This window comes from Anaerotardibacter muris (genome assembly GCF_943192915.1).
Taxonomy (GTDB): Bacteria; Actinomycetota; Coriobacteriia; order Coriobacteriales; family Eggerthellaceae; genus Anaerotardibacter; species Anaerotardibacter muris.
Window position 1 is genome coordinate 402,385 of sequence record NZ_CALPCD010000001.1, and the last position, 57,671, is coordinate 460,055.

The 57,671-nt window shown below is 51.9% G+C and carries 47 protein-coding genes and 1 tRNA gene (2 of these 48 only partly in view); 9 read left to right on the forward strand and 39 right to left on the reverse strand.

Annotation, left to right across the window (positions count from 1 at the left end):
* Nucleotides 1-1,271: the 5' portion of an efflux RND transporter permease subunit gene (locus NFR25_RS01565; RefSeq protein ID WP_251197497.1), read on the reverse strand. It extends 877 nt beyond the left edge of the window; 1,271 of the gene's 2,148 nt are visible here — the first part of the coding sequence; the start codon lies at nucleotides 1,269-1,271; its stop codon lies beyond the left edge, outside the window.
* Nucleotides 1,272-1,375: 104 nt separating this feature from the next.
* On the opposite strand from NFR25_RS01565, the gene NFR25_RS01570 reads away from it, so the two are divergent.
* Nucleotides 1,376-1,819 carry a 23S rRNA (pseudouridine(1915)-N(3))-methyltransferase RlmH gene (locus NFR25_RS01570; RefSeq protein ID WP_251197498.1) on the forward strand — a complete coding sequence of 148 codons (444 nt, stop codon included), beginning with the start codon at nucleotides 1,376-1,378 and terminating at the stop codon, nucleotides 1,817-1,819.
* A gap of 315 nt (nucleotides 1,820-2,134) precedes the next feature.
* On the opposite strand, the gene NFR25_RS01575 is transcribed toward NFR25_RS01570, so the two are convergent.
* Both NFR25_RS01575 and NFR25_RS01580 read right to left on the reverse strand, forming a co-directional pair.
* Entirely contained in the window at nucleotides 2,135-3,622 is a 1,488-nt protein-coding gene (locus NFR25_RS01575; RefSeq protein ID WP_251197499.1) for an LCP family protein, read from the reverse strand.
* A 307-nt stretch (nucleotides 3,623-3,929) separates the two neighbouring features.
* Nucleotides 3,930-4,466, reverse strand: coding sequence for a DUF6125 family protein (locus tag NFR25_RS01580; protein WP_251197500.1), 537 nt, complete (start codon nucleotides 4,464-4,466; stop codon nucleotides 3,930-3,932).
* A 122-nt stretch (nucleotides 4,467-4,588) separates the two neighbouring features.
* Here NFR25_RS01580 and NFR25_RS01585 point away from each other — a divergent pair, with 122 nt between their 5' ends.
* Nucleotides 4,589-6,739 (forward strand): MurT ligase domain-containing protein, encoded by a 2,151-nt coding sequence (locus NFR25_RS01585; RefSeq protein ID WP_251197501.1) that lies wholly within the window; start codon nucleotides 4,589-4,591, stop codon nucleotides 6,737-6,739.
* A 161-nt stretch (nucleotides 6,740-6,900) separates the two neighbouring features.
* Here the strand turns inward: NFR25_RS01585 and fadK are convergent, their stop codons facing one another.
* Nucleotides 6,901-8,538: a medium-chain fatty-acid--CoA ligase gene (gene fadK, locus NFR25_RS01590; RefSeq protein ID WP_251197502.1), complete on the reverse strand. Its 1,638-nt coding sequence runs from the start codon at nucleotides 8,536-8,538 to the stop codon at nucleotides 6,901-6,903.
* A 201-nt stretch (nucleotides 8,539-8,739) separates the two neighbouring features.
* On the opposite strand from fadK, the gene NFR25_RS01595 reads away from it, so the two are divergent.
* Nucleotides 8,740-10,047, forward strand: a complete 1,308-nt coding sequence (locus tag NFR25_RS01595) for an acetyl-CoA hydrolase/transferase family protein (protein ID WP_251197503.1) — start codon at nucleotides 8,740-8,742, stop codon at nucleotides 10,045-10,047.
* 429 nt (nucleotides 10,048-10,476) lie between these two features.
* On the opposite strand, the gene NFR25_RS01600 is transcribed toward NFR25_RS01595, so the two are convergent.
* The 8 genes from NFR25_RS01600 to NFR25_RS01635 all read right to left on the reverse strand — a co-directional run bounded on the left by NFR25_RS01600 (nucleotide 10,477) and on the right by NFR25_RS01635 (nucleotide 19,564).
* Nucleotides 10,477-11,274: an MBL fold metallo-hydrolase gene (locus NFR25_RS01600; protein WP_251197504.1), complete on the reverse strand. Its 798-nt coding sequence runs from the start codon at nucleotides 11,272-11,274 to the stop codon at nucleotides 10,477-10,479.
* Nucleotides 11,275-11,360: 86 nt separating this feature from the next.
* The gene (locus tag NFR25_RS01605; RefSeq protein ID WP_251197505.1) at nucleotides 11,361-12,269 is read right to left on the reverse strand and encodes an NUDIX hydrolase; all 909 of its coding nucleotides are present in this window, start codon (nucleotides 12,267-12,269) and stop codon (nucleotides 11,361-11,363) included.
* Between the two features lie 330 nt (nucleotides 12,270-12,599).
* Nucleotides 12,600-14,546 carry a serine/threonine-protein kinase gene (locus tag NFR25_RS01610; protein ID WP_251197506.1) on the reverse strand — a complete coding sequence of 649 codons (1,947 nt, stop codon included), beginning with the start codon at nucleotides 14,544-14,546 and terminating at the stop codon, nucleotides 12,600-12,602.
* Nucleotides 14,547-14,549: 3 nt separating this feature from the next.
* Nucleotides 14,550-15,098: a nickel pincer cofactor biosynthesis protein LarC gene (gene larC / locus NFR25_RS01615; protein ID WP_251197507.1), complete on the reverse strand. Its 549-nt coding sequence runs from the start codon at nucleotides 15,096-15,098 to the stop codon at nucleotides 14,550-14,552.
* Between the two features lies 1 nt (nucleotide 15,099).
* A complete protein-coding gene (larB, locus tag NFR25_RS01620; protein ID WP_251197508.1) occupies nucleotides 15,100-15,996 on the reverse strand; it encodes a nickel pincer cofactor biosynthesis protein LarB in 897 nt (298 codons plus the stop codon).
* A gap of 105 nt (nucleotides 15,997-16,101) precedes the next feature.
* Entirely contained in the window at nucleotides 16,102-16,764 is a 663-nt protein-coding gene (gene larE / locus NFR25_RS01625) for an ATP-dependent sacrificial sulfur transferase LarE (protein WP_251197509.1), read from the reverse strand.
* Nucleotides 16,765-16,793: 29 nt separating this feature from the next.
* Nucleotides 16,794-17,951, reverse strand: coding sequence for an aldo/keto reductase (locus tag NFR25_RS01630; protein ID WP_251197510.1), 1,158 nt, complete (start codon nucleotides 17,949-17,951; stop codon nucleotides 16,794-16,796).
* Between the two features lie 287 nt (nucleotides 17,952-18,238).
* Entirely contained in the window at nucleotides 18,239-19,564 is a 1,326-nt protein-coding gene (locus NFR25_RS01635) for an amidophosphoribosyltransferase (RefSeq protein WP_476726947.1), read from the reverse strand.
* Nucleotides 19,565-20,246: 682 nt separating this feature from the next.
* Between NFR25_RS01635 and ychF the strand changes: the two genes are divergently transcribed.
* On the forward strand, nucleotides 20,247-21,320 hold the full coding sequence (gene ychF, locus NFR25_RS01640; RefSeq protein ID WP_251197512.1) for a redox-regulated ATPase YchF: 1,074 nt from the start codon (nucleotides 20,247-20,249) through the stop codon (nucleotides 21,318-21,320).
* Between the two features lie 119 nt (nucleotides 21,321-21,439).
* Here ychF and NFR25_RS01645 read toward each other — a convergent pair whose 3' ends face one another.
* Nucleotides 21,440-22,846 (reverse strand): sodium-dependent transporter, encoded by a 1,407-nt coding sequence (locus NFR25_RS01645; RefSeq protein ID WP_251197513.1) that lies wholly within the window; start codon nucleotides 22,844-22,846, stop codon nucleotides 21,440-21,442.
* Between the two features lie 247 nt (nucleotides 22,847-23,093).
* Here NFR25_RS01645 and NFR25_RS01650 point away from each other — a divergent pair.
* The 3 genes from NFR25_RS01650 (at nucleotide 23,094) to NFR25_RS01660 (ending at nucleotide 25,659) form a co-directional block, all read left to right on the forward strand.
* Nucleotides 23,094-23,169 (forward strand) — tRNA-Thr (locus tag NFR25_RS01650).
* Between the two features lie 214 nt (nucleotides 23,170-23,383).
* On the forward strand, nucleotides 23,384-25,132 hold the full coding sequence (locus tag NFR25_RS01655; protein ID WP_251197514.1) for a VanZ family protein: 1,749 nt from the start codon (nucleotides 23,384-23,386) through the stop codon (nucleotides 25,130-25,132).
* A gap of 89 nt (nucleotides 25,133-25,221) precedes the next feature.
* A complete protein-coding gene (locus NFR25_RS01660) occupies nucleotides 25,222-25,659 on the forward strand; it encodes a MaoC family dehydratase (RefSeq protein WP_251197515.1) in 438 nt (145 codons plus the stop codon).
* Here the strand turns inward: NFR25_RS01660 and aroD are convergent.
* Nucleotides 25,652-26,416 carry a type I 3-dehydroquinate dehydratase gene (gene aroD / locus NFR25_RS01665; protein ID WP_251197516.1) on the reverse strand — a complete coding sequence of 255 codons (765 nt, stop codon included), beginning with the start codon at nucleotides 26,414-26,416 and terminating at the stop codon, nucleotides 25,652-25,654. The genes NFR25_RS01660 and aroD overlap by 8 nt on opposite strands.
* Nucleotides 26,417-26,452: 36 nt before the next feature.
* Nucleotides 26,453-27,715, reverse strand: a complete 1,263-nt coding sequence (locus tag NFR25_RS01670) for an STAS-like domain-containing protein (protein WP_251197517.1) — start codon at nucleotides 27,713-27,715, stop codon at nucleotides 26,453-26,455.
* A 165-nt stretch (nucleotides 27,716-27,880) separates the two neighbouring features.
* Between NFR25_RS01670 and NFR25_RS01675 the strand changes: the two genes are divergently transcribed.
* Nucleotides 27,881-29,023 (forward strand): hypothetical protein, encoded by a 1,143-nt coding sequence (locus tag NFR25_RS01675; protein WP_251197518.1) that lies wholly within the window; start codon nucleotides 27,881-27,883, stop codon nucleotides 29,021-29,023.
* A 21-nt stretch (nucleotides 29,024-29,044) separates the two neighbouring features.
* On the opposite strand, the gene NFR25_RS01680 is transcribed toward NFR25_RS01675, so the two are convergent.
* The 20 genes from NFR25_RS01680 to dnaE all read right to left on the reverse strand — a co-directional run bounded on the left by NFR25_RS01680 (nucleotide 29,045) and on the right by dnaE (nucleotide 52,795).
* The gene (locus NFR25_RS01680) at nucleotides 29,045-29,269 is read right to left on the reverse strand and encodes a hypothetical protein (RefSeq protein ID WP_251197519.1); all 225 of its coding nucleotides are present in this window, start codon (nucleotides 29,267-29,269) and stop codon (nucleotides 29,045-29,047) included.
* 121 nt (nucleotides 29,270-29,390) lie between these two features.
* A complete protein-coding gene (locus NFR25_RS01685; RefSeq protein WP_251197520.1) occupies nucleotides 29,391-30,356 on the reverse strand; it encodes a hypothetical protein in 966 nt (321 codons plus the stop codon).
* Nucleotides 30,357-30,373: 17 nt separating this feature from the next.
* A complete protein-coding gene (locus NFR25_RS01690; protein ID WP_251197521.1) occupies nucleotides 30,374-30,673 on the reverse strand; it encodes a hypothetical protein in 300 nt (99 codons plus the stop codon).
* Nucleotides 30,674-30,818: 145 nt separating this feature from the next.
* Complete coding sequence (locus tag NFR25_RS01695) at nucleotides 30,819-32,147, reverse strand: Gfo/Idh/MocA family oxidoreductase (protein WP_251197522.1); 1,329 nt, start codon at nucleotides 32,145-32,147, stop codon at nucleotides 30,819-30,821.
* 96 nt (nucleotides 32,148-32,243) lie between these two features.
* Nucleotides 32,244-33,302 (reverse strand): dTDP-glucose 4,6-dehydratase, encoded by a 1,059-nt coding sequence (rfbB, locus tag NFR25_RS01700; protein WP_251197523.1) that lies wholly within the window; start codon nucleotides 33,300-33,302, stop codon nucleotides 32,244-32,246.
* On the reverse strand, nucleotides 33,299-34,183 hold the full coding sequence (gene rfbA, locus NFR25_RS01705; RefSeq protein ID WP_251197524.1) for a glucose-1-phosphate thymidylyltransferase RfbA: 885 nt from the start codon (nucleotides 34,181-34,183) through the stop codon (nucleotides 33,299-33,301). Before rfbA ends, rfbB begins: the two co-directional genes overlap by 4 nt.
* Before the next feature lie 56 nt (nucleotides 34,184-34,239).
* The gene (locus NFR25_RS01710; protein WP_251197525.1) at nucleotides 34,240-35,496 is read right to left on the reverse strand and encodes an oligosaccharide flippase family protein; all 1,257 of its coding nucleotides are present in this window, start codon (nucleotides 35,494-35,496) and stop codon (nucleotides 34,240-34,242) included.
* Nucleotides 35,489-36,664 carry a CDP-glycerol glycerophosphotransferase family protein gene (locus tag NFR25_RS01715; RefSeq protein ID WP_251197526.1) on the reverse strand — a complete coding sequence of 392 codons (1,176 nt, stop codon included), beginning with the start codon at nucleotides 36,662-36,664 and terminating at the stop codon, nucleotides 35,489-35,491. The genes NFR25_RS01710 and NFR25_RS01715 overlap by 8 nt, the downstream gene beginning before the upstream one ends.
* Nucleotides 36,665-36,667: 3 nt before the next feature.
* Complete coding sequence (locus tag NFR25_RS01720; protein WP_251197563.1) at nucleotides 36,668-37,459, reverse strand: polysaccharide deacetylase family protein; 792 nt, start codon at nucleotides 37,457-37,459, stop codon at nucleotides 36,668-36,670.
* 2 nt (nucleotides 37,460-37,461) lie between these two features.
* Entirely contained in the window at nucleotides 37,462-38,652 is a 1,191-nt protein-coding gene (locus NFR25_RS01725; RefSeq protein ID WP_251197527.1) for a hypothetical protein, read from the reverse strand.
* Nucleotides 38,649-39,632: a glycosyltransferase family 2 protein gene (locus tag NFR25_RS01730; protein WP_251197564.1), complete on the reverse strand. Its 984-nt coding sequence runs from the start codon at nucleotides 39,630-39,632 to the stop codon at nucleotides 38,649-38,651. The genes NFR25_RS01725 and NFR25_RS01730 overlap by 4 nt, the downstream gene beginning before the upstream one ends.
* Before the next feature lie 37 nt (nucleotides 39,633-39,669).
* Nucleotides 39,670-40,899 carry a Coenzyme F420 hydrogenase/dehydrogenase, beta subunit C-terminal domain gene (locus tag NFR25_RS01735; RefSeq protein ID WP_251197528.1) on the reverse strand — a complete coding sequence of 410 codons (1,230 nt, stop codon included), beginning with the start codon at nucleotides 40,897-40,899 and terminating at the stop codon, nucleotides 39,670-39,672.
* Between the two features lie 9 nt (nucleotides 40,900-40,908).
* Complete coding sequence (locus tag NFR25_RS01740) at nucleotides 40,909-42,078, reverse strand: polysaccharide pyruvyl transferase family protein (RefSeq protein WP_251197529.1); 1,170 nt, start codon at nucleotides 42,076-42,078, stop codon at nucleotides 40,909-40,911.
* Between the two features lie 15 nt (nucleotides 42,079-42,093).
* Nucleotides 42,094-43,173, reverse strand: coding sequence for a glycosyltransferase (locus NFR25_RS01745; RefSeq protein WP_251197530.1), 1,080 nt, complete (start codon nucleotides 43,171-43,173; stop codon nucleotides 42,094-42,096).
* Complete coding sequence (locus NFR25_RS01750) at nucleotides 43,166-44,119, reverse strand: NAD-dependent epimerase/dehydratase family protein (protein ID WP_251197531.1); 954 nt, start codon at nucleotides 44,117-44,119, stop codon at nucleotides 43,166-43,168. The genes NFR25_RS01745 and NFR25_RS01750 overlap by 8 nt, the downstream gene beginning before the upstream one ends.
* 11 nt (nucleotides 44,120-44,130) lie before the next feature.
* The gene (locus NFR25_RS01755; protein ID WP_251197532.1) at nucleotides 44,131-44,928 is read right to left on the reverse strand and encodes a sugar transferase; all 798 of its coding nucleotides are present in this window, start codon (nucleotides 44,926-44,928) and stop codon (nucleotides 44,131-44,133) included.
* Nucleotides 44,929-44,959: 31 nt separating this feature from the next.
* A complete protein-coding gene (locus NFR25_RS01760; RefSeq protein ID WP_251197533.1) occupies nucleotides 44,960-45,928 on the reverse strand; it encodes a YveK family protein in 969 nt (322 codons plus the stop codon).
* Between the two features lie 245 nt (nucleotides 45,929-46,173).
* The gene (locus tag NFR25_RS01765) at nucleotides 46,174-47,556 is read right to left on the reverse strand and encodes a sodium-dependent transporter (RefSeq protein ID WP_251197534.1); all 1,383 of its coding nucleotides are present in this window, start codon (nucleotides 47,554-47,556) and stop codon (nucleotides 46,174-46,176) included.
* Between the two features lie 309 nt (nucleotides 47,557-47,865).
* A complete protein-coding gene (truA, locus tag NFR25_RS01770; RefSeq protein ID WP_251197535.1) occupies nucleotides 47,866-49,323 on the reverse strand; it encodes a tRNA pseudouridine(38-40) synthase TruA in 1,458 nt (485 codons plus the stop codon).
* A gap of 4 nt (nucleotides 49,324-49,327) precedes the next feature.
* Nucleotides 49,328-52,795: a DNA polymerase III subunit alpha gene (dnaE, locus tag NFR25_RS01775; RefSeq protein WP_251197536.1), complete on the reverse strand. Its 3,468-nt coding sequence runs from the start codon at nucleotides 52,793-52,795 to the stop codon at nucleotides 49,328-49,330.
* A 397-nt stretch (nucleotides 52,796-53,192) separates the two neighbouring features.
* Here dnaE and nrdD point away from each other — a divergent pair, with 397 nt between their 5' ends.
* On the forward strand, nucleotides 53,193-53,627 hold the full coding sequence (gene nrdD / locus NFR25_RS07495; protein WP_251197537.1) for an anaerobic ribonucleoside-triphosphate reductase: 435 nt from the start codon (nucleotides 53,193-53,195) through the stop codon (nucleotides 53,625-53,627).
* Nucleotides 53,628-53,876: 249 nt separating this feature from the next.
* On the opposite strand, the gene cysS is transcribed toward nrdD, so the two are convergent.
* The 4 genes from cysS to ispD all read right to left on the reverse strand — a co-directional run.
* Nucleotides 53,877-55,412: a cysteine--tRNA ligase gene (cysS, locus tag NFR25_RS01785; RefSeq protein WP_251197538.1), complete on the reverse strand. Its 1,536-nt coding sequence runs from the start codon at nucleotides 55,410-55,412 to the stop codon at nucleotides 53,877-53,879.
* Nucleotides 55,413-55,455: 43 nt separating this feature from the next.
* Nucleotides 55,456-56,427, reverse strand: a complete 972-nt coding sequence (cysE, locus tag NFR25_RS01790; protein WP_251197539.1) for a serine O-acetyltransferase — start codon at nucleotides 56,425-56,427, stop codon at nucleotides 55,456-55,458.
* 132 nt (nucleotides 56,428-56,559) lie between these two features.
* Nucleotides 56,560-57,069: a 2-C-methyl-D-erythritol 2,4-cyclodiphosphate synthase gene (ispF, locus tag NFR25_RS01795; RefSeq protein ID WP_251197540.1), complete on the reverse strand. Its 510-nt coding sequence runs from the start codon at nucleotides 57,067-57,069 to the stop codon at nucleotides 56,560-56,562.
* On the reverse strand, nucleotides 57,069-57,671 hold the 3' portion of the coding sequence (gene ispD / locus NFR25_RS01800; protein ID WP_251197541.1) for a 2-C-methyl-D-erythritol 4-phosphate cytidylyltransferase. Its footprint extends 240 nt past the window's final position; only the last 603 of its 843 coding nucleotides appear in the window; its start codon lies off the right edge, out of view — the gene reads right to left on this strand; its stop codon occupies nucleotides 57,069-57,071. The genes ispF and ispD overlap by 1 nt, the downstream gene beginning before the upstream one ends.

Here is a 57,671-nt window from a genome sequence, read left to right on the forward strand (position 1 = left end):
TCGGCTCCCCAATTACCTTCAGGAACGAGCAAGACCCACTGACCTGAAGCGTTGAAGGTATCTTCGATCAAGTTCGTATCATCGTAGATCTGGCTCCCTGGTTCCACGAAGCCGCTCGCACCGTAGACGAATTCGGTCTGGCGCGACCCAAGGAATGCAGGCGCTACCACCAGCGCCGCCACTATGGTGAATGGGACGCTCAGGCGCAGGCACCACTGCGCGAACTTATTGAACGAAGGCAACAGCTTGCGATGGCTCGTGCGATCCAGAAGCTTTTCTGAGAGCAACACCATCACAGGCAAGATGAAGAGCACCGACAGGAAGCTGAACACGATGCCTTTAGCCAGCACCAAGCCCATGTCCGCGCCGATGAGGAACGCCATCACGCACAACGACAAGAAGCCGAAGAACGTGGTGGCGGCCGATGAAGCGATCACGCCCGAAGCCTTATGCATGCCAGCCAATGCCGCGTCGTAGGATGAAAGTCCTTCGCTCTTGAAGTGGCGATATTCGTGCAGCATGACGATGCCATAGTCCATGGAAACGGCCAGCTGCAGGATGGCCGCGCACATCTGCGTGATGAACGATATCTCGCCGAAGATGATGTTCGTACCCAAGTTATAGACGATCGAGATGCCAATGACAGAAAGGAACAGCACAGGCTCGAACCAAGCTTCGCTCGTGAGCAACAGCAGCCCCAAGATGACTGCGATGGCCATGATCATGATCAGCTGGATCTCGAAGTCGGACGAACCTTGCGCAACCGCTGTGTTCACCGCATCACCAGAAAGCGCCACGTTACTGGCGCCTGCTGCGGCGGCGGTCTCTTCTATCTCTTCGAGCGCAGCAACGGCCTTGGTGGAATCGAGCGTTACCTGGTAGAGGAACCCGTCATCGCTTCGCCAAGCCTTGACAGTATCGGGGTCGTATGTTTCGAGCGGACGCGCGATGTCGACCACATCGCCCAACCACAAGATATCGGAAAGGCCATCGAGCGCCTCGAACTGGCCCGCGAGCTCTTCAGCTTGCACGAGCGAAATTCCCTGCACGTAGATATAGCCATTGGGCAGATCACCACCGAACGCGTCTTCGAGCACTTCGAGCGACTGAGTGGAGGGAGATGTTTCAGGAAGATAATCGGCGAACTGGTAGTTCACCTTCACCAGCGGGATGCACAGCGCACAGATCACACAGAGCACTAACGCCCAAGCCAACACACCCTTGCGGTGATCGAGGGTCGCGCGGAAAAGCTTGTCGACTGCCTGATGCATGGCGGCCCTTCATATCGAAGTCTTTCGTGGATTTGCGCAGGTGCGCTTTATATAGGTAGTATAAACAAACGAAATAACCAGAACGTGCGCAGCGGAGATTTTTCATGGTAAAACTTACGGTCATCGCAGTTGGCAAGCTGAAGGAGCGCTTTTGGCGCGATGCGTGCGCGGAGTACGCAAAACGCTTAGGAGGCTATTGCGCGCTCGAAGTGCGCGAACTGCCTGATTCGAACATGCAACAAGAAGCATCGCTGGTGCTGGAGGCGCTGCCTGAAAAAGCTGCGGTGGTGGTGCTCGATATCCAAGGGAAGCCTACGTCAAGTGAGCAATTGGCGCAGCTGATCGAAGATTACACCGTTGACGGGGTCTCGCATATCGCCTTCGTCATAGGAGGATCGGATGGACTTACCGATGAAGTGAAGAGGCGGGCCGATAAGCGCATGAGCTTTGGGCCTATCACGCTGCCCCATAACCTTGCGCGCGTAGTGTTGCTCGAGCAGATCTATCGCGCGTTCAAGATTATCAAGCGCGAGCCGTATCATAAGTAACGAAGAGGCTGTTCCACTCAGTGAGACCTATAGGGTGAGGGTGCATAATTTACCCGCTACCCTGCTCATGGTTTGGAAATGGCTTCATTTCTATTTAGGATGAATGAAAGAAAAGTTAAATCTCTGGTTTGGGCACCTGATCCTGCCCCAAACCATTCGTGCGGTCGCTCTCCAGTATTTTTACGCGAACCTAGCTTAAGCTAGGTTCTGTCCTTAAAGATGGCTATGCGAAGTAAATTCTGCACCCTCACCCTACAGGTCTCACTGAGCGCATAACAAAAAGGGCCGACAAGCTGTCGGCCCTTTCGCATTTCACTATTGCCAGTCGGCGCCTATCACTACGAGATAGTCAGTGGTGAAGGAATAGGTGCCACCCGAGTTCTTCTTGATCTGGCCGATACCGAGAGCATCTGCGATGGCTTGCGCCTGAGCTTTGTCGGCGTCTTTGTTATAGACGATGATGGTGTTCTTGTACTTCGAGTTATCAGCGTTGCCTGTGTCGGTGATCGCACCAAGTTCCGAGAGCGTTGCGGCTGCCTCTGCGGCCACACCGTTGATGCCTGCGCCGTTGCGCACTGCGATCTTCACGCCGTTGAGCGTAGCACTGTTAGCGGAACTGCTATTCTTCTTGGAGCTTGACGAAGTGCCGCCATCACCGACCACTGCCAACGTAACGCCCGTGTTCGGGTCGATCAAGCCTTCTTCGGTCGGAGGCAAGCCCGCATCAACGCGCTTCATCATCTCGCGCCATGGCTCTTCATCAAGGATAGCCCACCAGATGTCGTTCTCGTAGAGCGGAGTGGTAGGCTCCATGGCGGAATAGATGTCTTCTTCAACGTTGATATCCTTGAAGGTATTCGCGAAACCGAGGATGCTCGACACGGAGAAATCGGTGGTGATGTAGTTCGCCAAGGTATTCACGGTGTTGGTCATGGTAGCCACGTCAGAGGACATGATCTTCTTCAAGATGGCCGAGATGACCATGCGCTGATTCGCGGCACGCATCAGGTCGCCGTCGCCATACTGGTCATACGCATGGCGCGAACGACACAACACGAGCGCTTGGGATCCGTTCAGTGTCTGAGGGCCAGCCTCGAGCGGTTCGCCAGCCAAAGGATCGTTGATGGCCATGGGCACGTCCACTTCAACGCCGCCAAGGGCATTCACCACGTCCTCGAAACCATTGAAGTCGATCTCGGCATAATGGTGGATGGGCACGCCAGCCAGTTCAGAGACGGTCTTCACCGCAAGTGCGGGACCGCCGAATGCGTAAGCTGCATTGATCTTCTGCTTGCCATAAGAGCCCAGTTCGACCATGGTATCACGATAGATCGAGACCATGGTTATCTTGCAATTCTTCGGATCGACGCGCGTTAGGATCATGGAGTCGGTACGATAAGCGCCGCCATAGATGTCGCTTTCTTCGCGCTCGTCCGATTTGTCCACGCCAATGAGCAGCATGTAGAACGGCTCACTGGGCGAATCGGATGCCGTAAGGGTGTTCATAAGATCGTCATCGATGCCGTCTTGGAGGTTGCGATCGATGCCAGAGATGAAGGCGAATGCCACGCCAGCGCCTGCAAGGATGACCACCAAGAAGATAGCGGCCGCGGTCAGACCGATCTTGCGCTTGCGGCGCTTCTTCTGCTTGTGAGCAGCAGCTTGATACTGTTCGGCGTTGCCGTGGCGCGAATAAGCACTAGCGTCATATTGCGAGGAATACGCAGTTGGCGTGCTCTGCGCGTTGGACGATTCATCAATGAATGGAGCGCTGTGGCGCCCACTGTTTTTCTTCGATTTCATCATCGTTCTATAATGCGCAATTTTGAATCGTTACGCAATTGTTATCAGGTGAGCTGACAATAACTCCCCTTATTTAACGTGAATTCTTCAAATTTGCACCCAGCGCATCTGAGAAAGCTGGTTCCTGCGAGGTTCATATTCTCTCGCTACCCTGTTCGCCCCTTCGGGGCTCATGCGGTCGCTCGATGTCTTAATTAAATATATCTGTGCATCGAGAGAATCTGATACCTCTCTGGCACCCAGCTCTCTCAACAGCGGAGATTCAGCCTTGGAATTCACGTTGGATTCGTCTAGTCCTTGTTCAGGGTTAGGGGGTTGGGATGGTGAACTTCCAAGCACAGGCACAGGTAGGATCTTCGATCTCGGGATAGCAGCTTAAACACTCAGTTTGGATGCGATCATCGATGGCGCGGGCGAAGGTGGCATATTCGTTGACCCCCACTGGTTTACAGGGATGGAACTCCATTCCCTTGCGGCTGCGTGCTGCTTGCACACGGCACACTTCGATACGGAAGATGAGCGCATCGTCTTCCCAATGCAGGCTCGACTCATTCGCAATCGAATTGTAATTGAGACGAAACGCCTGCTCAAGACCCTCAAGACCGGGATGTTCGGGCAGGCCGAGGAATTTCTTCAAGCGCTTGCCCTCTGAGAGCGGATAACGATTCCACACCTCGGCATCAACATCCATCGCGCGATCCATGCCGTCTTGCTCTTCGAGCACCTGAAACCACACGCCATCCATCGCCACCAAATTCTTCGCCGACATCTCTAAGAGCTCTATCAGCTGCTCCTTGGTCAGGTCTTCAAGATCATTCATGTCGCATTTCTTCACGTCAGACATCGCAGCGCCTCCTGTTCTTGCTTGCTGCTATTTTGACATAATTTGTGCGGATAGCAGTGCTCGAGCGTGCGTGGGCACAGGCGTGCGTGTAGAATTATCGAAACGACTAACAAGGAGCGAACATGAGCTTACGCAAAAGTGGCGCCAGACTGGCCTCATCGCTTTCTACGTGGGGGCTGAAGAAGCTCGCGCATCGTCCTGCGGCGATGCTGCCTGGCAAGATCGCGCTGAAGATCGACCCGAACATCATCGCTGAAGAGATGGCCAAGGTGGTCGAAGGCTCGATCGTGGTAGTAGGCACGAATGGCAAGACCACCGTGACCAATATGCTCGCTGACATCTTGGAAGCTGCCGGCAAGACCGTAGCGTGCAACCGCACTGGTGCCAACATGGCAGGTGGTGTGGCAGCAACGCTCTTGCAATCACGACCAGTCCAGTGGGGCGTGTTCGAATCTGACGAACTGTGGCTCGCGCGCATCCTGCCGCAAGTGAAAGCTACCTATGTTGTGCTTTTGAATCTATTCCGCGACCAGCTCGACCGCTGCGGCGAGATCGATCGTGTACAAGATGCCATCATCGCAGGACTGGAGCAATCGCCCGATTCTGTATTGATCTATAACGCTGATGATCCGCTATGCGCCATCATCGCTGAAAAGGCACCGAATCGCTCTATCGCATTCGGCGTGGGCGAAGACATGCACCTAGCACAGAACACCGTGGCTGACGCGCAGATGTGCCAGCGCTGCTCGGGCATGTTCACCTATGACTATCGTCAGTATGGCCAGTTGGGAACCTATCATTGTGACAACTGCGGGTTCGCACGTCCCGCGCTCGATGTGGCCGCGAAGAATGTGATGTTCGGTGGCCCGACCACGTACTCCATCGATGATACGCTCGATGGGAGCACGATGACCATGCGCCTTGATGAGTCGGGGCCCTACCTTATCTACAACACGCTTGCTGTATGGACCGCTGCTCACTTGGTGGGCGTACCCAATGAGGTCATCCAAAGCGGCATCTCGCATTTCAACCCGCAGAACGGCAGGCTTCAGCACCTGACCATTGAAGGCAGGCCGCTGTTGTTGAATCTGGCGAAGAACCCCACGGGCTTCAACCAGAACTTGAAGATCATCACCGCAGATCCAGGCAAGAAAGTGGTCGCGTTCTTCATCAATGATAACGAAGCGGATGGACACGATATCTCGTGGATCTGGGATTGCGACTTCGAAGAGCTTGCGGCACAACCCGATCTGGTGGTGTACGCAGGTGGAAATCGCAAGAACGACTTGCAGGTACGACTGAAGTACGCCGGCATCCAAGCAAGGCTGCTGAACAGCGTGAACGACATGGTGGATACGGCGCTCGACCTGCCGGCCGATTGGAATATGTACGCGATCGCGAACTACACTGCTCTACCGGCAGTACGCTCGGCACTGATGGCGCGCGCAGACAAGGTGCCGGTCGAGGTGCCGCGTGCGGGTACCATGCGCATCAATTCTTCCGTGATGGCAGACGATGCGCAGCCCCTCGATCAGGCGCCGCTTCGCATCGTGCATCTCTATCCTGACCTGCTGAATCTCTATGGCGATGGCGGCAACTTGAAGATCTTGATGAAGCGCTGCGCTTGGCGTGGTATTCCTGCAGAGCTGGTGCAAGTGAATTACGGTGATCCGTTCGATCTAGAGGGTGCCGATATCGTGTTCATGGGCGGTGGCCCCGACCGTGAACAACACCTGGCATCCGAGGAGCTCGTGAAGAACAAGGACCAGATCGCAGCTTATGTCGAAGACGATGGCGTGCTGCTGGCTATCTGCGGCGGCTTTCAGATCCTGGGCAAGAATTGGCTGATGGGCGATGAGAGTGTCGAGGGGCTTTCAATCATCGATGCGGAAACGAAGCGTCCCGATAAGGGTTACGACCGCCTGATCGAAAACGTTGCCCTTGAATCACCGCTAGCAACAGCACCCGTGATCGGGTACGAGAATCACGCAGGTCGAACGCACCTTGGCGAGGGCGTGATGCCTCTAGGCATGGTGGTCTCGTCGGTGGGACATGGAAACAACGACAAGTCGGGCAAGGACGGCGTGCGCTACCGCAACATCATCGGCACCTACTTGCATGGGCCGCTGCTGAGCAAGAATCCTGAAGTTGCTGATTGGCTCATTCGCACCGCCCTCGAGCGCAAGCTTGGTGAGTCGGTCACGCTCAGGCCACTCGATGACAGCGCAGAGCTGATGGCCAACGAGTTCATGGCCACCCGCCTCATCAAATAATTCATATATAAATCTCGAACAACAAAAAGAATCGCCAACGCTAAGCGCTAGGCGATTCTCTCTTCAACAAAAGCGCTGCCCGCAACACGAAACACAGGCATTCGCTGGCTTTATTTTAGCACATCTCGTTTACGAAATAGCTTTCTGCATACCTTCAACAACTACTTCGCGGCTTCCATGCGGCGGGCTAGTTCGTCAGCCAGTTCGTGACGCTTGATCTTGCCAGTGTCGGTGTGCGGGATAGCATCGATGAACTCGATGTGTTCAGGCCACAGACGCTTCGCCACACCCTTCGAATCCAGATATTCTGCGATGGAATCCATAGTGGGCAGATTGTCAGGGTCAGTGGGTACGATGAAGGTACAGATACGCTCGCCCAAACGGTCGTCAGGCATGCCGATGGTGGCGTGTGCGCCCACACCAGGACAGCCCGTCAGATCTTCGTCGACCTCGTTCGCAGAGATATTGATACCACCACGGATAAGAATCTCCTTCTTACGGCCATTGATGCGGATGCGGCCCTCTTCGTCCATGTAGCCCAGGTCGCCAGAGTAGAACCAGCCATCATCCTTCAGTTCCTTAGCCGTAGCTTCAGGGTTCTTCAGGTAGCCTGCGAACATGTGCGGGCCACGCGAGATCTCTTCGCCCTGTTCGCCCGTGGGCATTTCGTTGCCGTTGTCGTCAACCACCATGACCTCGATGCCTTCAGGAGCAACGCCTGACCAAGCGCCGTTCCACTCGAGCGCCTTTGCAGGCGGTACGAAGAGATGCGGGCAGCTTTCGGTGGAACCATAGCATTCTGAAAGGACGATGTCATGCTTCGCAGCACGCTGCACCATGGAACCCGGAACAGGGGCGCCGCCGCAGATGAACAACTTCATGGTATCGATGTTCAAGTCAGTGTCTTCGATGGTGTTGAGATAGTCGAAGATGAACGGGGTCGCGCCCATCGAAACGGTAACGCCTTCGCGGTTCATCTGGGGAATTGCTTCCTTCGGATCGAAATGATGAGCCACTACGATCTTGCCACCCTTCAGCATGGGCGTGATAAGGCCATGATGGAAACCAGTCGCATGATTGAGCGGCGCAGGCATGAACATGATGTCGTCTTCGGTGAAGCCGATGCCATCGGAATAGACGCGCTCGGAATACTGGATGCCATTATGCGTGTGCAGCACAGCCTTGGGGCGACCCGTGGTGCCCGAAGTGGACAAGATGAGCGCAACTTCGTCGGACTTGCTGCCAGCATCGCCTGTGTATGGCTCGTAATTCTCGAAGACCTCGTTCAGAGTGTAGGCCTTCTTTGCGGGCTCGGTCTTATCGTGGACCAAGATCGCGCTTTCCTTCAGTGAAGGGATCTGATCGACAACAGAGAAGATCTGGTCTTCGAAGTTGGTCTTGTGATGATGCGTAGGCGAGATGAACGCCTTCGATTCAACAAGGTTCATGGCATAGATAAGGTCTTCACCATTGAACGTGACCGCGAGCGGATGGATGACCGCGCCTACCTTCAGGCATGCCACATAGAGGACAGCGAATTCCGACCAGGGCGGCATCTGGAAGGTGACCACATCGCCTGGCTGGATGCCCTGTTCGCGTAGCCAGCTTGCCAGGCGAGAAGCCAGTTCATCAACTTGCTTGTAGGTATAGCGAACACCCATGTCGTCCGCGATATATTCACGATCAGGAGTAGCCGCAACGCGCTCGTTCCAGAGATCGTTCAGGGTCTTCTCGGTCCAATAGCCCTTTTCGTAGTAGGCCTTTTTGTTGTCTTCGTTGATCTTGAGTTCGGTGATCATAGTCCCTCTTTCTTTTTACGAGGTGCGAACGTGTTCACGCTCTTTTAAGGCAAAATTTTACCTTTTAACGAAACGCCCTTCAACCTCCAAGAAGCCCAAATCAGGGGCAATCCATACCAATTTACAATGAATCGTTTTCGCGCGATGGAAGTTTAGGCGGTATGCTTGTATGAACATGTTTTTCGACTCAAGGGGGCTTGCATGACTTGGGAGCAGATCTATAAGGATCGCAGCATGGACGTTGAGACGATGCTCGATCGTTTTGTAGGAGATGGAACTTCTGTTTTCGTGGGAACGTTCGAGGTCGCAGGTGGGCTGATCCACCCGATGCTGCAGCGTATCAAAGAAGGCAAGCTGCATGGCATCTCGATGTATGGCGGCATCACGAGCGAAGATCTGCATCTTGATGAGCTGACCGTGGGATTCGACGATTTCCACTATCACAATTACTTCACCGGTGGCAATGAACGCAATGGCATCACCGCTGGTCACACGGCATATGTGCCGCTACATCTGCATCGCACGAAGAATCTGGTGGAAAACGATGGCATCGATGTGGCCTTCATCGCTATGACGCCGCCGGACAAGCATGGCTATTGCAACATCGGTCACGTGGGCTGCCGCCCTGAGGGCATCCGCGCGGCGAAGCATATCATCGCGCAGATCAACCCCAGCGTACCGTGGGTGAATGGCCTTGAACGCAACCTGCATGTTTCGCAGATCGATGCGTTCGTGGAGATCGACCAGCCCATGACCCAAATGCCCATTGCAGCGCCGAAGCCAGAAGAGAAGATCGTTGGCGACATCTGCTGTGAGCTGATCGAAGACGGTGCGTGCATCCAGCTGGGCTTCGGTTCCATCGCGAATGCGATCGCGGAGGGCCTGAAGGCGCGCAAGCACCTGGGCGTTCATTCCGAGATGTTCAACGATGCCATGGCTGAACTGCAGGAACTGGGCGTTGTGGACAACAGCCGCAAGTCGTATATGCCAGGCGTTTCGGTGGCAGGCTTCGCTTCGGGTCAGCAGTATCTGTACGATTTCATCGATCACAACCCTGGCATGCTCTTCACGCCCTACTCTCACGTGAACAACCCTGATTACATCCGCTTGAACGACAACATGGTCTCCGTGAATTCGGCGGTGTCCGTGGATCTGACCGGCCAGGTGTGCGCCGAGAGCATCGGTACACGCCAGTATTCCGGCACGGGCGGACAGGTCGACTTCATCCGTGGTGCCACCTTGGCAAAGAACGGTAAGGCCATCATCGCGATGACCTCCACCACCAATACGAAGAACGGTGTGGTGTCGAAGATCGCGCCGATGCTGGCGCCAGGCAGCGTTGTAACGTCGCTACGCACCGACGTGCAGTATTTCGTGACCGAATATGGATGCGTGAACTTGATGTATTGCGATATCCCTGAACGTGCACGTCGCTTGATCAGCATCGCCCATCCAGACTTCCGTGATGAGCTCACCTTCGAGGCGAAGAAGTTGGGGTATCTGTATTAGGCCTTGTTGGCTGCTATGCCCGCAGGGGGGTAGACAAATTGGGGGCAGCCCCCTTTTTGTCCACAGCGTTGTCCCGCAAACAGCGAGGCTACAGGGGCAGGGTCTCGGATTCATCCGTTTCGCTGTTCGCCCTTCGGGCTCATGCGCTGCACTGCCTCATGCATTATACGGAACCCAGTCATTCGACTGGGTTCTTTTATTGGGTAGCGTTCAGAATGAATCTACGACCCTACCCCTGTAGCCTCACTGCTTGAGGACAAAACGGGGATGGAGGCGAAACTGTCCTGAAGTTTGCTATTCGAAGTAAATTCTGCGCCCCTACCCTACGAACAGAGTTGGATTTCTGGGGTAGATACAGACGCTCCAACAATTGGATGGATCTTGATGCTGGGGCGCTTTGAGGGCTGGCTCCATTCAGTCCTGTTCGGCCTACTCGCCCTTCCCGTCAAGGTAGAGAAGCTGGGCTTTTACGCTGCGGAAGGCAGCATCGCGCAGATTGGGGTCAAGACCCACATAGACAGCGTCGACCAGGGCATCGGCATCATGCGCGACGCCTGATACGAGAGCGTCCTTGATCTGCTGAAGGCGGTCAAGACGATGCGCGCGCGTTGCTTCGATGATATCAAGCGGATCGGTGATGGGATAACCGTGACCAGGATAGAGCACCTTGATATTCTGGGTCTTCACCAGCTGCTCGATCTTGTCGAGAGAGTCCATGTATTCGGTCAGGTTTCCATCGGGGTAATAGACCACCGTGGGGCCGTGATTGAAGATCACATCACCCACGAACATGGATCCGTCGGCTGGATAGATAAGCCCCACCGAATCGCTCGAATGGCCAGGGAGCGCCACCACTTCAAGAACAGGACCGTTCTCGACCGGCTGGAACGTACCTGGCTGCAACGTGCCGTCGAAGGGAGCATAGACACGCGTGCCTGTCATGTCGGCAAGCTCCATGGCTCCTTCGGTGTGGTCGGGATGAACATGAGTGCACACCACTGCTCCCACGCGCAAACCTTGATCGATGCAGGCATCGAGCACATTTTGCACATGCTGACCTGCAGGCGCAGGATCGATGACGATGCATTCGGGAGATTCAGCCTCCGCGATGATCCAGGTGTTCGTGCCGGTATAGGTCATGGCCGAAGGATTTTCAGCACGCACGCAGAATACGCGCGCGCTTTCCTTCCCGCCAGGATACGGTGTTTCATCAACGATGAAGCCCATGGGTCCTCCTTCATTCGTGCAGGCTGCGCCCCAAATCACAAAAGCACTTTTCGCGAAACGGCGGAGCCAAACCTTCCTTATTCAGGTTAGTTCAGCTCGGCACGCAGCATGATAGTGCCGTCTTCTTTGCGGACCGCCTTGAACATGACCTTCTTCAGCTTCTTACGATTCGAAACGAATTGTTCAGCTGACTGCGCTTCAGCGATGCGCGTGAGGTTGTACATGGTCGGCGGGACTACGAGCCAGTTGCCTTCGTCAGATTCGCGCACGGCATAGGACGGCGTGACCCAATCGGCGATCTGGGCTTCAGAAGTGTTGTCGTCGGCCACCTGACCTTCGGGCATGAGCGCCGAGAAGAAGAACGTGTCGTAGCGCTTGGGCTCGAATGTGGGAGTGCACCAGTTGGACACAAGACCCAGCAGATCGGTACGGAGCACCAAGTTACGAGCAACCAGCAAGTCAGCGAAGGCTACTTCGTGAGCCACGAGCGCTTCACGGTCGGCCGCCCAGCTGGGGTCGGAAAGATCGGTGACCACGGAATGGTCGTCGGGGCCTGCCAGCAGCACGCCGCATTCCTCGAACACTTCACGAGCTGCAGCCACCACGATACGACGCGCATCAGCTTCAGATACGCCCATCAGCTCTGCCCAATCGGCAGGGCTGGGGCCGCACCACGGTAGGTCGGGATTAGAGTCGCGTTCATCAACACGACCGCCAGGGAACACCACTGCATCAGGCACGAATGCCATGGTCTTCACGCGACGCAGCATGAACACCTCAACGTTCTGGTTGTTCGGGAAATCGGGTGGAAAGTTGCCGTCTTCGATGCGGTATTTAGTCTGACCAGACTTAGAATCACGGACGAGCATGACCGTAGCGGCCAGTTTGGGCTGCACGGGATTGGGATCGGGATGATCGATGTGGTCGCCAAGGGCTTCGAGCACCTTTTCGTTCGGGGTGGTCTCGATCACGTTTCCAGTTACATCAATGCGCATGAGGACTCCTCTCGGCGAGTTTTCGTTCTTTTCATTATATCGCCCCTACCCCGCTCGACCGAATAACGGGCTAGCAACAAATTGCTTAGGAAAGTCGTGGGGGGTGCTGCGGCTGCAAGGTAATCGTGCATAACTTACCCGTTTCGCCGTTCGCCTTCGACTCATGCGCTGCACTGCCTCATGCATTTTTACGTGAATTCAGCTTTGCTGGATTCTGGGTTGGAATCTAGTGTTCAGAGTAAGTTCAGCGCGCTCGCCTTACATCCACAGCACCGTGCAAGATTGAGCCTGTCCCCTTTTTGTCCGGGACAGAATTGAACCCGTCCCCGGTTAGCGGCGGGGTGGGAAGAAGATGGACACGACCAGCATGATGATGCCAGAGGCGATGGTGAGGAGGAGGTAGATTGGATCGGGGTCGTGACCGAGAAGGAAGGCGGAGGCCAGCGCAGGAAGTACGCAGATGATAGCAGTGGCACAGACGATGCCGAAGATGCTTGCTGCCGTAGAACCACGCTGAAAGAGGGCGGAAGCGAGTGGTGCGCTTACCAACCAGGAACCGATGATCACCCAGGTCATAGGGTTCTGCAATGTGGAGATGATGTTGCCATTCACCTCGGTCCACATATGGATATTGCCGAACTGAAAGATGTCCCAAGACGTGATAGAGACCGAGCCAAGGCCCGCAAGCACTACCGAGATACCCGCTGCGAAGAGCGTGGTGCACAGAGCCTGGATCGGTCTGAGGAAATAAGCGCTGACCAGCGGCGCGAGCGAACCAAGTCCCACCGATGATCCGCAGATGGAGAGCAAGGCGGAATCGGCCTGTTCGGAGCCGCCGCGACCGATGAAATACCACCAAGCAAAGGTGGCCACCACCACTAGCACGCCCACTAGCAACGCGTTGTTGTTCACCAACGCCAAGCCTAGAAGCGAGAACGACACGAGCGCCCCCACGTGCGGGACCGCGAACGCCGCCACGGCAACGATAAGGATCGCGCCCCAGAGTGCGGGTGATTCCCATCCAGGCAGGAGGCTGAAATTCGAGAGCGCTACCGAAGACACCAACACACTGCCGAGCACTGCCAAGATGCGCAGCACGAGCGAATAGCGGCTCGAAGCAGGCGCGTCATAAGGGTTGGCAAAGTCGTCGAAGTCGGTCTCTTCATCAAGAGGCTGACTGTAGGCCTGGCTCGCACGAGCGCTCTTCCTCCCCCGCCTGCGGCGGTTGAGCGGATAGGGGCCCTCCTCGAATTCATCTTCACCGTCTTCGAAGGTGTCGGTGAAGTCAGTGGTATCGTCGTTGGCTTCCGTTTCTTCGCCCACGGCAATGCTCACGAGCTTCGCAAGCTTCTTCACGCCCTGTTTGGCGTTTCCCAGCGCAGGCTTCACGTCGCGCGCGAATGCATGCACCGAGGCGTAACGTCCCTCCTTGTCGGGGTCGAGCGCCTTGAAGATGGCGTCGTCAAGGGATTCATCCACGCCCTCCATGCACAGCGATGGAATGATGATCTCAGCATCGTAGATGGTATCGAGAGCTTCATCGACCGTGGCCGCGCGGAAGGGGTTGTTTCCACGCGTGAGCATCTCGTACGTAAGACTTGCCAGCGCCCATTGGTCGCAACGTTCGTCGAGCTCTTCACGCTCCATCTGCTCGGGCGGCATGTAGCCGATAGTGCCACCTGTGGCCGCGCCATAGCCAAAGCCGTCTGCCAGTCGTGCCAGGCCGAAGTCGACCACTTTGATCTGACCCTGCGTGTTGATGAGCACGTTATCGGGCTTGATATCCAGATGCAACACGTGATTCTTATGTGCCACTTCGATAGCGTGAGAGACCGCCTTGAACACGGCTGCCACGATGTCGGCATCGATTTGATCGGGGAAATATTCAAGCAGATCAGAAAGCGAAATGCCATCGACCAATTCCATGATGATATAGGCCGCATTACCCTGGATCTCGAAGTCATAGATGGAAGCGATGTTCGGGTCGTTCAGCAGTGCTGCAGTGCGCGCTTCCTCAAGACCAGGAATGGCGCTTTGGCTGGCGAAATTCACATCCATCATGATGCTGACCGATTCATCGCCTGCGGCAGCGTAAGGGTTCTGGAAATTGTCCAGACCTGCGTTGATCTGCTCGGCCGTGCGCGCGGTGGCGTCCTCGAGCGGCAAACATTTGATGGCCACTTCACGTTGGATGCGCGTATCCCATGCCACGATGACCGTGGCAAAGCCGCCAGATCCAGCCTCATAGGTAGGTTGATATCGATCGAGGATCAGCACGGTCTAGTCCACGAACTCCTGAACGTAGTACTTGATGATAGCTGCCGAAGTAGGCGTGCATAATTCACCTTCGAGCAGGGGCGATGCAATAGGAAGACCCTGCAGGATAGCTGCCGTTGCGGGAGCAGGGATGTCCATGATGCCGTGAGCGCAGTTCACCTTGCCGCTACCTGTTTGGATAGGTGTTGACGAAACATGATCGGGGTCCAACACGAAGAACGCCGTGCAGATAGCCAGCGCATTACGGATGCCCGAAGCGTTACCAACTTCATGGAAGTGCGTTTCCTCCACTGCACAACCGTGCACGGTGGCTTCGGCCTGAGCAAGGATGGCATACACCCCACGGAGCTGAGCTTTGAGCTTGTCGTCCACTGCAAGGTTGTCGATGGTCTCGTTCACATCCGCGATGGAATGATGGTGCTGATCGGGGATGGCCGCCGCCTTCAGTATGGCATCGTAGCGTTCGTGCTGTTCAGGGGTCATAAGCACGAGCAGTTCCTCGAGCAGCTTCGCGCGGGTCGCGCTTTGAGTAAGGTCTAGTTCGATGTTCATATTAGTGCTCCGTTGAATTATTGGCCGTATCGGCAGCGCTGGTGGCGGATTCGTCTTCAGCCGTGGCCGCGCCTTCTGCTTCGGTCGCTGCGTTCTTGTTCTCACCTGCAGCCGCGCCTGCGCCCCTGCCTGCGCCCTTACCTGAAAGATGATTGATGAGGTGTGCTTGGAAGCCCGCGCCGAAACCGTTATCGATATTCACTACGCTCACGCCGCTCGCGCAGGAGTTCAACATGGCCAGCAGCGCAGCCACTCCCCCGAACGATGCGCCGTAACCAACGCTCGTAGGTACCGCGATCACCGGGCATGAGACCATGCCACCCACCACGCTGGCAAGCGCGCCTTCCATGCCTGCGACCGCAATGACCACCTGAGCTTCCATCAGTTCATCAAGATGCGCGAGCAAACGGTGGATACCTGCCACGCCCACGTCATAAACGCGCTCGACCTTGTTGCCCAGCGCCTCTGCCGTAAGGGCCGCCTCTTCGCTCACCGCCATATCGCTGGTGCCCGCCGCAGCCACCACGATGGTGCCATTGCCAGTCGGTTCAGGCAGCACGCCCACGATAGCCAGCTTCGGGATGGGGTAATAGGTAAATCCCGCGTCGGCAAAATCGATCGCCAACTTGGTGGCAGCTTCTTCAGCCAGCCGCGTGATGAGAATGCAGGTTTGACCATGGTCGAGCAGCGAGGCGCAAATGCCTTTGATCTGCTCGTAGGTCTTCGTAGCGCCGTAGACCACCTCGGCCGCGCCTTGGCGGATCTCGCGATGGTGGTCGACCTTAGCATATCCCAGGTCAGAGAAGGGTTCTTTGCGCAGCGCGAGCATCGCCTGATCGACGGTGGTCTTGCCCGCTGCAAGCTGTTCAAGAATGGTACGCGTGGCTTCTGCGCTCATCGCCTCTCCTTTAGGTCTTCGATACGTTGGTAGTTCAGGTCTTCTATGCTCCTGAAACTTCGTTCACGTTAGCAAGCTTGCGCAGGCGCGCCCGCGTTGGCTCGCTTACAGCGTATCATGCTCGCTGGTAGTTTCGCGGTCAAGCCAGTCTTCTTGCACGAAAGATGCAAGCAATTCGGGCGTGATGGTCTGGCCTTCAGGAATGCGCGTGGCCAAGCACGAATAATTCGGCTTGTCAGCGGTGAGCAAGCCCATCTCGCGAGAAAGAGCACGAATCTGGTCCTTGGTCAGGCCCGCTTCGCGCAGAGGTGAACGCACACCGAATTCCGCAAGCGCGCGAAAGCCAGGGCGCCGCGCTGGGTCATCCGTGGCATTGGTACCATCGATGAGCATATCAATGCCTTGGCGTGTGGCTGCATCCTTGATCGCGCCGAAGATAACCTTCTTGCAGTGATAGCACCTATCAGCTGGGTTCGCGACAACTTCAGGGTGCGCGAAGATGTCCAGATCGAGCACTTCTTCAGCAGTGCCCAACTGGGCAGCCGCGCGATCGGCATCATCGGCTTCGAAAGCGTATTGGAATGCCGTGTTCACCGTGAAGGGATGAACCTCCGCTCCGCATGCCAGCGCGCACGCGAGCAAAAAGACGGAGTCGCACCCGCCCGAATAGGCAAGCGCGACTCGCGGGTTCTCCGTGAAGAATTCCTGCAACTTACGCGGAACGATGGCGCGAATCTGCTGCAGATCAAGACGTTCGGAGTTCGTCATAGGGTTCGCAACTCTCGTTTCAGCGGGCTTTATTCGCCCAGCAGCATGTCGATCTTCGGCATCCAAGAGCTGATGGCAATGTGCTGCGGGCAGATAGGCTCGCAGGAACCGCAGCTCGTGCAATTTTCTGCCGTGCGGCCGAATTTCGGCACCTCAACTTCGTAATATTCGCGCGCCATCTCCATGTTGTCATAGAGGAAGCGCATGTTGTACGCGGAGATATTGTACGGAATGACGATCTTCTCGGGGCAATATTCCACGCAATAGTTGCAGCCCGTGCACGGGATGACCGAGAATTCGTTGAAGGTCTCGCGCAGCTGCTCGACCACTGCATCATCTTCGGCAGAGAGCATACCGGGCTTGGCCTTCTCAGCGAAGGCGATGTCTTCTTTCAGCATCTCCATGCTGCTCATGCCAGAGAGCACGGTGGAAACTTCGGGCATGTTCCAGAGCCAGTCGAAAGCCAGCTCAACAGCCGATTTATCGGTGTTCTTCTGGAGCACTTCCTGCACCTTGGGAGGCAGATCGACCAAGAAGCCACCGCGCAGCGGCTCCATCACGATAACGCCCATGCCGCGCTCGGCTGCCATCTTCAGGCCCTTCAAGCCCGCCTGGAATTCCTGGTCGTAGTAGTTCAGCTGGATCTGGCAGAAGTCCCAATCAGCTGCGTTCAGCACCTCTTCGAACAGTTCGAAGTCGTCATGGAAGGAGAAGCCGATGTGATTCACGCGGCCGTCTTCTTTAGCTTTGATGATGCTCTCGACCGCGCCAACCTTCTTGCAGCGCTTCCAGCTGCCGCCGTTCAAGGAATGCAGCATGTAGAAGTCGATATGGTCGGTCTTCAGACGATCGAGCTGCTTGGCCAGCAGGCTGTCGAAGTCGTCTTCGGTCTTGTACATCCAGGTGGGAGACTTGGTTGCCAGGTAGACCTTGTCGCGGTAGCCGCCCTCGAGCGCCTGGCCAACAATCTTCTCGGAGTTGCCGCCAACATAGTTGAACGCGGTGTCGATGTAGTTGATGCCGTGGTCGATAGCGTAATGGACCATCTCGATAGTGGCTTCAACGTCCACGTCTTCGATCTTGGTTGCATTGCCAGCCTGGCCGCCTTCCTTCAGCGGGAGGCGCATCATGCCGAATCCGAGCGGGCTTACTTTGCAGCCGGTCTTGCCGATCTCTCTATATTCCATGAGTGCGAATTCCTTTCGAATGCTTACCCTTATCCTCTTGCATCTAGTTTACTACGACAGGCACGAGGTCAAAACCAAAAGTGCACGACGCCTGGGCCGTGCACTTCGATTTCATATGGTGAATGCGGGTCGCGGGCGTGAGTGTAGCAGCGCCGCGCGTGGGCTGCGATTCGCGCCACGCCTGGCTGGGATTCGTGCCACGCCTGACTGGGATTCGCGGCGAGCAAGATGGTTGCGATTCGCGCCGCGCGTAGTTGCGATCCCCAGCGAACGCGGCGAGCGCTTCCCTACTCCTTGCCGTTCCAGCAGTAGGTGCACACCTTTGAGGGGTCGATGCCGATCGCTTCGATCATGCCCTCGAGCGACTGGTAGCGCAGCGTGTCGAAGCCCATATCTTCGCAGATGGTCTTCAGCATGCACTTACCACGCTCAGTAGATGCATCGGCGTATTCTTCAAGATGCTGATGGCCTTCATCGCCTTCGAGTTGCTGGATAACACGGCGAGAGATAAGGTCCATCTCCGACTTGCTGCTGGAGAAGTTCAGGTACTTGCAGTTGAACATGATGGGCGGGCAGGCCGAACGCATATGCACGGCTTTCGCGCCCGAATTGTAGAGGAATTCGACCGTTTCGCGCATCTGGGTGCCGCGCACGATGGAGTCGTCAACGAAGAGCAGTTCCTTATCCTTGATCAGCTCGGGGACCGAGATCTGCTTGAGCTTCGCCACTTTGTTGCGAATGTCCTGGTTAGCGGGCATGAACGAACGCTGCCACGTGGGCGTGTACTTGATGAAGGGGCGGCCGAACTTGATCTTGCTCTCCGTGGAATAGCCGATAGCGTGCGGCGTACCTGAATCAGGGATGCCTGCCACGTAATCCAGTTCAGGCAAGCCAACCTGCTCGGCTTCATCGCGCGCCATGATCTCGCCGTTGCGATAGCGCATGACCTCGACGTTCACGCCTTCATAGGTAGACGTGGGGTATCCATAGTAGGTCCAGAGGAACGAACAGATCTTCATCTCATCGCCAGCGGGGGCTAGGGTTTTATAGCCGTCGGCCGTTATGTTCACGATCTCGCCAGGACCCAGTTCATAGACCGTTTCGTATTCGATCTTCTGATAGGCGAAGGATTCGAACGAAGCGCAGTAACCTTCGTGATTCTTGCCAATGAGGATGGGCAGGCGGCCCAGCTTGTCGCGACCTGCGATGATGTTGCCCTGGTCGGTCATGACCAGCAGCGTCATGGAACCTTCGATCTTGTCTTGGACGTTACGGATGCCCGAGACGAAATCGTCTTTTTGGTTGATGAGCGCGGCCACCAGTTCGGTGGAATTCACCTTGCCCGAGCTCATGGCCATGAACTGATTACCGTGATCAGCGAAGTATTCGTCGATGAGCTGGTCGGCGTTGTTGATGGCGCCGATGGTGGTAAGGGCGAACACGCCTAGATGAGAACGCACGAGCAGCGGTTGCGGGTCGCTGTCAGAGATGCAGCCGATGCCGCTGGTGCCGTGGAAGTTGTCGATGTCCTTTTCGAATTTCGTACGGAACGGAGTGTTCTCGATGCTGTGGATCTGGCGCTGGAAGCCATCTTCTTTGCTGAAGATGATCATGCCTGCTCGTTTAGTTCCAAGATGAGAGTGGTAATCTACGCCGAAAAATACATCAAGAGTGACGTCTCTATGAGACACTGCACCGAAAAAACCGCCCACGTTGGACCTCCGCAAAACGAGAGTTGTATTTACTTTTAAAAGTATACGCTGCTTGGCTGGCACCACGGTTAACTAATTGTTAAAAGCGGGCCGAGGGCCGTCCGCTGCGCCTAGCGGGTGGGCTGTCTAACTTACCCGTTCCGCTGTTCGCCTTCAGCTCATGCGCTGCACTGCCTCATGCATTATCACGCGAATGCGGGACTTACGCCTTTCAGCCCCCTAACACTGAAGGCTCTACTATCAGGGAGGTTCATATTCTCCCGCTACCCTGCTTGCCCTCCGGGCTCGTGCGGTCGCTCGATGTCCTATTTATATAAATTTGTGCATCGAGAGAATCTGATACCTCCCTGACACCAGAGCCCTCTCGCTGTTGGTTTTATCTAGCGTTCAGAGAAAGTTATACGCCCCTATCCGCTAGGCACAGCTGCTGGTTTGGAGGTAGGTGCACGAAACGGGACACTCAAGGGACAGTTTCGGACCTGTCCCGAAGATGTGTCACGTTTCTCGGGAAAAGACGCGGCGTGGTATCATTACTGCACGTAAATCCTCGGCGCGTTCGCGCCTCACATTTAAGGAGCAACTCGTGGCGCTTTCTATTGGCATCGTTGGACTTCCGAATGTGGGCAAATCTACTTTGTTCACGGCGCTTACCAATAAGGGTGGGCTGGCAGCTAACTATCCGTTCGCTACTATCGAGCCGAACGTGGGCATCGTGCCAGTGCCCGATGCGCGCATGGATCGCCTGGCCGAGATCGACAACCCCGACCGCATCGTTCCAGCCACCGTCGAATTCGTTGACATCGCAGGCCTGGTCGAGGGCGCTTCCCAAGGTGAAGGCCTGGGCAACCAGTTCTTGCACAACATTCGCGAAACTGATGCGATCTGTGAAGTGGTGCGTTTCTTCAGCGACCCTGACGTGACGCATGTTTCAGGCAAGGTCGATCCCACGAGCGATGTTGAGACCATCAAGACCGAGCTGGTGCTTGCCGACCTGGCTACCATCGAAAAGGCTAAGCCCCGCCTGGAGAAAGAAGCGAAGCGCGGCAAGGATGCACAGAAGAAGCTTGATGCGGTGCTGAAGGTGGAAGAGGGCTTGAACGAAGGCAAGCGCGCGCTGCAGCTTGACTTGAGCGACGAGGAGCGCGACCTGATCTATGACCTACATCTGCTAACCATGAAGCCGATGCTCTACATCGCCAACGTTGACGAAGATGCGCTCAATGCAGACTTAGCAGAGATCGACGGCGTTACGCCCGTGCCCATCAGCGCGAAGATCGAAGCTGAAGTTGCTGAACTGGCCGAGGTCGACCCCGAAGAAGCCGCTAGCTACTTGAACGACCTGGGGCTTGAAGAGTCTGGCCTGGCGCGCTTGGTACGTGAAGCATACAAGCTGTTAGGGCTGCAAAGCTTCTTCACCAGCGGCCCCATGGAAGTGCGCGCATGGACCATTCCCATTGGTGCGAAGGCTCCGCAGGCTGCGGGCACGATCCATACCGATTTCGAGCGCGGCTTCATCAAGGCTGAAACTGCCAGCTTCGAGGATTATTCCCAGTACAACGGTGAAAAAGGTTGCCGCGACGCAGGCCGCCTGCGCCAAGAAGGCAAAGACTACGTGGTCCAAGACGGCGACGTAATGCACTTCAAGTTCAACGTCTAATAAGCTCGTACACGAAACGGGACACTCGCGGGACGGGTATGAAACCTGTCACGCGAATGCGGGACTGTTTCGGACCTGTCCAGAAGATGTGTCACGTTTCCTGAGATAGATCGAGTTCCCTACCCACCAATCCACGTGGTGACTAAGGGCATCCAGCCAGAAACGAGGATGACGATGATCAGGACGGGGACGCCGATCTTCATCCAGTAGTAAAGGGCGCGCGGGAACTTCAGGCCCTTGCCCATGTTCGCTTCCTTCAGGAAATTCTCCCAACCCCAGCCGCGCTTACTCACGCAGAACAGCACGAAGATGAGCGAGCCGATGACCAGGATGTTATTCGATACCAGGAAGTCCTCGATGGCTTGGATGTTGCCGATGCCGGGCAGCTCGAAGCCCGACCACACGTTGAAGCCGAGCGCGCACGGCACGGACAGCAGCGGGATGAGCACGATGTTGATGGCAACCGCCTTCTTACGGCTGAAATTCCACTGGTCCATCCAAAACGACAGGATGCCTTCGAATACTGCGATGACCGTGGAGATGGCTGCGAAGCCCATGAAGATGAAGAAGAGCGTAGCCCAAAGCTGCCCCATCCACATCTGCTCGAACACGGCCGGCAGCGTAATGAACACCAGGCCAGGGCCCGAATCGGGCGAGACACCGAACGCGAAGCACGCTGGGAAGATGATCATGCCCGTAGCGAGCGCCACGAACGTATCGAGGCCAGCAATGCGCACCGCTTCGCCCGTTAGCGCGTAATCTTTATTGATGTAGCTGCCGAAGATCTCCATGGAGCCGATGCCGATGGACAGCGTGAAGAATGCCTGACCAAGGGCCGCGAACACCGCATCGCCGAAGGTTCCCCAACTGCTGAATATCTTGCTGAAATCGGGCAGCAGATAGAACGCGATGCCGTCGACCGCACCTTCGAGGGTGCATGCGCGGATGGCCAGCACCAAGATGAGCGCGAGCAGGCAGACCATCATCACCTTCGTGATGCGCTCCACGCCTTTCTGCAGGCCAAGCGAGCACACCAAGAGCGCGATGGCGCAAGCGACTACCATCCAGGCGATCAGCTCGGAGGGGTTCGAAAGGAGCGACTCGAACAGCCCCGAGAGCGCACCCGCGGCGGCTGTTTCGCCTTCAGAGCCGATGCTGGCCAGGTTCGTGGTGGCCATCTTTGGAATGTAAGCCAACATCCAGCCCGCGACCGTGGTATAGAACATCATCAGCAAGTAGAGGCCCGTGATGCCAAGCCACTTGAACACGTGCCAATGCGAGCGTGGCGGCTCAAGTTCGTCGAAGGCACGCGCGATAGATCGCTTGCTGGCACGACCGATGGAGAATTCCATGACCAAGATGGGTAGACCCAGGATAGCCAGGAAGATGAGGTAGAGGATGATGAACGCAGCGCCGCCGTATTCGCCAACGATGTATGGGAAACGCCACACGTTGCCCAGACCCACCGCGCAACCAGCGCTGATAAGGATGAAACCAAGGCGGGATTTGAATTGTTCGCGAGCCATCGTGCTCCTTTTGTTGAGGTCGAGGTGCTGGGGGTGCGTTGGGCGAACCAGCGACCTACGCACTCGTGACCCACGCACTCGTAATGCGTTATGCACTGCATTTTCCAGCGAGATATATCGTAAAGGAACGCACGCAGATTCTACGAACGATGCGGCACTCGGCGGCGCGCGGTTGTATTTTTGGGCGTTTCTCGATATACTTCAAACCTGCTGTGCGGTCTGCGCTTTCGGCGCGGACGGTGAGCATGCCAACGTGGCTCAGATGGTAGAGCAACGCACTCGTAATGCGTAGGTCGCGGGTTCGAGTCCCGCCGTTGGCTCCATTAAAAGACCAGGCCAGGGATTGTTCATTTCTCTGGCCTTCTTTTCTTTGACACGCGGTTTTACGATAAAGACCACCAAGAGACCACAGTTAGTTCGCTCTCGAATGCCGTTAAGCGTTTCCTTAAGCACATCGTCGCGTCTATCTTGCTTACAAACGTGAAGATTTCGCGCGATGCAGGCGGCGGCTCGCAGCTTCAAGTAGCATAGAAACCCGTGAAGAACTTCGCTTACGACATACAACTTGGCTTTCTAGCGTTTCCGCTGGTAGCGCTGATCCTCGCGATCCCTTACGCGCTCTACCAGTACCGCCGCTTCGGCGCAATATCGATCTGGAAGACCTTCGTGGTGTTCACATTCATCCTGTATTGCCTGTGCGCGGTTTCACTTATCGTGTTCCCGCTACCCACCGACCGAAGCGCGGTAGTGGAGATCGCGCAAACGCCGCAGCTGCATCCCTTCAACGTGATCGAGCAGATTCGCGAACAGACCGACTTCAGCCTGAGCGATCGCAACACATGGGGCCCATTCCTGAAATCACAGGTGGTCTACGAAGCGATCTTCAACGTGATGCTTACCATCCCGCTTGGCGCATACCTGTGCTATCTGTTCCGCTGCCGCTGGTGGATGGCGCTGCTCATCGGGTTCGCTACCACGCTCATGTTCGAAACTTCGCAGCTCACGGGCTTATTCGGCGTGTATGACCACCCTTATCGTCTGTTCGATGTGGACGACCTTATCCTGAATACAACGGGCACCATGATCGGCTTTTGGCTGATGATCCCCATTTCATGGGCGCTGCCGAGCATGACCGAGGTGAACGAGCGATCAGTCGAAAAGGGTGTGAGCCGCGCGACCGTAACGCGCCGCGCGCTGGCGCTGCTGGTCGACCTTGCTGTGCTTGCAGTTTGCTTCGCTGTGGCGTGGATCTTGCTGAGCCCGACCGATGCCCAGATTGCGAAGTCACTGGCGATCGATCCGTCTCGTGCAGGCGCGAAGACGCTCGCCTTCCGCTTCATCGGCGGCTTGGTTGCCGACCCCATGACAGCCGTTTTGATCGGGCTTGTTATTGCCGCGGTGCTGTTCGCGGTGATACCCATGTTCTCGAGAGGGCGCACTATCGGCAAGGCGCTGGTGGGTCTGCGCATCGTGAAAGCCGATGGGCAGGATGCGCCGTTGGCTAGCTATTGGGTGCGCTTCGGCGCGACTGCGCTGGTGTGCCTGCTGCCCCTTGTTGTGGTGGTGCTCGCTCCTGAAGAGATCGAAGGCGTGAGCAGCAATACGCTGTTCCAGATGGTCGGGTTGATCGCGGTAGTTTGGGCTGGTACGGTGATCGGTCGCGCCATCGGTTCTGCGAGCGGCCGCCCCTACGTGTCTTTGAGCGAGGTTGTTTCGGACACGCGCACGGTGCCCGCGAAGCAGGTTGCTGCGGGCGGGGCTGATTCACGACTGAACCGCGAGGCGACCACGAATGCGCAGCCGCAGCAAACTACGGCGCAGGCACCACAGGCCGCCCGCCAAAGCGCTCATGCTAACGCTCGAACGCAACAAGCTCCAAAGCAGGCACCCATGCCTCAGGCCGATCATGCACAAGCTGAACGAACCGCAAACGACGACTACGGCAAGCAGGCCGCGCTCGACAGCCTCATGGGCGTGAATTACGACGAGCAGCATCCCTCTCCAAGCGAGCATCCTGCTGATGCTCCCACCAGCGTTATTGCTTCTGCCGGGACCGCGGACACCCCACACTCTTCTATCGATAGCAGTCGAGCAGCAACTCAGATTATCGCCGACAGCGGCGCTGAGACCCGCGTCCTATCTGGCAACAATTCCCCTACTCAAATGATCGGCGATGCCACCCTAGGCGAAGAAACCGAGCTTATCACCAATCCCGAAGTTCACCGTCAAATTCGTCGCGACCAACGTCCCGACGCCGGCAGCACCCAGGTTTTCAAGAAGCAATAAACTCGGGGCGGTTCAGCCCTACAGCACCAGCAATACACCACATTCAGCACTGTTGTATCATGGAGAAAAGCATTCACAAAGGGGGCACCATGGCAGTGAAAGTACCTTTGAAGGTTGGCGACAAGCAGTCGTTCACCAAGACGATCAGCGAGTCCGACGTGTATCAATTCGCAGGGATCACTGGCGATTTCAGTCCGTTTCACATCAACGAGGAATACATGAAGGGCACGCAGTATGGCAACCGCATCGCGCATGGCGTACTAACCTTCGCACTTTCAAGCACCGCGTCGACGCTCATTCACCAGCCCTACGACGACGAATGTCCCGTCGCCTCCTACGGCTACGACCACGTGCGTTTCACCGGCCCCGTCTATTTCGGCGACACCATCACTTGCAACTACGAGGTGGTCAGCGTTGACGAAGAAACCGGCAAGACCGTCGCCAAAGTCGAGATCATAAATCAAAACGGCGACACCGTCTGTGTCGCCGAACATATCCTGAAGTTTTTGGAATTTAGCGCTAGCTAAGAATATCGTGCACCTTGTTCATGATGTCGCGTGCGACCGCAACATCAACCTGGCCAGGAGCCGAAGAATCCTCCAGCGCGCAGAACGTTAGGTCGCTGCCATAGTATTCGCCCATGATGCGCGTGATGGAGCCATACTTGCCCATGGCCATGGTAAGCGTGGGGCCGTCCGTATGAAGACGGCGAACTTCCTCGGTCGCTTCCATCAGCTTGAACGCATCGGTCACATCGTGCGCCATGACCGCACATTTGGGGATGTCCGCCCCCATGTCGAGCATGTGCGTCATAAGGTTGACCATCCACTCCTTGGACGGCGTGCCCTTGAAATTGTGATAGGAAACCAGCGCCAGAACGTCGTGCGCATGCGCGCAATCGACTAGCTCCATAACAGCCTCGTCGCCGATCCATGTCTCGATATCCACCAGGTCCAAGCAGCCGCTCTCGATAAGAGCCTTATTTAGAGCAACATACTCCTCAACCGCAAGCGTGTCCTGTCCGCCCTGACTCTCGCTACGGAACGTGAACAACAGTGGATGCTCGGTCAGTGCAGCAGCGATCTTCTTCCCCTGCTCCACCATCGCAGCAGGATCGCGGCGGCTCGCATTGAAGTCCCCACGCCACTCAAAGCACTCCACCCCAGCAGCTTTGCCTTTTTCAATAACGCTCAAGCACTCATCAACATCAGCGCCCATGACTGAAATGATAGTCTTCGGCGCACCTTCACCAAGAACAGTACCTTTGATTTCTATTCCTGCCATATCTAACCCCTCTTAACAGCTAGCTTCCTTGGTCAATTACTTTGCATCTCTATAGTACCTTGTTCGGAAGCTTTCATTCATCACCACTTCACAGGCAGGCGAAAGACCCACAAGCACTATACGTCGCAAAAAGCCGAGGAAGGAAAGCGAATCGACCAAATCGGAAACGAGCTGATCCGCAAACGACGCGCTTATGATGCTAATGCCACTGAAATCTAACACGCACGTACCTGGAATAGATCGACAAAGATTAAGAACCACATTTGCAAAAAACGCACCTTCGGCCCTTGATCCACAACCACGGGTTTCACTAGCTACAAGGATCTTTGATCCGGTCTCGTCATCGAGCAAATGGTTTTCGGTCCATAAATCTGTATGAGCATATCCCAAAGCATCAGCTAGAGAAATATCCTCTTTACAATCGATCTGAAAATCTACGAGCGTTGTTCCGCTCTTGAATTTACCAACCTTTGCAAACGAGGGTTTTATGATTCCTTGATCCGCTTTGCGGACTGAATGAAGCGCCCCATCCGACATAAGCGTGAACGAACCTGATGACGTAAGAACATAATTCTCCATCATCCACAAACCATTTCCTGCACCGCCGCCGCTTGTAACGCCGCGCATGAGAGCTTTCTCTAGTCCTTCGCTTGCGCTACTAATCGAAATACCGCCCTCTCTTAAGGAGGCAGTAATTCCTTGCCCTGCGTCATAAACTGCAACAGCAATTTGCCCTTCATGCTTATGATGCTGGGCCATAACAAAGCCGGCGGCCTCTTTAGAATCGCCTCTCGGTATCGAATGAACGAGAGTGTTGTCCATTACCTCGTTCAAAGCTAGCTCAAGCCCCAGAAGAACATCCTTCCCCATCTTGTCGGAACGGCGAAGTGAGCTCATTATTCCATCAACAATTTGAGATTGAGTCTCTTGAGTAAACTTCCAAACCTTGTTCAAAAACGAATGCGGCGGAGAAAGTTTATCTAATTCATATGGTGTAATAACCCCTGCGTGTGCAAGCATTCCTGAATTGCTCCAGCTTTTTGCAGGGGTAAAGTCGAAACCATAAACCGCTCTATAATAATCGATCACACCCGCTAGTGGTACGCAAACATTCGGATAGCAACCGCTTGAGCCCTTCTTTACCCTCAGTTTTACTTTGGTTAGTCCCGATCTTCGCGCAGATTCGAGCTTTTTCGACAGATGCCTTGAAGCCGCTTTTTTATTCGTGTCGACATCGACATTTACATGAAAGCTACGCGCTGATGGCGAATTTGTATCCTTAGCGGTTTCTTCAGGCATAATTCCTCGCAAGATGTTATTATAGACACGTGAAATCCCCCGGGCCTAGGCTTTTGCATGCAAACTTCGGGGGATATATTTTTGTCTTCTTTCAGTACTATATACTAAGTATTTACTGTTTTATCAATTTTACAGTTAATTTTGGTATAGCAAGGTTTAGAGCAAATGAAGTTTACTTTTATCAATGAAAGCAAGGGGTTTATCGATAAAAAAGATATTGTTCAGGACGAAAAGTACAACATTCGTTCAATGATCATTTCTATGTTAGAAGTTCGAACTGCCAAAGATTTTATAAAATTAACGACTACTCTACCTTACTCTTTTTTCGCTAAATATTTCTTTGAAATAGACCTAGAAGAAAATATAGAAGACATACTTTCCGTTAATGAGAATTACTGCTTCAAAGGAAGCATAGAAGCCGCCACTCAGAAATATTTCATCGATATAGATTATCTTGATGAGCTTGTAGTGCGAGAAGGCGTATTAGGAAATGCCATACGAAAACCATCCGAATACCGCGATGGTGATATCGATGAGATAATTAAGTCTAACGGTCGCTATGAATATATATTTTTGTCTTCAATAGATGAATTCATACAAAATGCTCAACGCCTACTTTTTCTCGCCGCTCTAGCTTCACGAAGCGAAGTTGATGGATTTCTCGAAAGAAAATCTATAGGCAACAACACTAACGCACAGATCGTACGATCCGGTCTTTGTATTAGCTCCGACTATCACTCTGAACGCGGAGCAGAATCGGCGCTGCACGCCCTCTTTGACTCAAACGAGATTACGACAATAACTGAAACCATTAAAGCCCTCGACGATGAAGCCTACAACATGCTCGCCAAAGGCAGATACTCATACCTGAACAAGCCTTTTATCGTAAAAGAGAGTATGACAGACTCAGAAATTGCCGCATTCATCTTTACTTGGTTTATGAACGCGCTTTTTGAAGACAACTATGAAGCATACTATTCTTGCAACACATTTAAAGTTGATTTCGAAAATGGTAGGTTCACAGTCCGCAATGCCCGTAATCCTGTCCAAGAGTTCTATTACGAGATTGCAAAATTCGCGGAGTCGGGTGTTCCTAAGCTCTGCGCCAACTGCGGGCGGGTCTTTGTCGACGATAAATCGCGTGGGACTGAAGCATTATATTGCTCAAGAAGCTGCAACACGCAAGCCTCTAACAAACGTAAGGACTTAGCAAAACAATACAAAAAGGCGAGTGTGCCGGTCGAAAAGGCTATAGCAAAGATTGGCGCAAAATACGAAAAAAGTATTCGAAGCTGGTATCAAGATTAAGTCGAGTGCACTTTTTATTTATTAAACTTCTGCAACCCGACCCATCTCGCGCAGGATCGCGCGCGGCGTATCGAGGTTGCTCCTCTCGCTGTCCGACTCGACCATATGTGTCTCACCCAGGCGTCCACGCGTCAGGACGATCCACGTCGCCGCAAGCTTGCGCACATGAACCCAGTCGGGTACGTTACGTCTATCGCCATAGAGCTTCAGCTTCTCGCCCTGCAAGATGTTGGCAATCTGACGCAAGGCATATCCTTGCAACCTTAAGTAGTCAAGAATTATCATAGCGAACAAATCACTTACCTGGTCATATTGCTGAGCTTGTTGCGTTGCTTCGTCATGGAACCAACAAGGCATCGCTGCAGGCTTAAGTCACTTTAATCTCCGGAAAAGATTGCTTCTGCTGCTCGGAGCCCAATGGATAAAAAAGCACCTCTCCAGTTTCTTCTAAGCCTAAGGCAATGCAATATACGTTGATACTATCTCCTTTTCCCTTTTTGCAGATCATTGCACCATCTAGCTTCAAAAGTTTATGTGCAATTTCCGGCCGAAAACACACATTGTACTTGGATGTATCATGAACTGAACTATACGCCCACGCATCTTGAATGTCCTCGGACGGTAAATCAAAATACCATTTTGCGATTATTTCTGACGCTTTGTATAAATACTCGGTGCCTTTTCCCACAGGCTTACTAAATTCGTCTTTCAAAAAGTCATTAATTATTTCATTGTTCAATAGTGCAGTCTCGTCCGTAATACCCATAGCCTCATAATCGTATTGGCCACCAATAACATTGACCTTGATTTCGTCTAAAGCTGAATACCGAATTAGCGCGTACCAATCTCCGTCAGATACCCCAACTTCTTGAAAGAGTCCTGTTGGATCCATCGGGGCTACATATAAAAGAGACTCGCCGGCTTTATTCAATCTTCCAGCAACTTTGACAGATGCTTCAGGTGGTTCCCATAAATCCCCGTAAGCACTTATTGTCTCATTTGGAATTAGCCCATCATTCAATTTTCTAATTCTAAAAAACTGCGTACCTTGCGGATATGCGGAAGTTTGAACCAGGTAAATAAATAGACCATTCCACGTCAAAACATCCGAAACCGCTTGTGCAACTTCACTCTCAGACATCGATTTGAGATTGAGAGATCTGAACTTTCGTATCCGTTTGACGAGCTCTAATGAATCAATTTTATTAAGATAATCTTCTTGTTGCGCAAACATAGACTTATTGCGCAATTCTGCGGAAATTTCTTGTATAGCATCCAAAATCTTTTTAATTTCGGCATCCATATTGTCTTTCAAAAAGTCGATTGTATCCAATCTGCTTCTTTCCTCTATTACCCTGCAGCCTCTGACTTTAAACTACGAATACTTTTAGACTTCTTTACCGATATTTGCAACCCCCACACCTTATACCGCGCCTCGACCTCCGCCTTCACGCTCTTCCACCAGGCGCGGTTGGCTGCGTACCACGCGATCGTCTCGCGCAGGCCAGCTTCAAAATCAACGTGCTCCAGGCGCCAACCCAGCTCACGCATGAGCTTGCTCGCATCGACTGCATAACGACGATCTTGCCCCGGCTGGTCGCGTACCCACTTGAAACCGCCCGCATCCCGACCCACCTCGTGCAAGATCACACGCAACACCTCGAGGTTGCTCCTCTCGCCATCCGCTCTGACCAGATATGTCTCGCCCAAGCGCCTGCGCGTCAGGATTGTCCACACCGCCGCATGAATGCGCACGTGAATCTAGTCGCGTGCGTCGTGCTCTCACCTCGAGAAACTAATCGATATACTCGAGGCTATTCTGCATCTTCACGATGAAAGCAGTCTCGGCCTCTGTTAACACGTCGCTCTCGGTCTTGCCTTTCGAAACCAGGTTCACAAGCTCCAAAAGTTCATAACGGAGTCCATCGCCGTCAAAAGAGTAGAAGTATTTTCTGGTGGCATTAGCGTCTTCAAAGCGCATCTCGAAATAGCTGGTCTTCCACCACGGAGCGGGAACGTAAATGTATCCCTTGGTTCCTGTAATGACCAAGCTGCCCTCGGTCTTTGCTCCGAGACCCACCTTGAACGAGCCGACAGCTTCGCTAAACTCGATGAATCCTCTATCGAAGATATCAACCCCGTCTTTGATCGAAGAAAACAACTCTTGCCTATTTGGCTCCTCGCCAAGCAATTTCACGATAGCCAGCAAAGGATATGCCGACAATTCCAGCATCGATCCGCCGAAGCCATTGTTCTTCAACTCGCGAACACCTGGCTTTTCGAGTTTGGTAAACGAAGCATCAACATCAACGATCGAGCCGATTCGTCCGCTCTTAGCAAGAAGGACCAAATGCTCGAATGCGGGACAATATGCAGTCTTAATTCCGTGAACGAGCGCCACGCCTTTCTCCCTCGCGAGAGAATAGGCTTCGTGGACCTCCTGCTCGTTCATCGCAAAAGGCTTTTCGCATAGTACGTGCTTACCAGCTTCTAGAGCCATCATTGTTTGTTCAAAATGAAATTGATGCGGAGAGGCAATGTATACCGTATTAACCTGCGCCAAAAAATCCTCAAAGTTATCGGTTGCGAATTCCAGATCAAACTCTTGTGCAAATTCTGCAGCGTGATTAAGCGTTTTATTGTAGGCACCGACCACTTCCACACCACTAACAAAATGAGCTTCGGGTATAAACCTACGAGCTATTCTTCCTGTTCCAGAAATACCAATCCGTAGCAACTCATGTTCTTTTTTTCGTAGTTCGGTTGAAGAAACCCCTTTGGTCCTCTCTAGATAAACTACATCGCAATACTCATTTAAATAATCAAATTTCCCAACCCAGTCTGAACCGATAGCGAAAATATCGATGTCATATTTTCGAATATCATGAATCTTTTGGCCTTCGTACTCTTCAACAATAACTTCATCAGCAAGTCCTGTTGCTCTCACAGCCTCCATGCGCCTCGCAAGCGAGTCGTGGACGTTGAGCTTCCCTCGTTCCTTGTCGTAACTATCTGACGTAACGCCAACAATAAGCCTGTCACCAAGTGCTTTTGCACGCTCAAGTAATCTAACATGACCATAATGCAATAAGTCAAAAGTTCCGTATGTGATAACAGATTTCATCTTCACTCCAAATTAGAGATTCTAATCCAGCTAAATGTTTATTAACGCAGACTCTTCTGCGAGCTCCAACTTTTCCAAAAAGCGCAATTGAATTGGCTAATGCCCCGTCGCGTCATATTTTGCTTCAGTTGCTTCTTTCTCCCCTAGCCACCATGGTTTATTCTCGATGTACCAATCAATCGTCGACTTTAGCCCAGCATCGAAATCAGTGTGTATTGGCCTCCATCCGAGCTCGGTCTTTAGTTTTGTCGCATCAATTGCATATCGTCGATCATGACCTGGTCGATCTTTCACCCAATCAAAATCATCGGGATCTTTACCCATATTTCGAAGTATTGATCTTAAAACATCAAGATTATTTTTCTCGCCATCTGCCCCAATTAAATATGTTTCTCCAATTGCGCCTTGAGTGAGAATCAGCCACACAGCTGCAGAATGGTCTTCGACATGGATCCAGTCTCGAACATTGAGACCATCGCCATAAAGCTTAGGGTGCTTACCGGTTAAAATGTTAGTAATTTGACGCGGGATGAATTTTTCGATGTGCTGATATGCTCCATAGTTATTCGAACAGTTTGAAATTGTTATTGGCACCCCATACGTTCGATGCCAAGCACGCACCAACATATCTGATGCAGCCTTTGTTGAAGAGTACGGACTACTTGGGCGATACGGTGAATCCTCAGTGAACTTTGAAGGGTCATCAAGAGCAAGATCCCCATACACCTCATCTGTAGAAACATGATGAAATCTGACCCCATACTTTCGAGCAGCTTCTAAAAGCGTATAGGTGCCCTCAACATTCGTTCGCAGAAAAGGATCAGGATTTGCTATCGAGTTGTCGTTGTGGGATTCTGCAGCAAAATGGACAACGGCGTCAGCTTCTGAAAAGAGGCTTTCGACAAGTTCTTTATCGCAGATATCCCCTTTTACAAAGGTCAACCTATCTTCAGGAAGCCCAGCAAGATTGTTAATGTTTCCTGCGTAAGTCAACTTATCCAATACAACAACGTGGGCGTTTGGGGCGTTCTCGATCACCCATCGGACAAAATTAGAACCAATAAAACCGGCACCACCAGTTACTATGATTTTCTCTGGTACAAACACTTTCTCAAACCCCTCTAAAGTTCCCTGAGGTTGACTTCTTCGAATCATTCAGACTGCTCTTCAGCAATAGAGATGAGATATTTGCCATAAGCTGTCTTGTGCAAGTTTTTGCCAAGCTTGTATAGCTGCTCTCGAGATATGAAATTCCGGCGGAAAGCAATTTCTTCAAGACATGCAACATAATAGCCTTGTCTTGATTGAATCGCTTCGACATATTCTGCTGCTTTTAACAGTCCTTCTGGAGTGCCCGTGTCAAGCCAAGCCATCCCTCGACCCATTAGCTCAACATTTAGCTCTCCATTTTTCAAATACTCATTGTTCACGCTAGTAATCTCGAGCTCTCCACGTTCTGAAGGACGAACATTCTCGGCAATATCACATACTTTGTTATCGTAGAAATATAATCCAGGAACAGCATAGTTTGATTTAGGTTCATCGGGCTTTTCTTCTATTCCAACAACTTTAAAGTCTTCATCAAACTCTACAACACCGAATGAGCGGGGATCGATCACGGGATAGCCAAAAATAACCGCACCACCTTTTTCTTCAATGCGGTCTTTAGCGCTAAGGAGTGTTTTAGTTAGGTTTTGACCATGAAACATGTTGTCGCCCAAGACTAAGGCAACATTATCAACCCCTATAAAACTTCTGCCTATCAAAAAAGCCTCGGCCAAACCATTGGGTTGCTCTTGGCAAGCCAACTCGATGCGCATGCCAATCTCGCTACCATCTCCTAAGAGCTCTGCGTATGCCCCCATGTCTCGCGGTGTCGTGATAAGAAGAACCTCCCTTATTCCTGCAAGCATCAATACAGAAAGAGGATAGTAGATAAGGGGCTTATCATATATTGGGAGTAATTGCTTGTTGACGGCTTTTGTAATGGGATACAGGCGTGTTCCACTTCCACCTGCAAGAATAATCCCTTTCATGACTTTCTCCTAAACCATCAATTCGCTTTATTATCGTCTCTAGCTTAGCACATAGCCTATAGACTGCCATTTTCTCTATTTGATGCCAATAACACAAAATAAGCGAGTGCTCTTATAACGAGCACAAACGATTCTGTAATTACCGTTGCAATACAAATCGACTCTATAGAGACCATCCCAAAATAAAACAGAAAGGCTAGCTGAACGCAATGCAGGATTGCGCCATAAACGACCGAACGGTTTGCGATCGAAGCCTTTCCAAATGGAGTAAGCGCAGGAAAACCAAACAGATACGTCAAAAGAGAAATAGGGATTAGAGGGAGTAGCAGTCTAAGGATGGGGCCTGCGCCTCCATACTCTTCACCAAACACAAACAAGCAAATCTCTGTTGAGAAAATCCAGCAAGGTATGCAGATCAGCAGTAAAGCAAAACCGCCGACAAACGCAATCGTAACGAGGAGGCGATTGTTTCTTTTTCTCATCATGTATGGGTACATACTATCTGCGATTGGAGACGAAACGCTCTTTCCTGCTACAATGGCGCGATCGGCTGCACTATATAAACCCAATCCCGAAGAATTAGTGAACATGACACCAAGAATTACTGTGTTCAAATACGTGTATATGGTGCTTGCAATTCTTGAGAAAAAGAATTCTGCAGATTTTTTTATCGAATTTACAACCGATATGAGCGAAGTACGTCGAAGGCGTAGTCTCATCCTAAAGCGAACATGCCAAAATACAGCAACCAATGCACCAAGCGCACCCATTAAATAAAAGACTGGGACTAAAAGGTAATCACTAGCACTTCTTATAAAAATGAATATGCAAACTAAGAAAACAGCCTTTATTATCACTGTACGAATGGTGACGATTTCCATTCGCTCGATTCCTCGATATAAAAAATCAGGGATAAGAGAATTGATTGCAGCGTATGCGAAAAAAAGCATATACAGAATCCATTGCTCACGGAACATCTCGACCGAAAGGCACAGTATAGCCAAGATAACACCGCAGGAAATTATGAGCACAGCTTTCGCGCCAGTCACAGACGACAAGGTTTGTTCAATACTTTCGTTGCAATCGCGATTTGAGGCAACTTCCCCTGTTGCGGATAGTATGAAACCAAAGTCAAGAAAAAGTTGCATGAAGGTATAAACCGCCATTGCGACACCGATTATTCCATATGTTTCTGGGCCCAGAACACGTGTAAGGTAAGGAATCGAGGCAAATCCAAATATATAGTTAGAAGCCGTAAGAAGAAACAGCATCGATGTATTCTTTAATAAACTATTTGGCTTCAGATTACTCATGGGTGTTTTTTATCACAGAATAAAGAAGCTTACCAACTTCTTGAGCGCCATGACCAGACTCTATGACCCCAAATTTATCTAAAAAAACGATTCGATCTTGCTCAAACGATTCAGCATTAAAGTTTTTGATAGATTCTATGAGCTCATTATAGGTGTACGAAACTGGCCAGGGTCTCTCTTCAAGCGGATAATACAACCCTCTATCGTTCATATAGTCTTCGAAGTCTGGAGCATAAACAAATCCAGGCCTCCCCGTTAAAACAAAGTCTTCGACTATTGAAGAATAATCACTTATCAAAACATCGACTGCGCACAACAACTCTTGAGTATCGGAATACATGGATGCGTTTATTGCATCTTGGAGGTCGATTTCGTCGATCTTGTCAACGACACCTGGATGAAGGCGCAGGGCAAACACATATTTTCCTCCGAATCGCTCTTCTAGAGCTTTGCATACACCCGCGTAATCAAAGTTGTACATTCGCGTACTCTTGTCTTTGCGAAAAGTAGGCGCATAAAGGCATATCTTGCATTTTTCGTCTATACCCAAAGCCTGGCAAACCATACTTCTTTTCTCCGGATCTGCGCTGATCAAGGGTTCGTTTCTAGGAATATCAATGAATCTAACTTCGCCGTCATACCAAAAAGCATTCTGCTGAAGTTCTTGGATGAATGGGTTGTTCGCAATCATTAAGTCTGTGTCTTCTGCGTCAATCACAGCGTTTTGAATGTACCGTTTTGTTAGCTTGTCAGCAGCATCTTTTTCAACTTTTTTTGGGGCTAAGTAGGCATGCCAAGTCTGAAGGTAAAACTGGGAATCTTTTTTTCTAATACAACGTTTCGACCGGCCGTTATCTACCCAGATTTTAGCAGTTGCAAGTTCTTTGACAGACGCCCAACTCCCAAAAGTAACCGGGCGAACATATTCTGGTAGGTCATAATATGAATCTTTGTCCTTCAACCAAACAATATCAAGGCCAGGATCAATGCGATGGAGCTCCTCTGCAATATATTTCGGATTACAACGGTATCCCGTTCCATTGTCTGCAGTTAAAACAATCTTATTGTCGGCTACATCTAACCTACTTGTTAGAAGTCCAGAAAAAAGAGAAAATAACTCTTCTTTCAGAACCCTTTTCGCTTTTTTTATCTTCTCCAAAACTGCCATACCCTACCCACGCTGTTTCGCATCAAGTACAGTTAAGATTTCTAGGTCGTCATTGTTCCTTTTCTTGTTCAAGAAGTCGCATAGTTCTATAAACTTACCTTTATCCCAACAAAACTCCTCCGCATACTCCCTTTGGTTTTCCGGCGTTTCGATGCTATGAAGTTCCAAAATAAGCCAGGCATTTCGCTCAATTGCGCTTTCTACAATAGCCTCCATTTGACTTACAGTGTTCTCTTTCATGACGGGAACTGCCTGTAGTACAAAACCGTCTGTTTTGTAATTCAAAGATGACTCATATAGCCTTTGGAACATTTTGTCTGAACCGGTAACTTTGGATAGTTTCGAAATAACTCTTTTTGGAATATCTTTTCGGCTTATATTTCTTCCAATTCGAACATATTCAATATTCTGCGCAACCAAATCATCACGCAATTCTTCAGCTTCTTTTTTCGAGAGCAGAGAATTTGGACTTACAAAACCCATCGTTTCAAGGTTGTCTGGATACCAATCCCTGAGCTTCTTTATCCCTCTAGAGATGTCTTCAATATCGTTCTTGTGAAAATCCCCGTGTGCGGCTACCTCGAACAACGGGTTATTCACCATCCAAGTAAGTTCATCGAAGCTCATGTGCCCATTTAGGCCAACTTCGATTTTACCTTCGATACAGGCAGTCGTTATATTGAAGCTTGCTGGGATGCCCTTGGGATCCAAAATTTCCTTTGCTGTTACGAAATGATCGCTTCTCCCGTCATCGAACGACAAGGAAACAATTGGTTTTTTCAACAACCCTCTCATTACTACCACTCCATTCTTTTCTTGTGTGTCGCAATTGCGAAAGGCTGATCCTTTCCAAAAGCAGCAATTGCCACCAAAAGCGCAAAAGGATTAAACTCCAAGTATAAAGTCAGGTCATTGATTAACCCTGAAAAAGCAAGCATTGCAAGAATCAATACGGTAAAACAATCATTGTTCTTGTAAGCCTTGATACCTGCATACGTAAAAATCGCAAGATATATAATCGTGAAAACAACGCCTAGCTGAACAAGCAGCTTTATGTATAGATTGTCAATATAATTGTATTCGCCTACGTTTTGTATTGATCCATCCGCATTGAGTCCGTTTCCCACAACAGTAATTTGTTGGCCAAAAAACGAAATTCCATATTTATCGATTGCCTGGCTGCCTAAAGAGAGTCGCCCGCCTAATACACTACTAGCATCTAAAGCGCGCAAGAAATCATTAGTTGGTGAATACGCAAGTACGATTGCAAGAGAAAAAATTGCCATAGCGGGATAAGCAAAACTCAACAATCTAGATAGCCTTTTAGGGAACATGCTTTTTGCGCCACTAAAATATCCAGCCAGAACAATCAACACAGCTGTCAAGAAAAACGAGGTTCGGGAACCGCTGAAGGCGTAGATCGCGCAATCGATGATCAATAAAAGAACTACGCCAAAAGCACTGAAGTCTTTTTTCTTCAAATAAATCCAAAGAGCAGCAATGGCCATAAAAAACTGCGGAGCGCGCAGAGCATGGCGAAAACCAAGGTAATATCTCTCTCTCGATCCAGACAAGCTGCGATAATTCTCTATTAAACCAAGAAAAGATGACACGATGATAAAAAGAACGGAGACAGATAAAGTGACCAGAGCAACCTTTGCTACGGTTCTAAAGTCTCGATCTTGGGCACAAAACATGAACACAACAAGGTCGAGTACAAAACCTTGATCGGCGATAAAAACTGAAATGATAGCTATCGCTGCAAGCAGGATGCTAATTGCGGTTTTTTTAGATAACTTTATCGTCATCATGCAGCTTACAAGAGCTAGGATCAACGATACGACACGAATAGCGCGAAAGACATTACCGTCTATATATCCTGCAAAAAGAGACGCGAAGAAAACCATGCCCACTAGCCATAAGGATAAGGCAGCGTAATAAATAAAATCTGCAATAGGTGTTCGTTCTAAAGGAGACAGGTGGTTCATCTCATCAATCCAAGTTTTCTGCAAATTGAACAAAAGATCGAGAAAAGATGCTCTCCGAAATAGGTAACAACAACCGCAATACGCTCTCGTAGCCTTGCCTTAGCATCAAACAAAACAGTTTTACGGTACTTCTTCATCTCGTTCCAAAGGAGCTCTTTGTCTGCTTTATTATCTCGCGGGACCTGTGCATACACAAGCCGATTTACAGAGAAACACCTCGACGCGGCTGCAGTTGCTATAGCCTGCGACTGAGTACTAAGGTCATCCGCTAACTGCCTTGAAACATTGATCGCAGACTTAAGCTTGATTTCTGAATATTGCTCTCGTATGATGCTCGTTGATCGAAGCCTATACGCGTATAAATCTATACGCTCAAGCAAAGCAATACGAGTTGCTGCAAAAACAAACTTGTAGGTCGATGCCAAATCCTCATAGTATGTGCCTACAGGAAACGGGTTCGTACCTAAAAGGTCTCTTCTGTACATACGCCAAGGGGCACCCGTCGTATAAACTTGATAGAGCATACCCTCTAGATACTCTTCTTTTTCCAGTGTCTTGGTACTAAAATCTTCCATGCTCGAACAGAGCGGCACTTCATTTCCATCGGTAAATGAAGTGCCGCCAACAACAGCGGAAATCTCAGCTCCTGTAACTTCGATAGCCTTGTAGAGCATCTCAAGAAAGACGGGAGAGACGTAGTCGTCTCCATCTACAAAAGCGATGTAGCTACCCCCCGATTCTATAAGGCCCGCATTTCTTGCGTCGCTCAACCCACCGTTTTTCTTGTGCAAAACTTTGATAGGTACATGCTCTTTTGCGTAATGATCGCAAATATGACCCGAATTATCGGTCGACCCATCATCAACAACGATAACCTCATAGTTGGAATATGTTTGCTTAAGCAGGCTATCTAAGCAATCCCCTAGATAATTCTCAACGTTATAGACGGGAACAATAACGCTAATTAGGGGGTCGTTCATATTCTGCAAAGAACTACCTTACTCGACTTTTGTACCCTTACCTTCTGTGGAAGTTCTTGAGGAGACGTTTTGCAACGCGTTTTCCTTTGTCATAAATTCCCATTCCAACCATGATCTTTCGGATGGCTCGTTCAGCTTTAACGCGAACATTATCGGGAAACCACTTTTCTATAAGCTCAACGCTGTTGAGTTCTCGAAGATCTTCCAGAAAACATTGTCGCATAGTATTATCAGAAACGGAATTCGTCATCTCGCGAGAGTTACGAATAGCCTCTTCAACGTCAATTTCAATAACCAAAGCATATTGCCTGATACTTTGCATCATGTCTGCGCCTTTATCGGTATGAACCAGAACCCGGGTCACCCCCAGGTTGTTGTCTAGGGATCGATCCAGTTCATATATATCAAAGCAATCCCATAATGTAAGGTCTACTGGACGATAACGTTTTTTGAACTTGCACTCATAGCAACTCGGACGATCGCAAATGTTAGAGAAGAACGCTCTCAGCATTGGGTCACTTTCCACGCCCGCAGAATAAAAGGGGGACTCATCGTTTCTCTGAAAAGCACAGATATTCGAATAGCGATATCCATATTTACGTTTGTCACGAAAACGGACCGAATGGACACTTTTTCCGTATTCTTCCTGCAGCCAATTACAATATTTTTCGAACATTTGACGAACTGGGACCGCACGGCATACAACATCAACCAAAATCAGATTCTCTGGTTTGTGCCCTAGGTATTTGAGTAGACCTTCCGTCTGACACGGGGTCCCTGAAAAAAGAACGATCGTCCCTTTCCGAAGCTGCTCCTTCACGTTTTTCAATGAATAACCAATGGTGCTCTGAGAATATTTGCTATTCCGGAACAAGCTAAGTTGCTCTCGATCGTTAACAGAAAAACAATGAACCTCTGGTGCGCGACTCTCTATTTCACCATTGTATCCATGGCCAAAAACCAAGCCACCCTGCCCAAGAACCTCTTCTGCGAGCGCAGAAAAAGCACCTCCTGAAGTACTCTGACCTAAGATCGTTGGATCCTTGTGTTGGATAAGGAATGCTCGCTGATGTGTCGGTATTTCTTCAGAGCTGTTCAGAATGGGGCAAACTTTTTCACATTGTCCGCACTCGATACATGTCTCAAGATTTATATTTGGATATTCACATCCGAATTCATCTCTGATCAGGGAGAGAGATCCATTGGGACAAACGTTCATACAGGCTGCGCATCCGCAGCAATCAGCTTTGCTCGATATCTCTATCATTCGATTTCCCTAATCTAGAGCGCGTTGCAACCACTCATACGACTCAGCGCGATAGTTCTCTACCAGCTCCAAGAGCTCTTCTTGGTCAATCTTATGGTCTATATGCGACCTGGTCTGTCCAGGATGTTCACAGATTCTACCCTGTAGGTTCATACGATTCAGGAGAGTGTCGAGGCGCGAATTAGTGGACTGCGAGCCTTGGTTATTATGTCTTCTGAAAGAAGTGAAAGGCCGCTCGAACAATATCGAGAACACCGTTCCATGGTAAGAGTCTGTACATACATAAGCTGCATTTCTTAAAAGAGTAAGCCACTGAGCGGGCCCAACGTCATATGGCTGAAAATCTGCAAACTGCTTATCATCGTATGCAACATACTCGTCACAATGGCTAATTGCCAAAATAGGATATCCAGTCTCTTGGGAAATTCTCTTTACTTCTTCCCTGTGCCATATATTGTCTCCTAATAAATAGCAGAAAATATATGGTTTATCTGGAGCAGGATAAGACTCGTCAGAAACACGCGCCCACTGATCTTTATCAATCAGCATAGTTGGGTCACAAGTAACTGTCGCTTCCAGCCCCAAATCTTCGATGATGCGCAACCCACTCTGTTCTCTAACAGAAATTGCATAATAGCTCTTTAAGAACTCTTTTGCCTTCTTCATATAATTGGGAGGAAGTTTCGAAACACCAAAACTTGTCGAATACGATATCTTCTTTACTGGGTCTGGAACAAATGACAAAGTAAAGAAATCACCTGAAATATTTACAGGGAGCCATAACTGATCACTTCCGACTACAACATCTTCGAACTTTTGGCAGTATTTCGACAACTCTTCAAAAGAAAGAAAATGAGGGCCTAGAATAATGTGCTCTTCTACAAAAGCCTTAAACTTATTTCGGCGAGCTTGCATTTTTTTCCCAAAACTTGGGTTAACCTTTTGTTTTATCCTATGAAAAACGTAGCCGAGCTTTGCGCGATACAACTCAATGTCAAAAAGGTGCCTAGCATAATATTCCCGGCGGTTTTTACCGATTTCAGCCTGTAACCCGCTTTTATCAATCGTTACGGGAGTAAAGCCAATCTGCTCGACCGCTGCTTGCGTAGCGTAAGCCTGTAGAAGGCTACCATAATTTACTTTGTCGTAGCATGTTGCGAGAACAATTGTTTTAGCCATGCGGACCTTGCCTTATCATGCCCGATAAAACGATTCGAGCACCTTTGCCTCTGTAGACAAATCATATCCTTCTTTTTCTAACTCGGGTATGCAATTATAGCGTTCAGCACCCTTAAAAGAAAGGACGGCGGAAGCCCATTGGCTGGGCTCTTTGTCAAGCGGAATAAAGTCTACTTCTGGTCCGAATTGTACTTCCGAGGTTATTTCTGATGAGAAAATGCACGGGCAGCCAGAAGCCTGAGCCTCTATGCCTACTATTGGTAATCCCTCGTAAAATGACGGCAAAACAAAACAATCCAAAGCGGAATATATCGCAGGCAAATCCTCAGTTGCTCCCAGGTCAACCACAAATTCATCAAGTCCATATGAGTGAATCTGCTCAAAAACCTTTTCTTTTAGCTCTCCCCATCCGACCAAAAGCAAGCGCGCCGAGTTGTCTTTTTCGTGAACATCGCGAAAAATATCAATTAACGTCTCATGGTTCTTTTGGTAGCAGTATCTTGCAACCGTCCCAATTACAAAAGAATCCGACAATCCTAATCGTTCTCTTGTTTGTTCTCTTGCTTCGTTATCAAATTTGAATTTTTTCAAATTCATAGCATTCGGAAAAACTCGCACCTGATCGATTCTTTTCCCGAATAGCCATTTAGCCGATAAGTTCGAATTCGCTACATAATCAGTTGCATCCCAGGTCCCAAATCTTCTCAATACGTTTTTAAGCATATTCGATTTCTCGCTGGGATGTGAGGTGCTAAGATTGCAACTTATTCGTCTTTTAATTCCAGCACATTTAGATATAAACAGCGGAAAGACATTTAGGGAATTCATGCAAGCTTGAACAATATCAAACCTTCGATGCTTAAGCACTTTGTAAAGCTGACTCAAATACAGCGGTAGATTTTTTATAGAGGCAAGCTCTATAACCTCTACACCGAGCTCATCGAGGTCCTTGTATGAAACAGGTTCGTTTTTGTTTTGACAAGTGATAAAGGTAATCTCAAATTCATCTTTATTGAGTTTTGAAACATACGAGAGGAGGTAGGTTTTCAACCCTCCTGGTACAAAGCGATTGACTATATAGGCAATCTTAATCACGTAAGCTAGTCTCTCTTTTGTAATACTCAATAGTTGCCATGAGTCCGTCGTTTAAAAGCCTGAATTTCTTTTGTCCTATTTCATCGAAGTATCTCTGCATGCTTAAGACATTCACTTCAGTGTCGACTGACCTACCTTTATTATACGAAATTCTCGAACTTGAACCTGTAAGCCTTATTATTTCTTGAGCCAAATCGCCTATCGTCGTTCCTGACCCAGACCCAACATTAAAGATTTTCTGCTTTCCGTCATAAAAGGCAATATCCACTAAACAGTCAACCGCATCATCAATGTAAATAAAGTCTCTGGTCACATTGCCATCGCCGTACATTTCTATACTTGAGTTAGATAATGCCCTGTCAATAAATGCAGCGATTACACCTTGGCCAGTTTTTGTCCGCTGTCCTGGACCGTATGGATTAGCGAGGCGCGCAATACGATAATCCAAACCAGTTTGCTGATTATACAGATGCAGCAACTTCTCAGTAGTAAGTTTCACCAATCCGTATGTTGTAATTGGATTGACGTCATCTGTTTCCTTAAGAAGCTCTTGTCCCTTCCCATACACTGCGCCGCCAGATGACAAGAAAATATATTTCTTCACTCCTGCGTTACTACAGGCATCAATCACTCGAGCGTTGTCTTGGATCAACTGGAGCTCTTCAGGTATGGAGCGATTAGAACTTCCTGGGTTGCCCGCCCCTCTAGCATCGAAGACGATATCGAACTGCGCAAAACTCTGTGTTAGTGATTCTTCGTCACGATAATCAAGAGTTAATGAATGGGCCTTGGTGCCAATTTCCTTTTTCGCATCTCTGCGGCTTCCTCCAGCTAAAAAAGAGACACGCGAATCTGCTCCAAGTCGATCAATAAGCTTTTTTCCTATAAAGCCCGATGCGCCAAGAACTATCGTCTTGAAAGCGTCTTCATTCTGACTATCCTTCATAACACTATTCGCTAACTCCCTTGCGCTGTCATCACCACGCCGACCGTCTGAATGATTAACTTTATATCAGCCCACACGTTGCAGTTTTTGATATACAGCAAATCCAAATCAACCCATTCTTCAAACGTAATCGAATCACGATTGCGGCGAGTTTGCCAATAGCAAGTTATTCCTGGCTTTACTGCCAAACGCTGTCTTTGATAAGGCGTATAGGTTGCCACCTCGTTTGGGAGAGCCGGGCGTGGGCCCACTATAGAAATATCACCTTTTAAAACATTAAAAAACTGAGGAAGTTCATCAAGTGAAAGCTTTCGCAACCACCGCCCTACCTTTGTAATCCTCGGATCGTCCGCAATTTTAAATACAGGACCAGTTTTCTCGTTTAGATCCTTCAGTTCTCCTAGTCGTTGTTCAGCGTCTACGCACATCGATCTGAACTTATACATCTTAAAAGGCTTGCCGTCTTTGCCAATACGAGTTTGTTTAAAAAGAACTGGGCCTTTGGGATCGTCGATTTTTACGAGTATTGCAACAAGAACATATAACCACCAAAATAGGATAAAGAAAATAACGCTGAACGCAATATCCGCCACGCGCTTTAGGGCAAAGTAAAGCTTCTTTTTTTCAAGACCCTCAAGAGGATTTGGACCTATCGCAATTTCAAGTTCAGTAATCCGTTTGAACGTATCAGTATTTCCTAGTTCATACGCATATCCACTGCGAACAGAAAAGCGTTGCTCGCCCGATTGAGCTTGAGCCCTTGTTTGCTTAGCAATAGGAGAATCCTGGTTTTTCGAGTTTGTCGACAAAGATACTCCGTTCTTGACCGACCTAAAAGACTTACCCATTACTGTTTTCCAAACGGCCTTCGGTCAATAAAACAATGCCACCTATACTGGCTTTTGCAAATTTGAGCTCTTCAACGACTGATGATAGTGTCTTCCTCGAATCTCGCCATTCGCATACACACAAGATCGTAATATCAGCTTCCTTTGCAATGTACACCGCGCCAACACCTTCAGAGATTGGAGCACACTCTATCAATGTCACTATTTCTGGGAGGTTGATGGTGTTTAAACTCTGTGCATGGGGACTTCCCTTGACCCGAGTTGCAGCTATATGAGCATTTTCAAACGCACTAGCCAATTCAGCACAAGTAAGCGTAGCACCTGTATAACCGACGGGAACAATAGCAATATTAGAAGGGAGATCGTCTGACAAAAAACGAACATTAGCAAGCAATCGTTCGCCTCGATCTCTGTTCGGTATACACCCTAAAATAGGAAGGCTGGAAACATTTTCGATATCTTTACGCGATTTGATAGGTGCTTTCACTAGATCAAAAATCATCACACCGCAAATCATCACAACAAAAGCCGCGATAAATCCCATAATGGCAGCTTTAGCTGGGCCTATTGACTGATCCTCTGCAGTTACTGCCTCGTTGGTGCTTATTGAAGCTTGATTGTTGGCCTTTCGGTAATCTTCACTTGCGGCGATTACGGTTGCATTTGCAGCTGCAATGCATCCGCCATAATCGCTGCCTTGAGCCTCTATAGTAATTGTTCGATAAGCCGTTGAGGTGGTCGAGGTAACCTCAATTCCGTTTTGTGAAAAAAGCTCAGCTTCGTTTTGAGCAAACCCGCCAGCTAAAGCAATGTCGCCGTTAGTCAATAAGCTTGCCTTCGCAACATACGTGGGGGGTAGAACAAACGAAGCAAGTGCAGCGACAATTGCGCAGATGACTGGCACAACGATTACATATTTCATGTAATGGCGAATTAACTGCGCCAGATCTGCCAAAGTCATACTGCCCTCCTTTTGGCTGAAAGATACAAATCAAGATACAAAAGCATGCTATCTCATTATCCTCGAAAGTACTCAAATGACATACAACGTAAATCGACTGCTTGACATCGAACATCGATTCTTCAGAACAGACCATTGCCTCGAACAATAACACTCTTAGCTATATTATAAAATCTCACAAATCTAATTCTATCTGCAAAAACATCCGAACAATTGACAAGCCGATTACCGCCACATTGCCACATTTAGATGGTCATAAATCCTAAGAATTGCGCGATGAAGGAGATGAAGACGATGGCGATCAAGATCGGGGCGATGTACTTGATCATGATGCGCCATGCAGCGCGCCACCTGAACGGAGCGGAGACCATGATCTCGTCCTCGATGATCTTCGGCTTGATGCACCAGCCTACGAAGATACAGGTAAGGAACGCAACAATAGGCATCATGACCGTGTTCGAAACGAAGTCGAAGAAGTCCAGCAACGAACTGCCTTCGCCCAGCGGCTCGATGAACGAAAGACCGTTGTAGCCCAGGTTCACGAACACGGCCGCTACCGCAATGATCGCAAACGTAAGGACCATCGCCTTCTTGCGCGAACACTTCGCACCGTCATGCATGATGGAAACGCAGGTCTCGGTAAGCGAGATTGCCGAAGTGAGTGCTGCGAACACTACCAACAAAAAGAAGCACACGCCAATGATGGGCGCGAAATCGCCAAAAGTAGCGAACATCTGCGGCAGCACCACGAACATAAGTCCTGGGCCAGAATTTTCCGTGACCGCATCGGGCGTACCGAGCGCAACGAAAGCTGCAGGTACGATCATAAGGCCAGCCAGGAACGAAACGCCCACGTCAAAGCCTGCAACGCGGATGGCGCTGGAGGTGAGTGCATCTCGCTGCTTCATGTAGGAACCATAAGTGACCATGATGCCCATAGCAATGGAGAGCGAGAAGAACATCTGGCCAAGCGCCGCAACCACCAATTCAGGCGAGAATGCCGAGAAATCGGGGATGAGGTAATATGCCGCGCCATCGAGCGCGCCAGGCTGGCACAGGGTGTAGATGACCAGCACGATGGTCATGATGATGAGCGCTGGCATCATCACCAAGTTCGCCTTCTCGATACCGCCCTTAACGCCGCGCGATACCACGAAGAACACGATGAACATGAAGATGAACAGGAAAACGTACGACTCGAAATTGCTGGTGATGAAGCCCGTGAAGTAGTCGCCGCCATCGCCGATGACCGCTGGGGCATCGAAGAAATAGGCGCTTGCGAACTTCGCCACCCAGCCGCCGATCACGCAGTAATACGGCGTGATGATGAAGGGAACCAGCGATGCCAGAATGCCGATGAAGGCATACTTCTTGCCGAACATCTTGAACGCACCGATGGTGGACTGGCGCGTCTTGCGGCCAAGTGCGATCTCTACGAGCAAGAGCGACAGGCCGAACGTGAAGACCAGCACCAGGTAGGTGAGCAAGAACATGCCACCGCCGTATTTCGCTGCCAAGTACGGGAAGCGCCAAAGGTTGCCCAGACCCACCGCAGAAGCGGCGGCTGCCAAGATGAAGGCCCATTTACTAGACCACGTATCGCGAGCTGCATTCGCAAGCTGTGCCATGAATCCCCCATTCAGGTTTGGTAAGCAGACAAAACGCAAAGCGTCCGCGCACGCGCACGCTCCGTTTTGGGTTCTGTTAAAGATAGCAAAAGACGAACGAGTCCCGCACAGGAGCGCGGCTAAGGGCGCGAGCTGGTGAACGTACGGCAAATGGATGGGGGAAACGGATTGAGGGATGGATTAGGAGGATGCTTGGGAGGATGAATTGGGGGGCGGTGGCAAAGGCGTCTGGGATAGTTTTGCCTCCGCCCCCGATCTGCCCGATCTGTTGACGGGACAGTTTGCCTGTGTCCCAGATCTGTTGATCTGTTACTGGTTGGCTTCGCGGGCACGGCGACGGGCGCGGGCGCCAGCAGCAGTGAGCACCGTGGGTGATTGCGTAGGCAGCGGTTCGGTGGAGTCGCCATCTGCCTGGGTCGCTTCAGTATCGAAGCCAGGAAGCGTTTGCTTGAGCTCGGCTGCAAAGGAGTTCGGCTGCTTCGCTTTAGCGCTCTTGGAAGCTTTCGGTGCTTTCGATGCCGCTGCTGGTTGCTCCTCGGCCTTCTTGCCCTTTGCGGGCACTTCAGTATGCGCGGCGCCACTGGGAACCACAGATTGCGCCTTCGGCTTTGTGGCTTGAGTAGCCTTGTTCACAGGCAGTGCAGAAGCGCTCGCAACGGGGTCAACCATTGCACCTTCTAGGTTCGGACCGCGCGGGATCACCATCTCGCGAGCATGTTCCTTTTCCTGCCACCATTTCGACCATGGCGATGCCTTGACTTCGCGCGCTTCCTTATCGGCGCTCTTGACGGCTTTAGTAGCTTTAGCTCCCTTGGCGGCCTTCACAGCCTTCTTCGCGCGCTTACCGCCTTTGCCGCTCTGCTTGTCAGAAGGTTCGTGCACGCGCGGCAGCTCTTCGGTGTCCGCCTCGAACAGCGCTATCTCTTCGATGGCGTCCGAAAGCGAACGCTCGGTGACCACTTCCCCGCGATGTTCGCTCGGGCGCGGATCGTAATAGAAATCCTCTTCGGGATAGACCACGTTCCACAGCACCAAACCCTGCGCTGGCGCATTCTGCCCCGCAGCTTGGCGGTTACGCGCCTCAAGCACTTCCTTCACCCACTCAGGCGGACGCTTCCCTGCGCCTACCAGCGCTAACGTGCCCACCATAGTGCGCACCATGGAGTGCAGGAACGCATTTCCCACCACGCGGATGCGGATGAAATTCGAATTCCAGATCTGCTCTTGGGTGAAAGAGACCTCGCTCACGAAACGCTTCGTGGGCTTGCCCTTCGCGGACACTGCCATGCAGAAGCTCTTGAAGTCGTGTTCGCCAATAAGATAGTGGGCCGCGTTGCGCATAGCCTCGATATCGAGCGGCTTGGCCACGTGCCAGCAGAACGACTCCATCAACAGCGGCGGAGCATCGTCCGTGCAAAGGTAATAGTGGTATTCGCGCGACATGGCCGAAAAGCGCGCGGAGAAATCTTCTGGCATGGGGCGCACTTCGCGAAATGAAATGGCCTCGTGCGTGAGCGCGTTGAGCGAACGCAACAGCGTGTCGGGCTTGCGGCGAAACCACTCATCGGGCAGCAGGTCGAAGGAAACCACCTGGCACAGCGCATGCACACCCGTATCGGTGCGACCCGCGCACGTGGTCTCTACTTCGCGATGGAACAGCAGCTCAAGCGCTTCTTCGATGCTTCCTTGCACTGTGCGCTGACCATTCTGACGCGCGAAGCCCGAAAACGGTGCGCCGTTATATGTGAGCCACGCCGCTATCCTCATGTGCTTAGGACGCTTTCCAAATCTCGCGTCCGAACAGGTCGTGCAAGTTCGCCTTCAGACTGTGATTGCGTGAATCGATGGTCATGGGCAGCTCGGCGCGCATACGATTGCCATCGGCTTGCTGGACGAACAGCACGATAGGATCGTTGCCAGGGTGGCCGTTCAATATCTCGAACAAGCGCGACGAAGCCACGGCATTCAGCTCGCGCGACTGCACCTGCAGCTCCATGCACAGTGGCTTCACGTTCTGCTGCTCTTCGGTAAGCTCCAAGCGTTCCACTTCGTAGACCACTATCTGGTTCGCGCGATCACTGGCTTCGAACTTGCCCTTCACTACCACCACCGCGTCTTCTTCGAGCGCTTCAGCGAACTTCTCATAATCGAAGCACACGCACTCGATGCTACCGGCCAGGTCTTCCAGCATGAAGTTCGCCATCAGCGTGCCGCGCTTGGTGCGGCGGGTGTTCACTTCCGCGATAAGGCCCGCGCACTTGATGTGCTTGATACTCTCATCGCGTTCGGAAAGATCGGTCATCGTGTATTTGTTGATGTTCGAAAGATAGCCTTCGTAGGAGCTGAGCGGATGGTCCGAAACGTACATCTTCAAGATCTCTTTTTCGAAGGTGAGCAAGGTCTTCTTGTCCCACTCCACGCCATTGGGTTCGGGGATCTCTTGGACGAAGCCAGCATCGGGATCATCCGCGAACATGTCGAACATGCTCACTTGACCTGCGGACTTATCTTTCTGACGCTTGGTTGCCTCTTCGAGCAGCGGCGTTTCATCGATGAAGTACATCAGCTGCTTGCGCGTGTAGCCCGTCGAATCAAACGCGCCCGACTTGATCAGCGCTTCGAGCGTCTTGCGGTTATAAGCGCTAGCATCCACGCGATTCACGAAGTCGTGCAACGACGTGAAGGGGCCGTTCTCTTCGCGTTCCTTGATGATCTCTTGGACCACCTTCGCGCCAACACCACGCACGCCAGCCAGACCGAAGCGGATGCCGTTGTCGATAGCGGTGAATTCCATGTTCGAGGAATTGATGTCGGGCGGCAGCACAGGGGTGCCATTGTGGTTCGCGCTGGCAATGTAGCGAATCAGCTTGTCGTTGCTGCCCATGTAGCTGGTCAGCACCGCAGCCATGAATTCGTTGGGGTAATGCGCCTTCAGGTATGCCGTGCGCATGACCAAGATGGCGTACGCCGCGGAATGCGACTTGTTGAATGCGTACTTCGCGAACTTTTCAGCGTCAGCCCAGATGCGCTGAGCGATCTCGAGCGAATAGCCGTTCTCTACTGCGCCAGAATTCCAATCTTCCTGCAGCTGGCGCATAACGTCGAGCTTCTTCTTGCCCATCGCCTTACGCAGCTTGTCAGATTTGCCCGCCGAAAAACCGCTCATCACCATGGAGATCTGCATGATCTGCTCCTGGTAGACCATGGTGCCGTAGGTTTCCTCCAGGATGGGACGCAGGCGGTCGTCGTAATAATGGATGGTCTCGGGGTTCTTTGCCACCTTCACGTAGTCATCCACCATGCCCGACTCGAGCGGGCCCGGACGATTGAGCGCGATGGATGCCACAACGTCGGAGAATTGGCGCGGCGGCAGGCGCTTGAACAAGCTAACGTAGAGCGGGCCTTCCACCTGGAACAGACCATCCATGTTGCCCGACTGCATCAGCTCGAATGCCTTCTGGTCGTCGGTGGGGATCTCTTCAGGAACGATCTTGATGCCGTAGCGCTCTTCGATGTTGCGGCATGCGATGGAAAGCACGTCCAAGGTTCGCAGACCCAGGAAGTCCATCTTCAGAAGTCCCAGGTCGGGCGTGTAGTGACCGTCGTACTGGGTGATGATGCCGCCGCCCTTGGTGTCGCGCTTCATGGGCACGTGGTCGCTCATGGGATCGCGGCAGATGATGGTAGCGCATGCGTGCACGCCTTCGCCGCGAACGTGGCCCTCGATGGATTTCGCCGCATCGATGACCTGCTTCACGTCGGATTCGGTTTCGTAGGCTTTCTTCAGGTCGGGGTTCTTCTCCAGTGCCTGGTCGATGGTGATGCCCAGTTCGTTGCCGATCATCTTGCAGATGCGGTCGCCCGTGGCGTACGGGTAATCCAACACGCGGGCAGCATCGCGCACGGCGTTCTTGGCCTGCAGCGTGCCGAAGGTGATCACCTGGGAAACATGGTCTTCGCCATAGACTTCTTTGATATGGTCGATAACTTCTTCGCGCCTGCCCTGTTCGAAGTCGACGTCGATATCGGGCATCTCCACGCGTTCAGGGGAAAGGAAGCGCTCGAACATGAGGCCGTTGGGCAACGGGTCAAGGTCGGTGATGCCCATAGCATACGCCACGATAGCGCCTGCCGCAGAACCACGGCCCGGACCAACGCCGATGCCCTGGCTGCGCGCCCATTCGATGTATTCCTGCACGATGAGGAAGTAAGCGGGGAAGCCTTGGTCGATGATGACCTGCATTTCGTAGTCCGCCTGCTTCTGCACGTGCTCGGGCACGGGGTCGCCGTAGCGTTTCACCAGGCCTTCTTGCACGCGCTTGCGGAACCATGAATCTTCCGTTTCGCCATCGGGCAGCGGGAAGCGCGGCAAGATAGGGTCACGCTCCAGCTCCACGTTGCACTTTTCGGCAACTTCGATGGTGTTATCGCACGCCTCGGGGAAATCTTTCAGCGCCTCGCGCATCTCCTCTTCGGTCTTCATGTAGAACTGGTCGTTGGGGAACTTGAAGCGCTTTTCTTGGTTGATGGTCTGGTTGGTGCCGATGCACAGCATGACGTCCTGCGCGTTGGCGTCTTCTTGCGTAAGATAATGGAAGTCGTTGGTGGCGATGGTCTTCAGGCCCAGGTGGTTCGCGATTTCAGTGAGTTTGCGGTTCATCTCCAGCTGGGACATGCCCGCGTTGGTGGTGATGCCCTGGTCCTGCAATTCGATGTAGAAATCGCCTGGTTCGTAGAGCGCAGAAAGTTTCTTGGCCCATTCCACAGCTTCGTCGATCTGGCCATTGTCGATGCAGCGCGGGATGATGCCTGCGATGCACGCGCTGGTGGCGATGACGCCTTCGGAGTACTTCTCCAGCATCTCGAAGGTGGTGCGCGGACGGTAGTAGAAGTTGTCCACGTGGGATTCGCTGACCAGCTTCACGATGTTGTGATAGCCCGTGTTGTTCTTGGCCAACAGGATCATATGATGAAGCTTCTGCTTGCCTTCTTTTTTAAGGCTGGAGTCAGTGGTGAAGTAGACCTCGCAGCCGAAGATGGGCTTCACCCAGATGTCGGTCTCGGCCTTCACGCGATCACACGCGTCAGCCAGTTCGGGAACACCTGACATAACGCCGTGGTCGGTGATAGCGACTGCGGGCATGCCCAGTTCAGCCGCGCGTTTCACCATGTCGTAAACCTTCGTTGCACCATCGAGAAGCGAATATTCGGTGTGGTTGTGAAGGTGTACGAATGCCATATGCTACTTCCTTAATGTGACGTCTCCAGCGTAAGTTTTTCAGGTCTTCATTGTGCCATCTTCGGCAGCGACTTTCTAGGTCATTTATGGGTCATTCGCAAACTGATCACGAACGGTTCCAGAGGGCCGCTTGATGGCCGTTTTCCGTTCGCGGAAAAGGGTGTGTAGCACGGATCCGAGCGAACATTCGTCCAAAACGCCTGGTGCTATATACACAATATATTGTGCTACAGGATGTTTCTTGGAGATTTTGTCCACAAAATATGGTGATTTTCGGTTTACAGCGCTTGGCGATTGGGTTAGAGTGAATGAGGTAAGTTAATTGATACTTCATCGGTAACAATTAACCAATGGTAACCGTAACCGAAAGGGCTACGCTAAGCAGATAGGAAGTGAAATGAACACGCTTGAAGCACCGGCATTCGCAGCTCAAAACACACTCACGGATGCTAAAGCAAACCTCAACGAAGCTCAGGCAAATGCACACGCACATACGCACAAACCAGCAGCTTCAACGGAACATAAGCACCTGCAGAATGTTTCGATCACCGTATCCTATTCGACCCCAGACGATCTTCGCGTTACCGACGAAGAGCTCGCGCAGTATATCGCTCGCGGCCGTCAGCTTGAGCCGAGCAAGGATCTTGCTTGGATCGATTGCGCGGTCGAGGCTGAAGATGTTGCGATCCATTATGGATACCATGCTCAGCCGTTCGAGCGCATCCGCCGCATCACGGGCTATCTCGTTGGTACGCTGGATCGCTTCAATGATGCGAAGCGTGCTGAAGAATCTCAGCGCGTGAAGCACGATGTTCCGTGCACTTGCCGCTAACCGCGGCTTGATCGCAGCATTTGGCTCGACACACAGCTCAACCGAATACGACAGCTAAATGCAAAAGCCGCCTTCCCCAGGCGGCTTTTTCCTTTTCGGACACTTTGGGGACAGGTCCGTTTCTGTCCGGGACAGTTTGGAACCCGTCCCCATTTTGTCCGGGACAGAAAAGGGATAGGCCAGAGATCCTATTTGGTACTTCTGGCCTGTCCCCAAAGTGTCCGGGACAAAAAACGGACCTGTCCCCGGTTAGGCTTTGACGATGCGGGCGCCTTGCGGGGTGTCTTCAATGCGGAAGCCGATCTCGTTCAGACCATCGCGGATAGCATCGGCTACGGCATAGTTCTTGGCTGCACGAGCGTTCGCGCGCGCATCGAGCAAAGCCGCCATCGCTGCCTTCACCGTGGAAGGATCAGCGCCATCGCCTGGCGAAAAGCCCGCGAATTCCATGGCAAGCACCATCATCTCAGCAGCGCTTTCAGCATCATCGAGCACGGTTGCGGTGGCATCCGTTGCATCCTTCACTTCGATCGAGATACCCAGCACATCCATCAGCTCGACCACAGCCTGAGCGGCATCGGTCAGTGCCTTGGCGTCAGCCGCGCTCACCTGCGCATCGGCCGTGAGCGTATTCACCTCGCCAACGAAGTTGAAGATGGCACCCAGGGCGCCAGCGGTATTGAAATCGTCATCCATCGATTCAGTGAAGGATTCCTTCAGCTGGTCGACCAATGTCTCCACCTTCGATGCCAGATCAGAGCCATCGCCTGTGGGCTTCTTCGCCAACCACAGTGTGTTGGTGACGAAGTTCTCCAGGCGCTCGAGCGCCGCGGCCGATTCCTTCAGGCGCGCATCGGAGAAATCGAGTGGGCTGCGGTAGTGTGTTTGCAACATGAGCATGCGCAGCACCGCGGGGTCGGTGGTCTCAAGGATGTCGCGCAGCAGCAGGAAGTTGCCAAGCGACTTGCTCATCTTCTCGGAATTGATCTGGAGCATGCCGCCATGCATCCAGTAATTCGCGAACGTAGTATCGAACGCTGCCTCAGATTGAGCGCGCTCGTTTTCGTGATGCGGGAAGCACAGGTCTGCGCCGCCGCCGTGGATGTCGAAGGGCAGCTTCAAATACTTCTCCGACATGGCCGAGCATTCGATATGCCAACCAGGCCTTCCCTGCCCCCAGGGCGATTCCCAGCTGGGCTCTCCAGGCTTAGCAGCCTTCCAGAGTGCGAAGTCAAGCGGATCGCGCTTACGATCTTCCAAGCCTTGACCGTCCGCGCGCAGTTCACGATGACCCGACTCCATCTCGTCAACATTGCGATTCGAAAGCGCACCGTAGTCGGAATAAGAGCGCACCGCGAAGTACACATCGCCATCGACCGCATAAGCATGACCTTTGTCGATGAGCTTCTGCACCAGGTTGATCATGGTGTCGATCTCTTCGGTCGCCTTCGGGCGGATATCGGGATCCTGCACGCCAGCCGCATGCATGTCAGCGATGAACGCATCCGTGTATTCTTTTGCTACCTCAGCCGCTGTGCGATCCTCTTCGGCCGCTTTGGTGATGATCTTGTCGTCCACGTCGGTGACATTCTGCACGAACGTTACTTCGAAACCGCGCCACGTAAGATAGCGACGAATGGTATCGAAGGAGATGAACGTGCGTGCGTTGCCGATATGGATGTAGTTGTACACGGTGGGGCCGCACACGTACATGCCCACCTTGCCTGGCTCAACGGGGACGAATTCGCGCTTACTGCGTGTCTTGGTGTCATAGATCTTGATCATGGTCGGGTCCTTTGGGTCGTTTATTCAAACGCCGTTTTCGGCGCTAAGCATTCGTATCGGAATCTTGATTGATAGCGCGCTCTTGCGCAACTTCAGCTTCAGCAAGGTCCAGATCTTCCACCTGCTTCTGGGCTGCTTGCTGTTGCACTGCGAACGCCTCAAGTTCGTCCACGCGCTTGTACAGGTTGCGGATCGCACGCTCAACAGGGTCGGGCAAGTCTTCTAGGCGGCTGTCCTCCTGAATGGAGCCACCGTCGAGGAAGTAGTCGCGATGATTCGCTCGAACGAAGGCGGTCTCGCGCTGAGATTCAACAGAGTTGCCAGTTACCGTAACGCTCGACTGCGTCACTTCAACCTCCACCTGCGTTGTGCCTGATAGCGAAGCAGAAGGCGCGCCTGCTGACGAATCCACCGAAGCCGCTTCGATCTTTGCAGCGGCAGCTTTCTCCAGTTCGGCCTTACGTTCTTCTTCGGCCTTCTTCGCCGTGGAAACGCCATCGCGCATGACAATGTGGCCAGGAACGCCCACCACGGTGCAGTTAGGGGGCACATCCTTCACCACCACAGAACCGCCACCGATCTTGGAGTTATCGCCGATAGTGATGGAGCCGAGCACCGAGGCGCCCACGCCCACCATCACGTTGTTGCCCAAGGTTGGATGGCGCTTGCCAGTCTCTTTGCCCGTACCGCCCAGGGTAACGTTCTGATAGAGCACGCAGTCGTCGCCGATGATGGTGGTCTCGCCGATGATCACGCCCATAGCATGGTCGATGAAGAAGCGGCGACCGATCTGCGCACCGGGATGGATCTCTACGCCCGTCCAAAAGCGAGCACACTGAGAAAGGTAGCGCGCCAATCCACGCAGACCCTTCTTCCACAGCCAATGATTGATCACATGCGCCCAACGCGCTTGAAGGCCCGGATAGGTGAGCCAGATGAGGAATTTCGAGGGGGCGGCGGGGTCCGTTGCTTGGACGGTGCGGATATCCTCCGCCATGGTTGAAAAGATGTTCATGGGATCTGCCCTTCTTGTCTTGCGAAATAGTACCACGTATAGCGCGGGCACCGCTCCATCAATAGGTGGTCCATCAATGGGCGGCGGTTGCTCTGTGCGTGCACTAAGATCCGCACGAGCGCGCCGAAAGCACTAACAACATCGACAGACAAGGGCAACGGCCTGGGCCGAGATGCCTTCTTCGCGGCCTTCGAAGCCAAGATGTTCAGTGGTGGTGGCCTTGAGGCCAACATTTTCAGGGGTAAGCCCGCAAGCGCGTGCGATATTCTCGCGCATTGCATCGCGGTACGGAGAAAGTTTCGGTGCTTGAGCTGCGATGACGCAATCGATATCCAAGATGTCGAAGCCGTTTTCACGCACCAGGTCCGCAACCGCCTTCAGTAGTTTGAGCGAATCGGCACCTTCATAGGCGGGATCAGTATCAGGGAAGAGCTTGCCGATGTCCCCTAAGCGCGTGGCCCCGAGCAGCGCATCGGCAATGGCGTGGAGCACCACGTCGGCATCGGAATGGCCATCGAGCCCCTGATGATGCGGGATGGTAACACCGCCCAAGATGAGCGCGCGATCAGGCGCGAATGCATGCACGTCATAGCCAAGGCCAACGCGCAAGCTGCGCAATTGTTCACTTGCGGTCTTCGCCATTAGGACTCGATCCCCTCGATGAGTGCCTGACGTACTGCCGCGGAGATGATGAGGAAATCTTCGGGCACTGTAAGCTTGATGTTGTCGCGCTTACCTTCGACCACCATCACGCGGCCGCCAAGGCGCTCGATCAGCGAAGAGTCATCCGTGCCAACGAAGCCATCGGAAAGAGCTGCCGCATGCGCGCGACGATAGATGCCCGCGCGGAAGATCTGCGGGGTCTGCGCATTCCAAAAGACTGAACGATCAGGGGTTCCTTGGATGATGCCATTCTCCACGATCTTCAGCGTGTCGATGGTAGGATGCCCCACCACCGCGCCGTCGCAATCGATATTGCCCTTCAGCACGCTAATGGTATGCTCCACCAGGTCGCGCGAGATGAGCGGGCGGGCGCCGTCATGGAGCATAACGTATTCGAAATTATCGGGGACCAATTCGAGGCCCGAAAAGGCCGATTCCTGACGAAGCGAACCTGCTGGCGCCATGACGATGGGCGTTGCGAATGGGAACGGATCGATGGCTTTGCGCAGGTATTCTTCGGTGCGCTCTTCAGGACACACCACCACGATAAGTCCCACGTCGCCTACGCTGTCGAACACCTC

Coding starts and splice junctions, on each gene's coding strand:
- NFR25_RS01570 (WP_251197498.1), top strand. CDS start 1,376: ATGGTAAAACTTACGGTCATCGCAGTTGGCAAGCTGAAGGAGCGCTTT.
- NFR25_RS01575 (WP_251197499.1), bottom strand. CDS start 3,622: ATGAAATCGAAGAAAAACAGTGGGCGCCACAGCGCTCCATTCATTGAT.
- NFR25_RS01580 (WP_251197500.1), bottom strand. CDS start 4,466: ATGTCTGACGTGAAGAAATGCGACATGAATGATCTTGAAGACCTGACC.
- NFR25_RS01585 (WP_251197501.1), top strand. CDS start 4,589: ATGAGCTTACGCAAAAGTGGCGCCAGACTGGCCTCATCGCTTTCTACG.
- fadK (WP_251197502.1), bottom strand. CDS start 8,538: ATGATCACCGAACTCAAGATCAACGAAGACAACAAAAAGGCCTACTAC.
- NFR25_RS01595 (WP_251197503.1), top strand. CDS start 8,740: ATGACTTGGGAGCAGATCTATAAGGATCGCAGCATGGACGTTGAGACG.
- NFR25_RS01600 (WP_251197504.1), bottom strand. CDS start 11,274: ATGGGCTTCATCGTTGATGAAACACCGTATCCTGGCGGGAAGGAAAGC.
- NFR25_RS01605 (WP_251197505.1), bottom strand. CDS start 12,269: ATGCGCATTGATGTAACTGGAAACGTGATCGAGACCACCCCGAACGAA.
- larC (WP_251197507.1), bottom strand. CDS start 15,098: ATGAACATCGAACTAGACCTTACTCAAAGCGCGACCCGCGCGAAGCTG.
- larB (WP_251197508.1), bottom strand. CDS start 15,996: ATGAGCGCAGAAGCCACGCGTACCATTCTTGAACAGCTTGCAGCGGGC.
- larE (WP_251197509.1), bottom strand. CDS start 16,764: ATGACGAACTCCGAACGTCTTGATCTGCAGCAGATTCGCGCCATCGTT.
- NFR25_RS01630 (WP_251197510.1), bottom strand. CDS start 17,951: ATGGAATATAGAGAGATCGGCAAGACCGGCTGCAAAGTAAGCCCGCTC.
- NFR25_RS01635 (WP_476726947.1), bottom strand. CDS start 19,564: ATGATCATCTTCAGCAAAGAAGATGGCTTCCAGCGCCAGATCCACAGC.
- NFR25_RS01645 (WP_251197513.1), bottom strand. CDS start 22,846: ATGGCTCGCGAACAATTCAAATCCCGCCTTGGTTTCATCCTTATCAGC.
- NFR25_RS01660 (WP_251197515.1), top strand. CDS start 25,222: ATGGCAGTGAAAGTACCTTTGAAGGTTGGCGACAAGCAGTCGTTCACC.
- aroD (WP_251197516.1), bottom strand. CDS start 26,416: ATGGCAGGAATAGAAATCAAAGGTACTGTTCTTGGTGAAGGTGCGCCG.
- NFR25_RS01670 (WP_251197517.1), bottom strand. CDS start 27,715: ATGCCTGAAGAAACCGCTAAGGATACAAATTCGCCATCAGCGCGTAGC.
- NFR25_RS01675 (WP_251197518.1), top strand. CDS start 27,881: ATGAAGTTTACTTTTATCAATGAAAGCAAGGGGTTTATCGATAAAAAA.
- NFR25_RS01695 (WP_251197522.1), bottom strand. CDS start 32,147: ATGAAATCTGTTATCACATACGGAACTTTTGACTTATTGCATTATGGT.
- rfbB (WP_251197523.1), bottom strand. CDS start 33,302: ATGATTCGAAGAAGTCAACCTCAGGGAACTTTAGAGGGGTTTGAGAAA.
- rfbA (WP_251197524.1), bottom strand. CDS start 34,183: ATGAAAGGGATTATTCTTGCAGGTGGAAGTGGAACACGCCTGTATCCC.
- NFR25_RS01710 (WP_251197525.1), bottom strand. CDS start 35,496: ATGAGTAATCTGAAGCCAAATAGTTTATTAAAGAATACATCGATGCTG.
- NFR25_RS01715 (WP_251197526.1), bottom strand. CDS start 36,664: ATGGCAGTTTTGGAGAAGATAAAAAAAGCGAAAAGGGTTCTGAAAGAA.
- NFR25_RS01720 (WP_251197563.1), bottom strand. CDS start 37,459: ATGAGAGGGTTGTTGAAAAAACCAATTGTTTCCTTGTCGTTCGATGAC.
- NFR25_RS01725 (WP_251197527.1), bottom strand. CDS start 38,652: ATGAACCACCTGTCTCCTTTAGAACGAACACCTATTGCAGATTTTATT.
- NFR25_RS01730 (WP_251197564.1), bottom strand. CDS start 39,632: ATGAACGACCCCCTAATTAGCGTTATTGTTCCCGTCTATAACGTTGAG.
- NFR25_RS01735 (WP_251197528.1), bottom strand. CDS start 40,899: ATGATAGAGATATCGAGCAAAGCTGATTGCTGCGGATGCGCAGCCTGT.
- NFR25_RS01740 (WP_251197529.1), bottom strand. CDS start 42,078: ATGGCTAAAACAATTGTTCTCGCAACATGCTACGACAAAGTAAATTAT.
- NFR25_RS01750 (WP_251197531.1), bottom strand. CDS start 44,119: ATGAAGGATAGTCAGAATGAAGACGCTTTCAAGACGATAGTTCTTGGC.
- NFR25_RS01760 (WP_251197533.1), bottom strand. CDS start 45,928: ATGACTTTGGCAGATCTGGCGCAGTTAATTCGCCATTACATGAAATAT.
- NFR25_RS01765 (WP_251197534.1), bottom strand. CDS start 47,556: ATGGCACAGCTTGCGAATGCAGCTCGCGATACGTGGTCTAGTAAATGG.
- truA (WP_251197535.1), bottom strand. CDS start 49,323: ATGAGGATAGCGGCGTGGCTCACATATAACGGCGCACCGTTTTCGGGC.
- dnaE (WP_251197536.1), bottom strand. CDS start 52,795: ATGGCATTCGTACACCTTCACAACCACACCGAATATTCGCTTCTCGAT.
- nrdD (WP_251197537.1), top strand. CDS start 53,193: ATGAACACGCTTGAAGCACCGGCATTCGCAGCTCAAAACACACTCACG.
- cysS (WP_251197538.1), bottom strand. CDS start 55,412: ATGATCAAGATCTATGACACCAAGACACGCAGTAAGCGCGAATTCGTC.
- cysE (WP_251197539.1), bottom strand. CDS start 56,427: ATGAACATCTTTTCAACCATGGCGGAGGATATCCGCACCGTCCAAGCA.
- ispF (WP_251197540.1), bottom strand. CDS start 57,069: ATGGCGAAGACCGCAAGTGAACAATTGCGCAGCTTGCGCGTTGGCCTT.